This is a genomic window from Polaribacter gochangensis (genome assembly GCF_046224025.1).
Taxonomy (GTDB): Bacteria; Bacteroidota; Bacteroidia; order Flavobacteriales; family Flavobacteriaceae; genus Polaribacter; species Polaribacter gochangensis.
The window spans coordinates 115,343-173,013 of sequence record NZ_JBJXRF010000001.1 but is presented as its reverse complement, the minus strand read 5'-3'; the positions used below and the strand labels follow the sequence as shown (position 1 = coordinate 173,013).

Annotated in this window: 51 protein-coding genes (2 of these 51 running past the window's edge); 31 read left to right on the top strand and 20 right to left on the bottom strand. The window is 31.7% G+C overall.

The features are described 5' to 3' along the window. Both ACEWL1_RS00810 and ACEWL1_RS00805 read right to left on the bottom strand, forming a co-directional pair. Positions 1-635, bottom strand: the 5' portion of a protein-coding gene (locus tag ACEWL1_RS00810; protein ID WP_409231392.1) for a DUF5686 family protein. Its footprint begins 1,867 nt before the window's first position; 635 of the gene's 2,502 nt are visible here — the first part of the coding sequence; its start codon is at positions 633-635; its stop codon lies off the left edge, out of view. A gap of 63 nt (positions 636-698) precedes the next feature. Continuing rightward, entirely contained in the window at positions 699-1,676 is a 978-nt protein-coding gene (locus tag ACEWL1_RS00805) for a pyruvate dehydrogenase complex E1 component subunit beta (protein ID WP_409231391.1), read from the bottom strand. Positions 1,677-1,886: 210 nt separating this feature from the next. Between ACEWL1_RS00805 and ACEWL1_RS00800 the strand changes: the two genes are divergently transcribed. The 7 genes from ACEWL1_RS00800 to ACEWL1_RS00770 all read left to right on the top strand — a co-directional run bounded on the left by ACEWL1_RS00800 (position 1,887) and on the right by ACEWL1_RS00770 (position 7,583). After that, positions 1,887-2,633, top strand: a complete 747-nt coding sequence (locus ACEWL1_RS00800) for an electron transfer flavoprotein subunit beta/FixA family protein (protein ID WP_409231390.1) — start codon at positions 1,887-1,889, stop codon at positions 2,631-2,633. Positions 2,634-2,693: 60 nt separating this feature from the next. After that, on the top strand, positions 2,694-3,656 hold the full coding sequence (locus ACEWL1_RS00795; RefSeq protein ID WP_409231389.1) for an electron transfer flavoprotein subunit alpha/FixB family protein: 963 nt from the start codon (positions 2,694-2,696) through the stop codon (positions 3,654-3,656). A gap of 161 nt (positions 3,657-3,817) precedes the next feature. Continuing rightward, on the top strand, positions 3,818-4,426 hold the full coding sequence (locus ACEWL1_RS00790) for a bifunctional nuclease domain-containing protein (RefSeq protein WP_409231388.1): 609 nt from the start codon (positions 3,818-3,820) through the stop codon (positions 4,424-4,426). Positions 4,427-4,489: 63 nt separating this feature from the next. Continuing rightward, positions 4,490-5,842, top strand: a complete 1,353-nt coding sequence (locus tag ACEWL1_RS00785; protein ID WP_409232248.1) for a NupC/NupG family nucleoside CNT transporter — start codon at positions 4,490-4,492, stop codon at positions 5,840-5,842. Positions 5,843-5,881: 39 nt separating this feature from the next. Continuing rightward, positions 5,882-6,259, top strand: a complete 378-nt coding sequence (locus ACEWL1_RS00780; protein ID WP_409231387.1) for a four helix bundle protein — start codon at positions 5,882-5,884, stop codon at positions 6,257-6,259. Beyond that, a complete protein-coding gene (locus ACEWL1_RS00775) occupies positions 6,256-7,080 on the top strand; it encodes a thymidylate synthase (RefSeq protein WP_409231386.1) in 825 nt (274 codons plus the stop codon). Before ACEWL1_RS00780 ends, ACEWL1_RS00775 begins: the two co-directional genes overlap by 4 nt. A gap of 2 nt (positions 7,081-7,082) precedes the next feature. Next, positions 7,083-7,583 carry a dihydrofolate reductase gene (locus ACEWL1_RS00770; protein ID WP_409231385.1) on the top strand — a complete coding sequence of 167 codons (501 nt, stop codon included), beginning with the start codon at positions 7,083-7,085 and terminating at the stop codon, positions 7,581-7,583. On the opposite strand, the gene ACEWL1_RS00765 is transcribed toward ACEWL1_RS00770, so the two are convergent. Next, on the bottom strand, positions 7,580-7,990 hold the full coding sequence (locus ACEWL1_RS00765; protein ID WP_409231384.1) for a DUF6146 family protein: 411 nt from the start codon (positions 7,988-7,990) through the stop codon (positions 7,580-7,582). The genes ACEWL1_RS00770 and ACEWL1_RS00765 overlap by 4 nt on opposite strands. Positions 7,991-8,086: 96 nt before the next feature. Between ACEWL1_RS00765 and ACEWL1_RS00760 the strand changes: the two genes are divergently transcribed. Together ACEWL1_RS00760 and ACEWL1_RS00755 are read left to right on the top strand one after the other, a co-directional pair. Then, a complete protein-coding gene (locus tag ACEWL1_RS00760; RefSeq protein ID WP_409231383.1) occupies positions 8,087-9,436 on the top strand; it encodes a M24 family metallopeptidase in 1,350 nt (449 codons plus the stop codon). Beyond that, positions 9,436-9,987, top strand: a complete 552-nt coding sequence (locus tag ACEWL1_RS00755; protein ID WP_409231382.1) for a DNA-3-methyladenine glycosylase I — start codon at positions 9,436-9,438, stop codon at positions 9,985-9,987. The genes ACEWL1_RS00760 and ACEWL1_RS00755 overlap by 1 nt, the downstream gene beginning before the upstream one ends. 12 nt (positions 9,988-9,999) lie before the next feature. On the opposite strand, the gene ACEWL1_RS00750 is transcribed toward ACEWL1_RS00755, so the two are convergent. Further along, positions 10,000-10,191, bottom strand: coding sequence for a hypothetical protein (locus ACEWL1_RS00750; protein ID WP_409231381.1), 192 nt, complete (start codon positions 10,189-10,191; stop codon positions 10,000-10,002). A gap of 87 nt (positions 10,192-10,278) precedes the next feature. Here ACEWL1_RS00750 and ACEWL1_RS00745 point away from each other — a divergent pair, with 87 nt between their 5' ends. Together ACEWL1_RS00745 and ACEWL1_RS00740 are read left to right on the top strand one after the other, a co-directional pair. Beyond that, the gene (locus ACEWL1_RS00745) at positions 10,279-10,665 is read left to right on the top strand and encodes a pyrophosphohydrolase domain-containing protein (RefSeq protein WP_409231380.1); all 387 of its coding nucleotides are present in this window, start codon (positions 10,279-10,281) and stop codon (positions 10,663-10,665) included. 46 nt (positions 10,666-10,711) lie between these two features. Further along, a complete protein-coding gene (locus ACEWL1_RS00740; RefSeq protein WP_409231379.1) occupies positions 10,712-11,422 on the top strand; it encodes a membrane or secreted protein in 711 nt (236 codons plus the stop codon). A gap of 4 nt (positions 11,423-11,426) precedes the next feature. On the opposite strand, the gene ACEWL1_RS00735 is transcribed toward ACEWL1_RS00740, so the two are convergent. From ACEWL1_RS00735 to ACEWL1_RS00720, 4 genes are all read right to left on the bottom strand, one after another. Further along, entirely contained in the window at positions 11,427-11,750 is a 324-nt protein-coding gene (locus ACEWL1_RS00735; protein ID WP_409231378.1) for a hypothetical protein, read from the bottom strand. A 587-nt stretch (positions 11,751-12,337) separates the two neighbouring features. After that, positions 12,338-16,210, bottom strand: coding sequence for a PAS domain S-box protein (locus ACEWL1_RS00730; RefSeq protein WP_409231377.1), 3,873 nt, complete (start codon positions 16,208-16,210; stop codon positions 12,338-12,340). 187 nt (positions 16,211-16,397) lie between these two features. Beyond that, positions 16,398-17,351: an MBL fold metallo-hydrolase gene (locus ACEWL1_RS00725; protein ID WP_409231376.1), complete on the bottom strand. Its 954-nt coding sequence runs from the start codon at positions 17,349-17,351 to the stop codon at positions 16,398-16,400. Positions 17,352-17,434: 83 nt separating this feature from the next. After that, positions 17,435-18,490, bottom strand: a complete 1,056-nt coding sequence (locus tag ACEWL1_RS00720; protein WP_409231375.1) for a branched-chain amino acid aminotransferase — start codon at positions 18,488-18,490, stop codon at positions 17,435-17,437. 120 nt (positions 18,491-18,610) lie between these two features. Here ACEWL1_RS00720 and ACEWL1_RS00715 point away from each other — a divergent pair, with 120 nt between their 5' ends. From ACEWL1_RS00715 to mnmD, 3 genes are read left to right on the top strand one after another with little or no spacing between them, the layout of a single operon-like run. Beyond that, a complete protein-coding gene (locus ACEWL1_RS00715) occupies positions 18,611-19,117 on the top strand; it encodes a DUF4920 domain-containing protein (protein ID WP_409231374.1) in 507 nt (168 codons plus the stop codon). Beyond that, positions 19,117-19,542, top strand: coding sequence for a hypothetical protein (locus ACEWL1_RS00710; RefSeq protein ID WP_409231373.1), 426 nt, complete (start codon positions 19,117-19,119; stop codon positions 19,540-19,542). Before ACEWL1_RS00715 ends, ACEWL1_RS00710 begins: the two co-directional genes overlap by 1 nt. Position 19,543: 1 nt before the next feature. Then, positions 19,544-20,209: a tRNA (5-methylaminomethyl-2-thiouridine)(34)-methyltransferase MnmD gene (mnmD, locus tag ACEWL1_RS00705; protein WP_409231372.1), complete on the top strand. Its 666-nt coding sequence runs from the start codon at positions 19,544-19,546 to the stop codon at positions 20,207-20,209. 160 nt (positions 20,210-20,369) lie between these two features. On the opposite strand, the gene ACEWL1_RS00700 is transcribed toward mnmD, so the two are convergent. Both ACEWL1_RS00700 and ACEWL1_RS00695 read right to left on the bottom strand, forming a co-directional pair. Beyond that, complete coding sequence (locus ACEWL1_RS00700) at positions 20,370-21,524, bottom strand: glycosyltransferase (RefSeq protein WP_409231371.1); 1,155 nt, start codon at positions 21,522-21,524, stop codon at positions 20,370-20,372. Next, positions 21,521-22,495, bottom strand: coding sequence for a lysylphosphatidylglycerol synthase domain-containing protein (locus tag ACEWL1_RS00695; protein ID WP_409231370.1), 975 nt, complete (start codon positions 22,493-22,495; stop codon positions 21,521-21,523). The genes ACEWL1_RS00700 and ACEWL1_RS00695 overlap by 4 nt, the downstream gene beginning before the upstream one ends. A gap of 24 nt (positions 22,496-22,519) precedes the next feature. Here ACEWL1_RS00695 and ruvC point away from each other — a divergent pair, with 24 nt between their 5' ends. The 7 genes from ruvC (at position 22,520) to ACEWL1_RS00660 (ending at position 26,741) form a co-directional block, all read left to right on the top strand. Beyond that, positions 22,520-23,071, top strand: a complete 552-nt coding sequence (ruvC, locus tag ACEWL1_RS00690) for a crossover junction endodeoxyribonuclease RuvC (protein ID WP_409231369.1) — start codon at positions 22,520-22,522, stop codon at positions 23,069-23,071. Positions 23,072-23,152: 81 nt separating this feature from the next. Continuing rightward, positions 23,153-23,515, top strand: a complete 363-nt coding sequence (locus ACEWL1_RS00685) for a four helix bundle protein (protein WP_409231368.1) — start codon at positions 23,153-23,155, stop codon at positions 23,513-23,515. Positions 23,516-23,662: 147 nt separating this feature from the next. After that, complete coding sequence (hemW, locus tag ACEWL1_RS00680; protein ID WP_409231367.1) at positions 23,663-24,790, top strand: radical SAM family heme chaperone HemW; 1,128 nt, start codon at positions 23,663-23,665, stop codon at positions 24,788-24,790. Positions 24,791-24,906: 116 nt separating this feature from the next. Next, the gene (locus tag ACEWL1_RS00675) at positions 24,907-25,656 is read left to right on the top strand and encodes a cyclase family protein (protein ID WP_409231366.1); all 750 of its coding nucleotides are present in this window, start codon (positions 24,907-24,909) and stop codon (positions 25,654-25,656) included. Positions 25,657-25,728: 72 nt separating this feature from the next. Beyond that, positions 25,729-26,130 (top strand): GNAT family N-acetyltransferase, encoded by a 402-nt coding sequence (locus ACEWL1_RS00670; RefSeq protein ID WP_409231365.1) that lies wholly within the window; start codon positions 25,729-25,731, stop codon positions 26,128-26,130. A 1-nt stretch (position 26,131) separates the two neighbouring features. Continuing rightward, complete coding sequence (locus ACEWL1_RS00665; RefSeq protein ID WP_409231364.1) at positions 26,132-26,374, top strand: hypothetical protein; 243 nt, start codon at positions 26,132-26,134, stop codon at positions 26,372-26,374. A 1-nt stretch (position 26,375) separates the two neighbouring features. Further along, positions 26,376-26,741 carry an MmcQ/YjbR family DNA-binding protein gene (locus tag ACEWL1_RS00660; RefSeq protein ID WP_409231362.1) on the top strand — a complete coding sequence of 122 codons (366 nt, stop codon included), beginning with the start codon at positions 26,376-26,378 and terminating at the stop codon, positions 26,739-26,741. Positions 26,742-26,806: 65 nt separating this feature from the next. Here ACEWL1_RS00660 and ACEWL1_RS00655 read toward each other — a convergent pair whose 3' ends face one another. Both ACEWL1_RS00655 and ACEWL1_RS00650 read right to left on the bottom strand, forming a co-directional pair. Beyond that, positions 26,807-27,646, bottom strand: coding sequence for an AraC family transcriptional regulator (locus ACEWL1_RS00655; protein WP_409231361.1), 840 nt, complete (start codon positions 27,644-27,646; stop codon positions 26,807-26,809). 257 nt (positions 27,647-27,903) lie between these two features. Next, positions 27,904-28,872: a dihydrodipicolinate synthase family protein gene (locus ACEWL1_RS00650; protein WP_409231360.1), complete on the bottom strand. Its 969-nt coding sequence runs from the start codon at positions 28,870-28,872 to the stop codon at positions 27,904-27,906. Positions 28,873-29,189: 317 nt separating this feature from the next. Between ACEWL1_RS00650 and ACEWL1_RS00645 the strand changes: the two genes are divergently transcribed. The 7 genes from ACEWL1_RS00645 to ACEWL1_RS00615 all read left to right on the top strand — a co-directional run bounded on the left by ACEWL1_RS00645 (position 29,190) and on the right by ACEWL1_RS00615 (position 39,652). Further along, complete coding sequence (locus ACEWL1_RS00645) at positions 29,190-30,791, top strand: aldehyde dehydrogenase (NADP(+)) (protein WP_409231359.1); 1,602 nt, start codon at positions 29,190-29,192, stop codon at positions 30,789-30,791. Between the two features lie 93 nt (positions 30,792-30,884). After that, complete coding sequence (locus tag ACEWL1_RS00640; protein ID WP_409231358.1) at positions 30,885-32,606, top strand: DUF885 domain-containing protein; 1,722 nt, start codon at positions 30,885-30,887, stop codon at positions 32,604-32,606. Beyond that, a complete protein-coding gene (locus tag ACEWL1_RS00635) occupies positions 32,599-33,609 on the top strand; it encodes a 4-hydroxyproline epimerase (RefSeq protein WP_409231357.1) in 1,011 nt (336 codons plus the stop codon). Before ACEWL1_RS00640 ends, ACEWL1_RS00635 begins: the two co-directional genes overlap by 8 nt. A 13-nt stretch (positions 33,610-33,622) precedes the next feature. Further along, positions 33,623-35,890: a S9 family peptidase gene (locus tag ACEWL1_RS00630; protein WP_409231356.1), complete on the top strand. Its 2,268-nt coding sequence runs from the start codon at positions 33,623-33,625 to the stop codon at positions 35,888-35,890. Positions 35,891-35,893: 3 nt separating this feature from the next. Next, on the top strand, positions 35,894-37,141 hold the full coding sequence (locus tag ACEWL1_RS00625) for an NAD(P)/FAD-dependent oxidoreductase (RefSeq protein ID WP_409231355.1): 1,248 nt from the start codon (positions 35,894-35,896) through the stop codon (positions 37,139-37,141). A gap of 1 nt (position 37,142) precedes the next feature. Next, on the top strand, positions 37,143-38,435 hold the full coding sequence (locus ACEWL1_RS00620; RefSeq protein ID WP_409231354.1) for an aminopeptidase P N-terminal domain-containing protein: 1,293 nt from the start codon (positions 37,143-37,145) through the stop codon (positions 38,433-38,435). Positions 38,436-38,443: 8 nt separating this feature from the next. Beyond that, the gene (locus ACEWL1_RS00615) at positions 38,444-39,652 is read left to right on the top strand and encodes a M24 family metallopeptidase (RefSeq protein WP_409231353.1); all 1,209 of its coding nucleotides are present in this window, start codon (positions 38,444-38,446) and stop codon (positions 39,650-39,652) included. A gap of 76 nt (positions 39,653-39,728) precedes the next feature. Here the strand turns inward: ACEWL1_RS00615 and ACEWL1_RS00610 are convergent, their stop codons facing one another. Genes ACEWL1_RS00610 through lhpI form a run of 5 tightly spaced genes read right to left on the bottom strand, consistent with a single transcriptional unit; the run spans position 39,729 to position 50,087 of the window. After that, on the bottom strand, positions 39,729-42,995 hold the full coding sequence (locus tag ACEWL1_RS00610; protein ID WP_409231352.1) for an amidohydrolase family protein: 3,267 nt from the start codon (positions 42,993-42,995) through the stop codon (positions 39,729-39,731). 40 nt (positions 42,996-43,035) lie between these two features. Then, a complete protein-coding gene (locus ACEWL1_RS00605) occupies positions 43,036-46,071 on the bottom strand; it encodes an aminotransferase class III-fold pyridoxal phosphate-dependent enzyme (RefSeq protein ID WP_409231351.1) in 3,036 nt (1,011 codons plus the stop codon). Further along, the gene (locus tag ACEWL1_RS00600; RefSeq protein WP_409231350.1) at positions 46,072-48,051 is read right to left on the bottom strand and encodes an MGH1-like glycoside hydrolase domain-containing protein; all 1,980 of its coding nucleotides are present in this window, start codon (positions 48,049-48,051) and stop codon (positions 46,072-46,074) included. Between the two features lie 16 nt (positions 48,052-48,067). After that, positions 48,068-49,135, bottom strand: a complete 1,068-nt coding sequence (locus ACEWL1_RS00595; RefSeq protein WP_409231349.1) for a proline racemase family protein — start codon at positions 49,133-49,135, stop codon at positions 48,068-48,070. Further along, the gene (gene lhpI, locus ACEWL1_RS00590) at positions 49,128-50,087 is read right to left on the bottom strand and encodes a bifunctional Delta(1)-pyrroline-2-carboxylate/Delta(1)-piperideine-2-carboxylate reductase (protein ID WP_409231348.1); all 960 of its coding nucleotides are present in this window, start codon (positions 50,085-50,087) and stop codon (positions 49,128-49,130) included. The genes ACEWL1_RS00595 and lhpI overlap by 8 nt, the downstream gene beginning before the upstream one ends. A 165-nt stretch (positions 50,088-50,252) precedes the next feature. Here lhpI and ade point away from each other — a divergent pair, with 165 nt between their 5' ends. Together ade and ACEWL1_RS00580 are read left to right on the top strand one after the other, a co-directional pair. Then, positions 50,253-51,875 carry an adenine deaminase gene (gene ade, locus ACEWL1_RS00585; RefSeq protein ID WP_409231347.1) on the top strand — a complete coding sequence of 541 codons (1,623 nt, stop codon included), beginning with the start codon at positions 50,253-50,255 and terminating at the stop codon, positions 51,873-51,875. 324 nt (positions 51,876-52,199) lie between these two features. Further along, the gene (locus tag ACEWL1_RS00580) at positions 52,200-52,796 is read left to right on the top strand and encodes a PhnA domain-containing protein (RefSeq protein WP_409231346.1); all 597 of its coding nucleotides are present in this window, start codon (positions 52,200-52,202) and stop codon (positions 52,794-52,796) included. Positions 52,797-53,008: 212 nt separating this feature from the next. On the opposite strand, the gene ACEWL1_RS00575 is transcribed toward ACEWL1_RS00580, so the two are convergent. Both ACEWL1_RS00575 and ACEWL1_RS00570 read right to left on the bottom strand, forming a co-directional pair. After that, positions 53,009-55,315, bottom strand: coding sequence for a M56 family metallopeptidase (locus ACEWL1_RS00575; protein WP_409231345.1), 2,307 nt, complete (start codon positions 55,313-55,315; stop codon positions 53,009-53,011). A gap of 1 nt (position 55,316) precedes the next feature. After that, entirely contained in the window at positions 55,317-55,685 is a 369-nt protein-coding gene (locus ACEWL1_RS00570; RefSeq protein WP_409231344.1) for a BlaI/MecI/CopY family transcriptional regulator, read from the bottom strand. A gap of 137 nt (positions 55,686-55,822) precedes the next feature. On the opposite strand from ACEWL1_RS00570, the gene ACEWL1_RS00565 reads away from it, so the two are divergent. Further along, positions 55,823-56,449 (top strand): peptidylprolyl isomerase, encoded by a 627-nt coding sequence (locus ACEWL1_RS00565; protein WP_409231343.1) that lies wholly within the window; start codon positions 55,823-55,825, stop codon positions 56,447-56,449. Between the two features lie 182 nt (positions 56,450-56,631). Here the strand turns inward: ACEWL1_RS00565 and ACEWL1_RS00560 are convergent, their stop codons facing one another. Beyond that, a protein-coding gene (locus tag ACEWL1_RS00560; protein ID WP_409231342.1) for a S9 family peptidase crosses the window boundary here: on the bottom strand, positions 56,632-57,671 show its final stretch. The gene runs 1,147 nt beyond the window's last position; 1,040 of the gene's 2,187 nt are visible here — the last part of the coding sequence; its start codon lies off the right edge, out of view; its stop codon occupies positions 56,632-56,634.

Sequence of the window (57,671 nt, the reverse complement as noted above, 5' to 3'; positions counted from 1 at the left end):
TCAATATCTTCCCTTTCGATGTTTAAAGAATTATTTCCGTAAATACTTGTAACGGTTTCACTTAAAAAGAGAGGAATGTAGTAATTGATGCCATCATCATTTGGGGGCAATTCTTTTAAAACCTCTTTGTATTCTTTTTTAAAAATATTTTTTAAAAAAAGCGAATCTAAATTATTTAAACCTACTTCTGTAGTTTGTGTTTTTTTGTATTGATATGCTTTTACAAGCTTTAGTCCATTTTTCTTTTTACGACTCCACACTTCTTTTAAAATTCGGTAAGCGGGATTTTCTTTCTTTTTAAGGCGTTTTTTTGGTTTAGAAACAATTACAATTTCATCTAAAACATTACTTGTTTCTTTTAAGATAATTTTAAAATATGTTTTTTTTGAATTGTATTTTAAAGAGAGTGTTTCAAAACCTACAGAAGAAATTTCTAAGCTGCCGCGTTTTTTTGGTGAGGTTAATTGAAATCTACCATCAAAATCTGTAACAACACCGTTTGTAGTGTTTTTAAAATAAACATTTACATAAGGTAAAGGTTCATTATTAACATCTACTATTTGCCCAGAAATTTTCAGTTGTGCATTACTAACAATACACACAAATAGGAATAAAATTGGGACAAATTTTTTCATGGCAAAAAAAAATCCTTTTTAATATAAAATGATAAAAAGGATTTTAAATGTGTTTAAATTTTACTAAATATACAAAACTTCTTTTACAGCCTTTATAACATCATTAGAATTAGGCAACCATTCTTCTAATAAAACAGGTGAATACGGCGCAGGAGTATCTGCAGTTGTAATTCTTTTAATTGGAGCGTCTAAATAATCGAATGCTTCATCCTGAATTCTATAAGTTATTTCTGAAGCAACACTCGCAAATGGCCAAGCTTCTTCTAAAACAACCAATCGGTTTGTTTTCTTAACAGATTTAATTATTGCATCATGATCCATCGGGCGAACAGTTCTTAAATCGATAATTTCTACAGAAATATTTTCTTTTGCTAATTCTTCAGCAGCTTTGTATGCTTCTTTGATGATTTTTCCGAAAGAAACAATCGTAACGTCTGTTCCTTCTCTTTTTATCTCTGCCACACCAATTGGCAATATATATTCTCCTTCTGGAATTTCCATTTTGTCACCATACATTTGCTCAGATTCCATAAAAATTACAGGATCGTCATCCCTTATGGCAGCTTTTAGCAAACCTTTAGCATCATAAGGGTTTGAAGGAACGATTACTTTTAAACCAGGTGTGTTTGCAAACCAATTTTCAAAAGCTTGAGAGTGTGTAGCTCCTAATTGACCAGCAGAACCAGTTGGTCCGCGAAAAACAATCGGACAATTAAATTGTCCGCCAGACATTTGTCTAATTTTTGCTGCGTTGTTTATTATTTGATCAATTCCAACTAAAGAAAAGTTAAACGTCATGTATTCTACAATTGGTCTGTTTCCGTTCATGGCAGATCCAATGGCGATTCCGGCAAATCCAAGTTCAGCAATCGGAGTGTCAATAACTCTCTTTGCTCCAAACTCGTCTAGCATTCCTTTACTTGCTTTATAAGCCCCATTATATTCTGCAACTTCTTCACCCATTAAATAAATGCTTTCATCTCTGCGCATTTCTTCGCTCATTGCTTCGCAAATCGCTTCTCTAAACTGAACTGTTTTCATTCTTTAATTTCATCTTAAATTAAGTGAAGCAAAAATATAAAAATTAATATTATAACTTGCTATTGTAATAGTAAATAGCTGTTTTTTTATGTATTTTCATTTTTATGTTCAGATTTATTGAAAAATTTACTATGCATGCATAATAAATTGAAAAAAATGTCATAAATTCGTAGCGATAAATAATGAAATAATTTTCAAAAATAGAATTAGATGAAGATATTAGTTTGTATCAGTCATGTACCTGATACCACATCCAAAATTAACTTTACAGATAATGACACGAAGTTTGATACAAGCGGAGTGCAATTTGTAATCAATCCATATGATGAATTTAGTTTAACGCGTGCCATGTGGTTTAAAGAAAAACAAGGAGCAACTGTTACAGTTGTAAATGTTGGGAATGCAACTACAGAGCCAACGTTGCGTAAAGCTTTAGCAATCGGAGCAGATGATGCAATTAGAGTAAACGCAGATGCTACTGATGGATTTTTCGTAGCAAAACAATTGGCAGAAGTTGTAAAAAGCGGAAACTATGATTTGGTTTTAGCAGGAAGAGAATCTATTGATTATAATGGCGGAATGGTTCCAGGCATGTTGGCAACAATCTTAGATTTTAATTTTGTAAATGGTTGTACTGGTTTAGAAATTGAAGGAAACACAGCATCAGCTGTAAGGGAAATTGATGGTGGTAGTGAAAAAGTTTCTGCAGATTTACCTTTAGTGATTGCAGGTCAAAAAGGTTTGGTCGAAGAAAAAGATTTAAGAATTCCGAATATGAGAGGAATTATGATGGCGCGTAAAAAACCATTGTCAGTTGTTGAAGCGACAGATGTTGCAGCACAAACAGCATCTACTTCATTTGAAAAACCAGCGGCAAAAGGTGCAGTTAAATTAGTAGATGCAGATAATATTGATGAGTTAATCAATTTATTGCACAACGAAGCTAAAGTGATTTAAAAGGAATAAGTCAAGAGCTCAAAATCTAAAAATCAAAAAGTCTAAAAATCTTATTAACATATGTCAGTTTTAGTATTTGCCGATTCATCGGAAGGAAAATTTAAAAAATCTGCTTTTGAAGTCGTTTCTTACGGTAAAAAAGTAGCAGAACAATTAGGTTCAAATATCGTAGCTGTAACAATTAATGTTGCAGATGCATCAGAATTATATACATACGGAGCAGAAAAAGTAGTTGCTGTTTCTAATGATCAATTAGCAACTTTTAATGCAAAAGCTTTTGCTTCTGTTTTAGAACAAGTTGCATCAAAAGAAAATGCTAGTGTAGTAATTATAGATTCTAGTGTAAACGGATTGTACTTAGCACCAATTGCAGCAGTACATTTAAATGCAGGTTATGCATCAAATGTTGTTGCGTTGCCAAGTTCTACAAATCCTTTTACAGTAAAAAGAAAAGCGTTTTCTAACAAAGCATTTTCTAATACAACCATTGCAACAGAAACTAAAGTAATAGGTTTGGCAAAGAATTCTTATGGAGCTCACGAAAATGCTGTAAGCGGAACAACAGAAAACTTTGATGCTCAGATTTCTGATGCTGATTTAGGAGTAAAATCTGTAAGTATAGATAAGGCTTCAGGAAAAGTAACAATTGCTGATGCAGATATTGTCGTTTCTGCTGGTCGAGGATTAAAAGGTCCAGAAAATTGGGGAATGATAGAGGAATTAGCTGAGGTTTTAGGCGCTGCAACTGCGTGTTCTAAGCCTGTTTCTGATTTAGGTTGGAGACCACATGGAGAACACGTTGGTCAAACAGGTAAGCCAGTTGCTTCTAATTTATATATTGCAATCGGAATTTCTGGAGCAATTCAACATTTAGCAGGAATTAATGCTTCAAAAGTTAAAGTGGTTATTAATACAGACCCTGAAGCACCATTTTTTAAAGCAGCAGATTACGGAATTGTAGGAGATGCTTTTGAAGTAGTACCAGCTTTAATAGAAAAATTAAAAGTTTTTAAGCAATCATAAATAACAACTATTTAATAAAAAACGAGTTGTATTTTTTTCTTTTAAAATAAATTAGAAGTCAACTCAATATTTTTAGTAAATTGTGCCCATAAAAGGGCTGTCTAAAATTAGGTTTTGCCAATTTAGACAGCCTTTTTTCCTTTTATGAAGATTGAAAATAAATGAGTTTGATAAAACTAACAATTAAAGGTATTTCTTATAGTCAAACACAAACTGGGGCCTATGCTCTGGTATTGAGTGAGATAGGAGGAGATAGAACTTTGCCAATAATTATTGGCGCTTTTGAAGCACAATCTATTGCCATCGCTTTAGAAAAAGAAATTAGACCACCAAGACCCTTAACTCACGATTTATTTAAAACTTTTGCTGACAGATATTTTATCAATATCAAGCAAGTTATTATTCATAAATTAGTTGATGGCGTTTTCTTTTCTAGCCTAATTTCAGAAAAAGATGGTGTTGAAGAAATTATAGATACAAGAACATCAGATGCAATTGCAATTGCAGTTCGCTTTAATGCTCCAATTTATACATATGAAACTATTTTAGATAAAGCCGGAATTTATTTAAAAGTAGAAGAAGAATTGTCTTTAGATGAACCAGAATTAGATACTGATGAGTTGATGGAGGATATTATTTCAGAAACTTCTGAAGAAGATTCAGCTCAAAAATCACTTAAAGAATTATATAAAGAATTAGATGCTGCTGTAGCGAATGAGAACTACGAACTAGCAGCAAAAATTAGAGATGAAATAAGTAAACGCTCTTAAAAAAACCAACAACCTATTATGAAAAAAATATTATTTATCATTTTCTGCTTTGTTTCAGTTTCAATGTTTTCTCAAACAACACCAGAAATAGCATCAGAAATAATACCAAGTCAAGGATTTTCATTTAGCAACTTATGGCGCGGTGTTTTAGGAATGATTTCTTTAATTGTAATCGCATTTTTGTTTTCTTGTAACAAAAAAAATATTGATTGGAAAACTGTAGGGATTGGTTTGACCGCTCAATTATTAATAGCTGTTGGTGTACTTAAAGTAACTTTTATTCAGAATATATTTGAATGGGTTGGTGGTTTATTTGTAAGCGTTCTAGATTTTACAAGAGCCGGAAGTAAATTTTTGTTTGAAGGGTTGGTAGTTGATATGGATAAATTTGGATACATTTTTGCGTTTCAAGTTTTACCAACAATCATCTTTTTCTCTGCATTAACATCTGTCTTATTTTATTTAGGATGGATTCAGAAAATTGTTAAAGCATTGGCATGGTCATTAGCAAAAGTGCTAAAAATATCTGGAGCAGAAAGTTTGTCTGTTGCTGGAAATATTTTTTTAGGACAAACTGAAGCTCCATTATTGATCAAGGCTTATTTAGAAAAAATGAATAAGTCAGAAATGCTATTGGTAATGATTGGCGGAATGGCAACTGTAGCCGGAGCAGTTTTGGCAGCTTATATTGGCTTTTTAGGAGGTGATGATCCTTTGTTAAGATTGCAATTTGCAAAACATTTATTAGCAGCTTCTGTAATGGCAGCACCAGGAGCAATTGTAATTTCAAAAATATTATATCCTCAGGTAGAAAAAGTAAATACCGACGTAAAGGTTTCTAGTGAAAAAATTGGTTCAAATATTTTAGACTCAATTGCAAACGGAACAACTGAAGGATTGCGGTTAGCAGTCAATGTCGGAGCAATGTTGTTGGTTTTTGTTGCATTTATTGCAATGATGAATGGAGTTTTAGGTTGGATAGGAGATATCACTTCTTTAAATGATTGGGTTGCAGGAAACACCTCATATAAAAGTTTTTCTTTAGAGTTTATGTTAGGATATCTTTTTGCGCCTTTAATGTGGTTAATAGGTGTTGCAACTGATGATATGGCAATGATGGGGCAATTACTTGGAATTAAATTAGTAGCCAGTGAGTTTGTTGGTTATATACAATTGGCAGAATTAAAAAATGTGGCTAACGTAGTTCATTTAAATTATGAAAAGTCAATTATTATGGCAACTTATATGCTGTGTGGTTTTGCAAACTTTGCATCCATTGGAATTCAAATAGGTGGAATAGGATCTTTAGCACCAGGACAAAGAAAAGTGTTGTCAGAATTTGGAATGAAAGCGTTGATTGGTGGAACAATTGCATCTTTAATGTCTGCTACTATTGCTGGGATGATTATTGGATAAAAAGGGTTGAGCTAAAAGTAAAAGTAGAAAGGTGAAAGTATGAGAAACTTTAGGAAACTTGATGTTTGGAATGATGCTAGGTTTTTGGTTAAAGAAGTTTATATCATCACATCAAAATTGCCTTCTTCAGAAAAATTTGGATTAATTTCTCAAATTAATAGATGTGTAATTTCCATACCTGCAAATATTGCGGAAGGAAGCGCAAAGGATTCTCAAAAAGATTTTATTAGATTTTTACAATTTAGTTTAGGATCTGCTTATGAGTTAGAATCGCATTTAATTTTATGTTCAGATTTAAATTTTATTGAAGAGAAAGAATTAAATTTGACTATTGATAAAATTCAAATTTTACAAAGACGGATTTCATCCTTAATAAATACAATCAATCTAAACTTTAACCATTTACCTAAAATATGAAACAATATTTAGATTTAGTGAAGCACGTTTTAGAAAACGGAAACGAAAAAGGAGACAGAACAGGAACTGGAACTAAAAGTGTTTTTGGATATCAAATGCGTTTTGATTTAAGTGAAGGTTTTCCTATGGTAACAACCAAAAAATTACACTTAAAGTCGATTATTTATGAATTATTATGGTTTATAAATGGTGATACAAACATTAAGTATTTACAGGAAAACGGAGTTAGAATTTGGAACGATTGGGCTGATGAAAACGGAGATTTAGGTCCGGTTTACGGACATCAATGGCGTAATTGGAATAGCGATGATATTGATCAGTTGCAAGAAGTAATTACTACCTTAAAAAAGAATCCTAATTCTAGAAGAATGATGGTTTCTGCTTGGAATCCATCCGTTTTACCAGATACTTCTGTTTCATTTTCAGAAAATGTTGCTAACGGAAAAGCCGCTTTGCCGCCGTGTCATGCGTTCTTTCAGTTTTATGTAGCTGACGGAAAGTTATCGTGTCAATTATATCAACGTAGCGCAGATATCTTTTTAGGTGTTCCGTTTAACATTGCAAGTTATGCCTTGTTTACCATGATGATAGCACAAGTTTGTGGTTACGAAGCAGGAGAATTTATTCACACATTTGGTGATGCGCACATCTATGATAACCATGTAGAGCAATTAGAATTGCAATTGTCTAGAGAATTACGATCGTTACCTAAAATGAAAATCAACCCAGAAGTTACATCGATTTTTGATTTTAAATTTGAAGATTTTGAGTTGGTAGATTACAATCCACATCCACATATTAAAGGAAAAGTTGCTGTTTAATTATGAGTACAATTACAATCATTGCAGCAATTGCAAATAACAATGCATTAGGTAAAAACAACGATTTAATTTGGCATTTACCTGCCGATTTAAAACGCTTTAAAAAAGTAACTACTGGTCATCATATTTTGATGGGAAGAAATACGTTTGAATCTATTGGAAAACCATTGCCAAACAGAACCACAGTTATTATCACCAGAAATAAAAAATACAAAGCAGAAGGTTGTATTGTTGTTGATAGTATTGAGAAAGCAATAGACGTTGCTAAAGAAGATGAACATGTTTTTATTATTGGCGGAGCGCAAATTTACAAACAAGCTATCGCTTCTAATTTAGTAGATCAATTAGATATTACACAAGTACATCATTCTTTTGATGCCGATGTTTTTTTTCCAGAAATTGATGCTGATATTTGGCAAGAATTTTCTAGAGAAGATTTTTCTCCGGACGAAAAAAACAAATATAAATATAGCTTTATCAGCTATAAAAAGAGGTCTTTTTAGTTGTCGAGTTTCATTCTATATTTCTGCTCTGCAAATTTAAAATACCAAAAAAGTTTATAATTTACATCTAAACCGTAATCAACATTTGTTTGATAATCGATTACGTTTTCGTAAATACGAGAATCATATCGTTGTGGATTTCTAACTCTACTATTCCAAACATTTACATACACTCTGTTTTTATTTTTTAAATACGATTCAGAATAATATTCTTTTGGTCTGGCTTGAGTATTTAAAAAAGAGGTAAAGCCTGGGTCTATAATAATAATTTCGTATTCTAAAGTTTCATTAGAAATTACTACAGGTTGTTCTTTTACAGTTGTATTATTTTTTGCTGGATAAGATCCACAACTAACAATAAGAAAGGTAAAAGTAAAAAAATACACATAAAATTTTAGTTGTTTCATAATCAGTAATTTATTTAGTGAAGGTCGAAAAAATAATTTAAAAAACATTGATTTATTCGAGTTTTAACATTAATTTTCAGCATCAAACTTTATACCATGCGTAAAATTATTTTTCAATTATTTATAATGATTGTTTTCATTTCTTGTAATCAACCAGAAATAAAAAAATCTACCTACAACATCTTAGACGAAAAAGATAGAGCAATAGTACGAGACGAAATTATTGAAGATAGGTTTAACCATCTTCTTCCAAAATTAATGGATGAAACGGATATTGATATGTGGGTTGTTATTTCTAGAGAATACAACGAAGATCCAGTAATTAAAACCATGTTGCCTTCGGTTTGGCTCAATGCAAGAAGAAGAACCATTTTAGTTTTTTATCGCAATAAAGAAAATAATACTATTGAAAAATTAGCAGTTGCAAGATACGATGTTGGTAAAAATATTAAATCGGCTTGGAATAAAGAGAAAGAACCTAATCAATGGAAAGCATTAAGCAAAATTATTGAAGAAAGAAATCCGACTAAAATCGGCGTCAATATTTCTAAACATTTTGCGTTGGCAGATGGTTTGGTAAAAACTGATCACGATGAGTTTATAGAAAATTTATCAAAAGAAAATCAACAAAAAATTGTATCCGCAGAAAAATTAGCCATTGGATGGATAGAAACGAGAACTCCAAAAGAAATGGAATTATTTCAAAAACTCGTAAAAATCACACATGATATTATTGATGAAGCTTTTACAAATAATGTGATAAAACCAGGAGAAACAACTACGGATGATGTTGTTTGGTGGATGCGTCAAAAAGTTACAGATTTAGGTTTGTCAACTTGGTTTCATCCAACAGTAGATATTCAACGAAGCAAAGTGCCGTTAAAATCTCATATTTATTCATTTTCAAAAGCCAAAGACAATCAAGTGATTTTACCTGGTGATTTGTTGCATTGCGATTTTGGAATTAGCTATATTGGTTTACATACCGATTGTCAGCAACACGCCTATGTGTTAGGAAAAGAAGAAACTGAAGTTCCAACTTTTTTAGCGGAGGCTTTTGCAAAAGGAAATCGTTTACAAGATGTTTTAACCACAAATATGCAAACAGGAAAAACCGGAAACGAAATTTTAGCAGCATCACTACAACAAGCAAAAAAAGAAGGATTACAACCATCCATTTATTCTCATCCTTTAGGACTTTTTGGGCATAGTGCCGGAACAACAATTGGAATGTGGGATTCTCAAGGAGGCGTTCCTGTTCGTGGAGATTATCCGCTGCATAATAATACGGTGTATGCAATAGAATTAAATGTGACTGTGCCGATTAAAGAATGGCAAAAAAATATTAGAATTATGTTAGAAGAAGCGGGGTCTTTTGGTGATGGAAAACACACTTACGTAAACGAAAGACAAGAAGCAATTAAACCAATCAAAATAAACTATTAATGCAAAAAAGATGTTTTTGGGTAAATAACGACCCATTATATATAGAATATCATGATAACGAATGGGGAAAACCTGTGTATGATGATAAAACCTTGTTTGAATTTTTATTATTAGAAACTTTTCAAGCAGGTTTAAGTTGGATAACTATTTTAAAAAAACGTGAAAATTTTAGAGCAGCTTTTGATAATTTCGATTATAAAAAAATAGCCAATTACCAACAAGATAAATTTGAAGAATTGCTAGTAAATGAAGGAATCATTAGAAATAAATTAAAAATAAAATCAGCCATTACAAATGCACAATTGTTCCTGGAGATTCAGAAAGAATTTGGTTCGTTTTCTAAATTTATTTGGAAGTATGTTGACGGCAAACCAATTAAAAATTCTTTTATAACAAGAGAAGAGGTTCCAGCTACAACTGCCCTTTCTGATGTCATCTCCAAAGAGTTGAAAAAACGTGGATTCAAGTTTGTCGGTTCAACAATTATTTATGCATTTATGCAAGCAACCGGAATGGTAAATGATCATTCAGTAGATTGTTTTTGTTATTAAGCCACTTGTAAATTAACTTTTACTGTAAATACGAATCGCACTAAAAATAGCAACGGCAATAAATATCCAAAAACCAACTTTTAATGCAGTGTTTTTATAGTGTTTTTTATGGTTGGCAATGTCTTTTCTGTAACTCCATATCATTAGAATAATAAAAGAAAAAGCAAAAACTCCAGCAAAAATTAATTGACCTTTGGTAAACATAAAATCGTATTTTTAAGCAAAAATACAAATTTAACTAAGACAGTATTTCATTTTAAAGCAACATCTATACATATAAACGAAATAAACATGAAAAAAAGAATCGCAGCAGTACACGAATTTCACACAGCATTTAAATTAGGGATAAATGATACGCCAACAGCTAGTATAGGAGAAGATAGAAACCTATTGCGTTTTAATTTAATGAAAGAAGAAAATGAAGAATACTTAGAAGCTGCTCAGAACAATGATTTGGTAGAGGTTGCAGATGCACTTGGTGATATGCTGTACATTTTATGCGGAACAATTATAGAACACGGAATGCAAGATAAAATTGAAGAAGTCTTTGATGAGATTCAAAGATCTAATATGAGCAAATTAGGCGAAGAGGGTAAACCAATTTATCGTGAAGATGGAAAAGTCTTGAAAGGGCCAAATTATTTTAAACCAAACATTGCTAGGGTATTAGATAAATAAAAAAACAATATATTTATTGAAGTTTAAAACTTAAAAATAAAACATCATGAAAAAAATAGTTATTGCATTAATTTGTGTTTTAATGTCTGTAGGTGCTAAATCTCAAAACATTATTGGCGCTTGGGAAGGGTATTCCGAATCAGAAAAAGGGGAGCAAATAAGAAGTGTAGTTATTTTTGCTGATGGATATCAAGTAATGACAAGTTTCGAAGCTGAAACAGGAAAGTTTATTGCAACAAACGGTGGTTCTTGGAGGTTAGCTGGAGACACCATGACAGAAAAAATAGAATTCGACACAACTAATCCAGAACGAGTAGGCACTGAAATAAGTTTTAAAGTTATTATTACAGATGCTGAAATGGAAATTGTTGGTAGTGATATAAAACTGAAAAGAATTGATAACGGAACTCCAGGAAAACTACAAGGTGCTTGGTTAATGTCGGGTAGAATTAGAGATGGAAAAACTCAAATGCGAGACACTTCTGGGCCAAGAAAAACAATGAAAGTATTATCGGGAACCCGATTTCAATGGATTGCTTACAATACAGAAACCAAACAATTTATGGGAACTGGCGGCGGAACATACACAACTATAAATGGAAAATATACAGAAAATATAGAATTCTTTTCTAGGGATGATTCTAAAGCAGGAATTAGCTTATCTTTTGATTATACGTTAAAAGATGAAACATGGAATCATAAAGGATTTTCAAGCAAAGGTGATGCTATGCACGAAATTTGGAGCATTAGAAATTAATTTCTTAAAAATGGTAGCCAACTTTTATTCCTCCAGAATACAATAATCCAAAGCTTTGTAATTCCATTTCAAAACGAATTGTAAACCCATCATGGTTTAAATACTGAATACCAATAGGGATGTAAGCACCACTTTTTTTGTATCGTGGTTCGCCTTGATCATTTAAGAATGGATATTCTTTAAATTTATGACCTAGGAAAAAGCCTAAATATGGAGTCCATTTTTTAACTGCTCTATCTCCATAAAAATGATATGCACTTCCTAAAGAGATTCCTGAATACCCAATTCCTGCTTCAATATTTATTTTTGGATTTATAAAATAATCCAACTCCTACTTCTAAATTTGTTTTAGAGTTGATGTAGTAATCTGTTGATAAACCAAGTATTGACGGACCATAGATGTTGAAATTAATTCCAAATGGGCGACTTGTTCTTGGGTTTACATTTTCAATAAAATCATCTTGAGAATATACTTGGCAAGAAATAAACAAGCATAGCAATAATAGGTTTTTTTCATTTTTTTAGCAATTTATAAGCGCCTAAAATAATAAATAAGAAAATTCCCTATTGATTCGCAATCTGTTTAGGTATAGATTTGGAGTAAATATATGTAAAAAATTACTTTTTACTTTTTAATAACCCCCAAACTATTCTACTTATTATGAAAAAGCCACAGTTTTTTTTGACGGTTAGAGTTAAATTTCAAAAATTAGTATTTTTTTTTCTGAATCTATTTTCAAATTATCAGTTGTCACCTTTATCAAAGGAGTCTAATTTTACTTATAAAGTAGATGTTCATAAAAAATAATAGCTAAGGTCAAGTTTTTAAGTTCTTTACCGTTTTGAAATGTACAATGTCTTGGTGAAAATTTTTAATTAGCTTCTTATTATATGTTGTGATTAGGTAAGGCTTTTTTATAAAGGTATTGAAATTTTTACACTTGTTCCTTTGTTTATTTCGGACGTAATAGTAAATGTTCCTTCTACATTTCTTATTTTTTCTTGAACAGCAAATAAACCAAATCCAGAACCTGTTTTGTTTTTATGACCATTATTAAGAATAGAGGTGTCAAAACCTAAACCGTCATCTATAATATCAATATCAACTTGGTCTAAATTTTTATTAATATGTATAGTTATTAAAGATGCTTTGGCGTATTTGATAGCATTTGTTAAAACCTCTTGAATGCTTCTATAAAGTATTATAGATTTTATTTCACTAAGTTTAAAATTAGTGTTTTTTGTTTCTAGTTTAAATTTAATTTTATGTTTGGCTTCTAAATCATCCAACAACCAACTTACAGCTTCAATAATACCTAATTGATATAACACTGGAGGAGAAAGTTCAAAAGTAATTTTACGACTGTTTTCTAGAGCTTCAGAAATATGATCTTCAATAAATTTTAAGCCGTTGTTAATTCCCTCTAGTTTAGAATCTTTTTTTAATTGATTAATTTTCATTTTAGAAATCACTAAAGATTGGCTAAGATGATCGTGTATGTTAGATGCTATTTTTTTCTTCTGTTTTTCTTCAATTAATGTAATCTCACTTGTTAATTTTTGAAGAGATGTTTGATATTTTTGAATTCTTTCTTTGGCTAAAATCCATTGTGTGATATCTCTTGCAGAAGTAACAAAATAACTTATTTTTTTATTTTTATATACAGGAGATGATAAAAACTCTAGCCAAACATAATGTCCTTTTTTATGACGAACTCTAAAGGTGTATGCTTCTTTATATTGGCCTTTAAAAATTTCATTTTTCATGGTTTCTTTTAAGTCGTCAAGGTCTTCTTTGTGTACTATTTTAAAAATAGTTTTACCGATAAATTCAGTCTGTTCGTATCCTAAAATGTTTTTTATAGATGGGGTGATATATCTAAAAGTACTATCTTCTTCTTGCAAACAAATAATATCACTAGTGTGGTTGGCTAATAAACTTTGCATTTCCTGGCTTTTTGCAACTTTAGCTCTTGTTAATTTATGTTCAGTAATATCTTGAATTACTCCTCTTAATCCTATTACCTCTCCCTTATCATTTGTCGTAGGATACCCAATTGAATTTACCCAAATTTTTTGATTTTGAGCGTTTTTAAATCTTAGCTCTAAATCGAATTTTTCATTATTTTTAATACTATGTTCAAGAGCTTTTTCAAGTATTTCTCTTGAGCCGTCTACATAATGGCATAAGGCTATCTCAAAAGTAGGAATTTCACCAATTGGTATTCCATAGATTTTAAATACTTGGTTAGACCAACGTACTTTTTGAGTTTCTATATCAAAATCCCAAGCACCAATTTTAGCTATTCTTCCAGATTCATTCAAGAGAAACTCGCTTTGTTCAGCTTTTTTAAGAGCATCTTTAATTTTAATATTATTTAGTTTTCTTTCTGTAATATCTTGAATTACACCTCTTAAGCCAATTACTTGATTTTTTTCATTAGTTACAGGAAATCCGATGGTATTGATCCAAAGTTCTTCTTTTTGTGCGTTTTGAAATTTTAATTCTAAATCGTATTTTTTATTCTGTGCAACACTTTCTTCTATCGCTTTTGTTAATATCTTTTTAGACTTACCAGTGTAAAAATTTATAGCATCTTTAAGAGAAGGGTACTCGCCAACAGGAAGTCCATGAAGTTTAAAAACTTGGTCAGACCATTTTACTTTCTGGGTAGCTAAATCAATTTCCCAAGAACCAACATTGGCTATTTTTTCCGATTCTTTTAAAAGAAACTCACTCAGTTCAACATCTTCTAATGCTTTCTCAATTTTTTCTCGACTCAATTTTTTTTCTGTAATATCTTGTATAACGCCTCTAATACCAACTACTTCATTTTTTTTATTAGTTACAGGATACCCAATTGTATTGACCCAAAGTTTTTCTTTCTGAGCATTTTGAAACCTTAATTCTAAATCGTATTTTTTGTTTTGTGCAATACTTTCTTCAATTGCTTTTTCTAGTATTTCTTTAGATCCATCTATAAAAAAATCTAAAGCATTTTCAAGCAAAGGAAGTTCACCAATAGGTAAACCATGAAGCTTAAAAACCTGATCAGACCAACTTACTTTTTGTGTAAGGATATTAATTTCCCAAGAACCAACATTGGCAATTTTTTCTGATTCTTTTAACAGGAATTCATTTTGTTCAACTTCTTTAAGCGCTTTTTTAATTTTCTTTTGACTTCTTTTTAAGTCTTTTTCAGTTAATTTTTGTGCTGTCACATCATTCATAATAACCAAGGCACCTAATTTTTTACCTTCTTTATCAAAAAATGTAGAGGCATTGCAAAGTACATGTCTTGGTTCTTGGTTTTTGGCTTTGATAACCATTTGTTGGTTTGCAACCTTTTGATTGTTTAAAGCTTTAATCAGAGGAATTTCACTGGTTTTAAGTAAAGTTTTTGAATTTGATTTATATAAACCGTAGTTTTTAGCCCATTCTTCTTGAGGTATTTTTAAAAGATCTATACCATGCCATTTTTTAGCGGTTTTATTAAAAAGCACTAATTTGCCTTCTGCATCACATGCAACAATACCAGCAGGATGGTTTTCTGTTAAGGCAAAAGCAAAGTCATTTTGTTGTTTTAAAGCCTCCTGAATTTTTCTTGTTTCAGTAATGTTTTCTACAATAATTAATATAAACTCTTCATTGTTAATTATAATTATTTCTCCAGAAATTAACCAAATTTTATTTTTTTCAGATTTAATCGTAAAACTAGCTTCATAGTTTTTTACTTTGCCATTTTTTTTTACTTTTTCAATAAAAATTTTGCTTTCTTTTTTAGAATCCCAAATGTCTATGTCAAACAACTTAGCTCCAATTAATTTATCATTAGAATAACCAGTAAATTTAGCAGCAGCATCATTTGAGTTTATAATTTCGTAATCTTTTAAACGTGCAAGAACTATTGGGGCTGTACTGTTTTTTAATATTTTAAAGAAATTTTCTTGGCTTTCTTTTAAGTTGTTTTCAGCTTTCTTTTTTTTGGAGATGTCTTGTAGTACTCCAACCATTTTTAAGAGCTTACCGTTTTTATTGTAGGATATTTCTGCAGTAGAATGAACCGTTCTAATTGTACCTTTATTTTTTGGTTTAATTTGATATTCTAAACTGTATTCTCCACCATTTTTTATAAAGTTGGTGATTGATTTACGAACATATTTGCGGTTAATAATACAGCTCTCAATTAAATCAACTGTTAATTGATCTGTTTTTGGATCAAAACCAAAAATGGTTTGCGCTTGTTCTGAAGCCCATAGTTGACCAGTTTTAAAGTTGTATTCCCAATTTCCAACTTTACCAATTTGTTGTAATTTATTATATCGCTCTTGGTTTTCTTTTAAAAGTAATTCCCCTTTTTTAAGTTCAGTTATATCATCGAATGTTGTAAAAACCTGATAAGGTTTTTTTTCTTTGTCTTTAAATTGTGGAATGGCGTCTATCTTTATCCAACGATAGTCATTTTCACTAGAATTTATAATCCCCATGATTTTATTTAAAACAGGTTTTCCTGTTTTTAAAGCGATCATACTTGGATGTGTTTCTCCGGGATAGTCCGAGCCATCTTCATGAATACATTTCCAACTAGGATCTAAAGAAGTTTTACCTTGCATTTGGTCTAAGCTAAGACCTAGAATGTTTAAAGCAGCATTATTAACATCTGTTATTTCACCCTTAGAATTTTGGTAAGTTACACCAAGATTCATTGTTTTAAACAACAGTTGAAATTTGTCTTGTTCCTTAATTGTGTTTTGTAAAATTTTATTTTTTTGGTTGTTATTACTCATTCATTACTTTTTAAACTGGGGATAAAAAATAAATTATGATCTATCTTTGGGGCTGATAAAAACAAATATAATAATTTTAAGTTATTGGCTGTTTTTTTTGCAATAAAAACGATACATACTAAGCTCAATATATTGAAAATAATTTAAAAATACAAAAAAAGCTGTTGTAGTTTTTACCTAATTAAATCTACAATTCGTAATTTTTGCCTTCAGAAGCAAGTCTAAAACCTAATTTTTCTATTTCTTTTCGCTCTTTGCTATTTTCTTGTAGCGTAGGGTTTGTGTGATTAAAATGAATAAAAATCACTTTGTTTTTTGTTGCTAAAGACTCTTTTTTAAATAAGGCAACGGTTTCAGAAGTAAACGGATGTGGAATTTCAGACATTGGTCTATTGATTTCTCCATCTTTTAAAAAGGATGCATCTAAAAATGCATAATCAACTTTTTTAACTTCATCAATAATGCTCTTTTTCCATTTGTGCCATTTGTCAATATCCGGAATAAACAAGGCTATTTTTTTGGGTCCTTTAATTTTATATCCTACAGTTTCAGAAAACTCATCTCTATGTGGAACTCTAAATGGGGTTACTTTTAATTGTTTGTTTAATACAATTGTAGAATCGTTGTGCAAAGGTTCTATATCAATATTTTTAATTGAAACCAATTGACTCCATGGCCCGTTAGTTTCTAAAAACGATTTCATTTTAGGCATTGCATATACTTTGGTTCCTTGTTTTCCTAACGCCTCTCTACCAAAATACATCAAGCCTGAATAATGACCAATATGTGCGTGCGTTAGAAAAACGCCATCAATAATTGTTGACGTTTTTAAATGGTGTTGCTCTAAATTTGCTAATTGCGTATGCATATCTGGAGTAGCTTCAAAAATCCATTTTTGCTTGTTTTGTTGATCAACTAAACCAAGAGAAACAACACTTTTTCTTTTGTTTGTTCCGTTGTAATAATTAGCGCAACATTCTTTTTGACAACCAATATGAGGATAACCACCATCTTGAGCAATTCCCAAAATAGTGATGTATTGTTGTCGTTTTTTTTGTTCAATTATTTCTGTGGATGTATTTTCTACTTTACAGCCAATTGTAAAAATGATAAAAGTTAATAATGCTATTTTTAATTTCATTTTAGATAAAATTTAAAATTGAAAGCTACAAAAAAAGCATCAATCTAAGATTGATGCTTTTTATTATTTTATTTATATAGAAACTATAATTGAACTCTCCATCCGTAAGGATCTTCAGCTTTATTAGTTTGTATGTCAGTAATTCTCTTTTTTAATTGGGAAGCATAAGAATTTTCTAATTCTGGCAACTCAAAATCTTCTCCTTTAAATCCAAAACCAGCAATTGGTGAAATTACAGCTGCTGTTCCTGCTCCAAATAATTCTTTTAAATTTCCGTTTTTAGCTGCTTCAACAACTTCATTTACAGTGATTTTACGTTCTTCAACATGTATGCCGTTATCTTTTGCAATTTGTAAAACACTTTTACGTGTAATTCCGTCTAAAATTCTATCTGAAGTTGGACTTGTAATTAAGGTGTCGTTTATTCTAACAAAAATATTCATTGCGCCAGCTTCTTCAATATATTCGTGACTTGTGTCATCTGTCCAGATAACTTGATTGTAGCCTTTTTCTATGGCTAATTGAGTTGGATAAAATTGCGCAGCATAATTTCCTCCAGCTTTTGCAAATCCAACGCCACCATTTGCAGCTCTTGCATATTTTTCTTCAATTAAAACTTTTACTTTCCCAGCAAAATAAGCACCAGAAGGAGCTGTTGCAATAATAAATTTATATTCGGTTGCAGGTGAAGCATGAAAACCGTTTCCTGTAGCAAAAATAAAAGGTCTTATGTATAAAGAGCTTCCTTCGTTAGTTGGAATCCAAGCGTTATCAATTTCTAATAATTTTTTCAAACCATTCATAAAAAGGTCTTCAGGAACTTGTGGAATCACCATTCTTTCTGCCGATTTATTTAAACGTTTGCAATTGTCCAAAGGTCTAAATAATAAGGTGTTTTCATTGGCGTCTTTGTAGGCTTTCATTCCTTCAAAAATAGATTGTCCGTAATGGAAAATCTTTGCTGATGGATCTAAAGAAATTGCAGCATAAGGTTGAATAGTTGGATTTTGCCATTTCCCATCTTTATAATCACACACAAACATATGGTCCGAAAAAACCGTTCCAAAAGGCAAATTGTTAAAATCTACTGAAGCTATCCTAGAACTTTGAATAGAGGTAATTTTTATAGTTGAATTCATTTTGAATCAGAAATTTAATGTCGCAAAGGTAGGTAAATTATCACGTTCTAAACTCAGATAATGTCGAATTTTATTGTTTAAATCCTTACATTTGTAGTAAATGTGTTAAAATTAAAAATGATGAAAAATCTATTAAAAGTGTGTGTTGTTTTCTTATTGGTTTTTATAGCCTGTAAAGAAAACACAAAAGAGAAAAGTGAAACAAAGACAACCGAAGCTATAACTAAGTTTGATTCTTTTGGAGCAACGATTTCGAATGAGGATGCTATTGATTCTAAAGCAATGTTAGCCAAGTTTAAATCGTTAAAAGCAGGTGATACTATCAATGTGAAATTTGCATCAAAAATTGATGAGGTTTGTTCTAAAAAAGGTTGCTGGATGAAGTTAGATTTAACAGACGAAACACAAACTATGGTTCGTTTTAAAGACTACGGATTTTTTATGCCGTTAGACGCTAAAGACAGAGAGGTAATTGTAAACGGTAAAGCTTACGTTACAGAAACTTCTGTAGCCGATTTAAAGCATTATGCTGAAGACGCTGGAAAAACAAAAGAAGAAATTGCTAAAATTACCATGCCTAAATTAGAATTTGCATTTGAAGCAGACGGAGTTTTAATGAAAAAATAATGAAAAAGATTATTTTCATATGTTCACTTTTTCTTTTTATTGGATGCAATTCTAAAAAAGAAGAGAAAGTAGAAATTACTCCGAAAGGAAACTTTTATAAGCAGTCAGAAATGGCTGCTTTAATGTTATTGATGTATGAAACAAATGCACAAAACAAGCAATTAATTTTAGACGGAAAACAGCCAAAAGAGTTTCCAAAAGAGTTTTTAAAGATTCATACGGCAGAATTAACAGATTCAACAGATAGAACAGCAGATTTTAAAGCGTTTTCGAATTTCTATTTAGATCATATGAAGCTAGTTTTTGAAACTTCTGAAGAATCGTTAATTTCTAAACATAATGCCACAATTAATAGTTGTATTGCTTGTCACCAAACTACGTGTATTGGACCAATTCCAAAAATTAAAAAACTATTAATTCAGTAATTTGAAAAGAGAAATTGTGTTAACTTCGGATGGTTCTACAACCATCCATTTACCAGATTGGAATGAAAATTATCATTCAACACACGGCGCAATTCAAGAATCAAAACACGTATTTATTTCTAAAGGATTTGATGCAATTTCTTTATCTGAAATTTCAATTTTAGAAATTGGTTTTGGAACAGGTTTAAATTGTTTTATCACTTTTTTAGAAGCGCAAGCGAAAGAAAAATCAATCAATTATGTTGGAGTAGAAGCGTATCCTGTTACCAAAAAAGAGGTTGCGAAACTCAATTATGTCTCAGAATTAAAAGCTGAAAACCAACAATTCATTTTTGATGCAATCCATAATTGTACTTGGGAAGAAAAACATCAGATTCAGTCTAATTTTTGGTTGACAAAAAGAAAACAATTTTTTAAAGATATTATTGATGTAAAACAGTTTGATATTGTTTATTTTGATGCTTTTGGAGCAGAACATCAACCACAATTATGGACAGTAGCTATTTTTAAAAAAATGTATCAAGCTTTAAAAGTAAACGGAATTTTAGTAACTTATTCCGCCAAAGGAAGCGTTCGAAGAGCTATGCAAGAAGTTGGTTTTTCTGTAGAACGACTTAATGGTCCGCCAGGAAAAAGAGAAATGCTAAGAGCAACAAGAATAACATAAAGAGGATTTATAATGGAAGAAAAAAGAATTAAATTTAGAAGAATAAAGGGGCGAAAAAAATCAAATCCTAAACGAGGAATTGTGTTTATTATTTTATTAATAATTATGGTGTATTTATGGATGAACGCAGAAGCAATCCTTACTAAAGTACTGCCGTAGATTATTTTTTAAAAGTTCGTTCTTTCCATTGATAATTGCTAAAAATTGATTTTAAAAAAATCAACAAAGTAAAATATGGATACACAAAACTACTTTTAAAAAAGGGGTTAAAAGCAACCTTCTTCTTATTAAAGATAGCCATTCTTTCAATCAATATATAATCAAACAAAAGCTTTAATAAAAAGTAGAAAATAAAAGTTTCTAACTTCATTATTTTTAATAAGACCAACACAGGAGCAGTTGCTAAAATTGCATTTGCAGCCAAAACAAAAAAGCCAATTAATTTTCCAGTAAACATCTTATAATTTGAGCTTTTTGAAGCCCAACGAACCCGTTGTTCTATCAATTCAGAAAAAGTATTTACAGGAAACGTTTTTACAATTACATCTTCAGATTTTAAATATTGAACTTTCTCTTTATAAAAACTAATGAATTTTTCTAGTAAAAAAACATCGTCGCCACTAGCAATATTGTTGTTTCCATCAAAACCATTTAGTTTTTCGAACATGTCTTTTCTGTACATTAGGTTTGCTCCATTTGCTAAAAAAGGAATGTTCAATCCAAAACCGCTAACAGTTGTTGCTTGTAAACTCATAAAGTCCAATTCTTGAAACTGATGTAGAAAGCTTGAGTTTCCTTCATAAAAAACTGGAGCAACAATCATGTTGCAATTGTTTAATTGGATGAAATTATCGATGGTTTTTAGCCAGTTTTTTGGCAGAATACAATCTGCATCAGTGGTAATAATCCAATTATTTTTTGCGTTTTTTAATGCAGTTAAAATGGCGTCTTTTTTTGGAGAATCAGAAACTCTTTTATTTTTTAAAACTCGAATGTTTGGTCGAGTAGAGTCGATATGTATCTGTGAGATTTCTCGGCTAGGCTCGAAATGACAATTGATAATGTCAACAGAACTGTCACTTGAATCATCATCAACAAAAAGAAACTCGATCAACTCTTTTCGATATTTTAAATGTTGGATTGAATCTAGTAGTTTTGGTAAGTTTTTAGCTTCATTTCTAAACGGAATAATCACAGAAAAAGCTGTCTTTTCTGAAGTATTTGTCCTTTTGAATTCTTTTACTTTATAAAAACCAATTACAAAAAGAAATATGCAAATGATGTAACTATAAAACAAAATACTAATGAGAATCATTCTTTTTTCTGAATTAATTTATTGGTATTAAAAGTAAGCACAAAATAGCTTCCAACAATACTTGGAAGTACAAAATTGAAAATCCACATAAATAATACAATTGCTAAAATATTCGTTTCGTTAAGTTCAAAAAATGAAAAAATTAATAGTGCAACAGAGCCTTTTATAAGCACATCAAAAAAGGATAACATCGGAATAAGTGATGCAATTACATACATTGAAAACACACACATCATTGCGTCTAAATAAGGCAAATCAATATTAAAAATGAGTATTAAAAAATAAAATTGATGTGAAAAAATTAGATATCGAAGTGCCGAAAGAAGCATTACTTTCTGTAATAGTTTTTTAGAATAAAGTGTTATCTTATTTTTAAAATTCGGTAACGAATATCCTTTAATAGTAACACGCTTTTTATCAATAAACCAGAAAAGTAGACTTAAAAGAACGAAAAAAATTAGCGCATAAATTACATTGGTAAAATCAAATTGAATCTTAAAATTAAAAAACAAATACAAGCAACCAATACCTCCAAAAACAATGGTAACAATTAGCTGAGAAATGTTTCCAACAAGATTTAACGCTACAATTTTTTTTCGCAATGTTTTTTTAAAATACAATGCTTTTGCTCCGTATTCTCCAATTCTATTTGGGGTAATTAACGAAGCTGTTAAAGAGGCTAAACTTTGAATTGCAGCTTCATAAAATGAAATTTTTTGTACCTGATTTGCTAATAATTTCCATTTTGACATTTCTAGAAACCAATTAAAAAAAGTAAAAATCAATAAAAAAAATGCATTTTTTAATGAAAAAACATGATTTTCTATCAAAATTGAGGTAAAATCATAAATTGACTGTTGTTGGTTTGTGAAGATTTTATCATGAATAAAATATCCACAACCAATAACAATAAAAAGTTTTACGACTAGCGCTAAGAATTGCTTAGATTTGTATGAAACTGATTTGAACATTATAACAAAGAACGTTAAAATTTGATGGTAGAAAAAATCATATTAGGAATTGACCCAGGAACCACGATTATGGGTTTTGGTGTGATTAAAATTGTGGGCAAGAAAATGGAATTCATTCAAATGAACGAATTGATTTTAACTAAATACACGGATCATTACCTAAAACTAAAACTAATTTTTGAAAGAACTATCGAATTGATTGATACATACAACCCAGATGAAATTGCAATTGAAGCGCCTTTTTTTGGAAAAAATGTACAATCAATGTTGAAATTGGGAAGAGCGCAAGGAGTTGCGATGGCAGCAGGTTTATCAAGAGAAATCCCGATTACAGAATATTTGCCAAAGAAAATAAAAATGGCAATTACTGGAAACGGAAATGCAAGTAAAGAACAAGTCGCATTGATGTTAAAATCCTTATTAGAGTTAAAAACATTGCCAAAAAATTTGGATGCAACCGATGGTTTAGCAGCAGCAGTTTGTCATTTTTACAATGCAGGAAAAGTTGTTGGCGGTAAAAGTTATTCTGGTTGGAGTGCTTTTGTGAAACAGAATCCTAAAAAATTAGGTAATTAACATTTATCAAATAAATAATTAACAATTATCAGTAGTCAATGAGTAATTAAAAAGAATCAACAATTAATAAATTTCAATGCTATGAAATTAAAGAACAACCCATTACAAAATAAATCATATGATTTTGCTTTAGAAATTGTAAGACTAAGTAAAAAAATAGTTAAAGAGAACAGGGAATATGTTTTGTCAAAGCAAGTTTTAAGTAGCGGAACTTCAGTCGGTGCGAACATCGTGGAGGCAAACGGAGCAATATCTAAAGCAGATTTTTCCGCAAAAATGTCAATTGCTTATAAAGAATGTTTAGAATCAAAATATTGGCTATCATTATTAAAAGATAGTAATGAGATTACAAAAACAGAGTTTGAATTATTATTTAAAAAAGCAGATGAAATTGCTAAAATATTATTCTCAATTTTAAAAACTACCAGAATCAATAAACAATGATCAATAAACAGTTAACAATTATCATATAAACTATGAATATTGTTAGATTGAGGTTCCTAAAAAATTTATTTTTGATAACTGATAACTGATAACTGATAACTGATAACTGATAACTGATAACTGCTACTGTAAACTGATAACTGATAAATGTCCGGAATCTACATCCACATACCATTTTGTAAACAAGCATGTTTTTATTGCGATTTTCATTTTTCTACTTCGTTAAAAAAGAAAGATGAATTAATTTCTTGCTTAATAAAAGAGTTAGAAATCAGAAAAGACGAATTACAAAACGAAACCATAGAAACCATTTATTTTGGTGGAGGAACTCCGAGTTTATTGTCTGTTGATGAAATCGAATCTATCATTGATGCTATTAATACAAATTATAAAGTAATTGAGAACCCAGAAATTACCTTAGAGGCTAATCCTGATGATCTAACTGAATCTGTTATTTTAGAGTTGGCAAAAAGTCCAGTAAATAGATTAAGTATTGGTGTGCAATCTTTTTTTGAAGACGATTTAAAATTGATGAATCGCGCGCACAACGCAGAAGAAGCAAAAAAATGTTTGTCTGTGGCGACGCGTCACTTTGAGAATATTACAGTAGATTTAATTTACGGAATTCAAAATATGTCCATCGAAAAATGGAAACAAAATTTACAAACTGTTTTCGATTTTGGCATCCATCATATTTCTAGTTATGCATTAACCGTTGAGCCAAATACCGTGTTGGATTCGTTTATCAAAAACGGAAAATATCCGCCATTAAATGAAGCATTGGCAAAACAACATTTTGATGTTTTGGTTGAGGAAACACAGAAAGAAGGCTTTGTGCATTATGAAATTTCGAACTTCGGGAAACCTACTTACTTTTCGAAACACAATACCAGTTATTGGAACCAAAAAAAATATATCGGAATTGGACCTTCAGCACATTCATTTAGTAAAACTCATCGAAGTTGGAATGTTGCTAATAATATAAAATACATCAAATCTATTTTAGAAAATAAGTTGCCAAATGAAACGGAAGAGTTGTCAAAAAATGATCAATTTAACGAAGCGATTATGACTGGTTTACGAACTATTTGGGGCGTTTCTTTAGCAGAAATTGAAACAGAATTCGGAGTTGATTATAAAAATAAATTACTAACATCCGCAGAAAAATTTATTAAACAATTCTTATTAAAGATTGATAATAAGACACTTAAAACCACAAAAAAAGGCAAATTTTTAGCAGATGGTATTGCAAGTGATTTGTTTATCCTGAACTAGTTTCAGGAACTGTTTATTGTTTTACTAAATTAGAAAACCCTAATTTAAAAAACATATATTTGGATTTATAATAATGAAAATAAGTTTAATTTAAAAGATACTGAAACAAGTTCAGCATGAAAGCAGTTATAGAATATAATTCAAGAAAGATAGAAGTAGACATCTCGAATCCTATAGATATTTCAATTCCTATTGATATGTCAAAAAAAAATATCAATGCATGGTATATTGATGATCCAGCTATTTTTCCTGAAGAATTTGAAGGAGAAAAAATCAAGGTTTCTGAAGGCGCTGTTGTAAACTTTAACAACATACATTTTAATCCGCATTCGCATATTACACACACAGAATGTGTTGGGCATATTACAGAAAAAGTACATTCTGTAAATAAAAATTTAAAGTACTTTATTTTTCTTGCAGAATTAGTAACTGTAGCTCCAGAAAGCAGAAATGGAGATTTTGTGATTTCAGAAAAGCAATTAAAAACAGCATTAAAAAATAAAAAGAGGGATGCTATTGTAATTAGAACTTTGCCAAATTTAACAGATAAAAAAGAGATGCGTTACTCAAATACAAATCCGCCTTATTTGTTAGAAGAAGCGGCAATTTATCTAAGAGAAAAAGGCATTAAGCATTTATTGATAGACTTGCCTTCGGTAGATAAAGAAAAAGACGAAGGAAAACTGTTAGCCCACAATGCTTTTTGGAATACTTCAGGAGAAATACGAATGAATGCAACCATTACAGAGTTTATTTACGTGCCAAATTCCATTGAAGATGGAGAATATTTACTGAACTTAATGATTGCGCCTTTTGAAAACGATGCAACGCCAAGTAAGCCGGTTTTGTATGAGATTATCAAATAAATTTTGATTTTTTTTACTTTTATAATATTGAACGTTTTACTATTTTATATTTACAGGAATTAAAAATTAAGGATGATTACCGTTTCTACAGACAAATCAAAATTACAAACCGATGTTATTCATCAATTTTTAACCAATTCTTATTGGGCAAAAGGAAGAACTATTGAACAAGTACAAACCACGATAGATAACTGTTTGTGTTTTGGTGTATATTTAAACAATCAACAAATTGGTTTTGGAAGAATTGCGACAGATTATGCCGTTTTTGCTTATTTAATGGATGTTTTTATTTTGCCAGAGCACAGAGGAAAAGGTTATTCTAAACAATTGATGGAAGCAATTATCAATGCAGAAGCATTAAAGGATTGTAAAACGTGGATGCTGAAAACATCTGATGCACATAATTTGTACAAACAATTTGGATTTACAGCATTACACAATCCAGATATTGTAATGGAAAGGTTACTGAAATAAGATGAAGTATAAACTCTTTAATAATTGGAGGATAATAGTTTTATCTGTAATTTCTTGGATAATTTATTTTTTGACAGAAAATTCTGGAATTATCCAGTTATTTTCAGACAAAGTAGATGGAGTTAATTCTAGTAAAGGATTTGGGATTCTCATTTTTATGTATTTAGGAAAATATTTTTTTTTATTATTTGGAGTTATTTCGTTGTTTTTTATAATCTATTTAGTTTTTAAAAAGAAACAATAACATGCACATAGAACAACTTAGAGAATATTGTATTTCAAAAAAAGGTGTTACCGAACATTTTCCGTTTGATGATGTTACGTTGGTTTTTAAAGTGATGGGAAAAATGTTTGCGCTGGCAGGATTGAATCATTGGGAAAAAGGAGAAACGAGCATCAATTTAAAATGCGATCCAGATTGGGCAGAGGAATTACGTGGCGAATATGAAAGTGTAAATGCAGGTTGGCACATGAGTAAAAAACATTGGAATACCGTTACCTTAAACAATGATGTTTCTGATACTTTTGCTTTTGAGTTGATAAATCACTCGTATGATTTGGTTGTAAAAGGATTGACAAAAAAGTTGAAAACAGAATTAGAAAATCTTTAAAATGTCCTTCCGAAATGAGCTTGCCTGCAAGTAGGCAGGAAACGATTGAGGAATCTCATAAAAACTTAATGTAAACTTCGATATTTAGAAGGTGTAATGCCTTTTTTGTCTTTAAACTTTCTGTTAAAATTAGAAATATTTTTAAATCCAGATTTTTCAGAAATTTCTGTAATCAGTAAATCTTTATTTTTTAATAACCTACACGCGTTTTCAATTCTAACTTCAATTAAAAACTGAAAATAAGTTTTGTTAGTTCGTTGTTTAAAATACCGACAAAAAGCATTTGGTGTCATATAAGAAATTCCGGCAATGGAGTGTAAACTAATTTCTTTCTGAAAATTGTTCATCGTATACTCCATAATATTACTCATGCGTTTTCCTTCGTTATCAGAATATTTTTTTGGATAAATAAACGTAGAAAGTGGTTGTATATCTGCTTTTAATAACTCGCTTACAATTTTTAAGAAAATAATAAAGCGCTCAAAGTTCGAAGCTTTTTTTAAGGATGAAAACAGCGTTATGATTTCATCCTTGCCGCTTATTACAATTCCACCAGACTCACTTATTTTAAAAAGTTGTTGCATTTCTGTGAAATCTCCCAATTTAAAGAACTCTTCTCCAAAAGATGTTTTGGTAAAAAACAAGGTTTGCATAAAAGTAGTCGTATAATTAGAAGTGTCGCTTTTAAACACGTGCGGTAAGTTGCTTCCAATAATTAAAATATCTCCAGATTTGTATTCGTTAATCGAATCTCCAACCACAATACTTCCTTCACCTTTTAAAATTGCACCCAACTGAATTTCTTCATGTTGATGTAATTTATCGTACAGAATAGTTCCTTTATCTTCTTGATAAATTAAAGAAACATTTTTTGATTTTGGTATCTGAAAAGGTAAAACTTTCATTAGTATACTCTTAAATTCAAACTCAAAAGTATTCAAATATTACTCAATAAATAATTTTTTTAACAAAAAAAAGATAAAATAATATCATTATGTAATAATTTAAATATTATAAGAAAAAGTTTTCCTTAGAAATTTGTCCGATTTTTTGTTCCTAATCCAATCTAAATCTATTCTCTCTTTATGGTACAAAGTGTTTAGTCATAAAAAAACTCCATAAAAATGGAGTTTTTTCTTTTTGAATATTTAAAATAATCTGTCTATATCAAGTCTAGAACTTCAAGTCTTTCTCTAGCTAGGATATATCTTGCTTGGACATCATCAATTTGCTGTTGCGTTAATTTCTTACCAAAGGTGTTAAGTCCTCCATCAGCATCATTATGATGAATTCCAAAAGCATATTTAAGATATTCCATAAGTAGCGGCTGTGCGTCTAGGTATGAAATGGAATTCATAGCCTGAGAAATTTGATTTGCCTTAGCCCATTCTCCATTTACTACATATTCTTGCATAGTAACACTAGCTTTTGGGAAGATACAACCTACACCTGTAATTCCTCCACATGCTCCAGCAAGTCCTGCAAATACAGTTACTGTGTCGACTCCTGCTAAAACTTTTAAATCTTTATTCTCTAACATGAGTGTTTCAATAATGGAAACATCTATCGTTGATATTTTAAGAGCAATTACATTAGTAAGAACAGAAATTCTTCTAAGAAGATCCGTTGAAAGTTCATGATATCCAGCTGCATCAGGGTTGTTATAAGGCATAATAGTTACGCCTGCACCTCTTGCGGTTGCTTCAGCAAGCGCATAATACGCATACATTTCTTCATCAGAAGGAATTGCTGTAGTTTTTGGTGGCATTACCATAACAGTATCCACTCCAACAGTAGCAAGGCCTTCAACAATTTTAGCAAGCTCTTCTTTAGTTTCTGCCGCAGCTCCACTGATCAACGGTACATTATATTCTTTAGCAACCTCAGAAAGAGCTTTAAGTAAAGAAAGTCGTTGTTCTGAGCTCAGGTAGCTATTCTCACCCAAAGTACCAGAACCTACAAGTCCACCCATTCTGCTTCCGCCTTTTCCTTGAACTTTTAAAATATCTGCAGCATATTTTTTTGTTGCATCTAAGTCTATTTCAAGGTCGCCTGATTTTGATTCTTTCAGCCATGTAAACACGGCCGGCATAACACTATACCTCCAATCTGAATTATTTGTTTTTATCATATTTTCTTATTGTCTAAAATTATGTCAGTAAGTTTTTTGTAAAACTATGTAAAATAACCAAAAAAAAAATCAAAACATATACGATATTCACGCATAACGCAAGTAAAGTCATATAAATAGATAAAATAATACCACAACAAGATAAAAAACAAACAAAAAAAATATTAAATCAATACTATTTTTGTAATTAAAAGATTTATTATTAGCTTATTAACATAATACACTACATAAATTAATATCTTTATCAAGTTGATGCACTTTATGTATTTTAATTTGACATATTTTTAAAAAAAAGATTCATCTAAAACAAATTAATTATGAATACAACTGCAACACAAGTTACAGGGAAAAATTATATTGGAGATCAACTTTCTGCAAAAGGAACAAAAACATTTACAACGTTTAATCCGCAAACAAATAAAGAGAATACTTCAGTAATTACAGAAGCAACTTCGGAAGAAATTAATCAAGCAGCAAAATTAGCTTCTGAAGCTTTTGAAATTTATTCTAAAAAATCAGGAAAAGAAAAAGCTGTTTTTTTAAGAGCGATTGCAGAAGAAATTGAAAATTTAGGAGAAAAATTAATTGAAACCTATACTTCAGAATCTGGTTTGCCAGCTGGAAGAGCAGCGGGAGAAAGAGGAAGAACTCTTGGGCAATTAAGAGCATTTGCAACTCATGTAGAAGAAGGTTCTTGGTCTGAAGCAACAATTGATACTGCTCAGCCAGAAAGACAACCATTACCAAAAGTAGATTTACGTAAAATGAATGTTCCGATAGGACCAATTGTAGTTTTTGGAGCTTCTAATTTTCCGTTGGCATTTTCAACTGCAGGTGGAGATTCAGCAGCAGCTTTTGCAGCAGGTTGTCCGGTAATTGTAAAATCACATCCAATGCATGCAGGAACAGGAGAATTAGTTGCATCAGCAATCATAAAAGCAGCAGAAAAAACAGGAATGCCAAATGGCGTTTTTTCTAATTTGAATAGTAGCGGAATTGAAGTAGGACAAGAATTGGTTTCTCATCCAAAGGTAAAAGGAGTTGGATTTACAGGAAGTATTCGTGGAGGAAGAGCATTGTTTGATTTAGCAGCTCAACGAGCAGAACCGATTCCGGTTTTTGCAGAAATGGGAAGTATAAATCCGGTTGTAATTTTACCAGAAGCATTAAAAGAAAAAGCGGTTGATTGGGCAAAAACGTATGCAGGTTCAATTACTTTAGGATCTGGACAATTTTGTACAAATCCAGGTTTATTATTAGCAATTAAAGGTGATGGTTTGAATGAGTTTGCACAAACTTTAGCTGAAGAAATAGTAAAAATTGAACCGACTTGTATGTTGCATCCAAATATTGTTGGTGCATACAATAGCAATAAATCAAAAGTAATTTCTCAAGAAGGAATTGAAGTTTTAGCAGATTTTGAAGGAGATTCAAAAGCAAATTATGGACGTCAGATTGTTTCTAAAGTTGATGGAGCTACATTTTTAAACAATCCAACATTACATCAAGAAGTGTTTGGTCCATTTTCTTTATTAGTAGTTTGTGATAATGAAGCACAATTAGAACAAATTTTACAACATTTAGAAGGACAATTAACAGGAACCATTATTGGAACTGAAAAAGAACTTTCTTCAAATTCTAGAATTGTTTCTGCATTGCAAAACCGAGTTGGAAGAATTATTTTTAATGGCGTTCCAACTGGAGTTGAAGTTTGTCCGTCTATGCAACACGGTGGACCTTATCCAGCATCAACAGATTCAAGATTTACAGCTGTGGGTGTAGATGCTATAAAACGTTGGGTGAGACCATTTAGTTTTCAATCTTGGCCAAACAATTTGTTGCCAGATGAATTGAAAAATGAAAATCCGCTTGGAATTTTAAGAAATATTAATGGAATAAAAACTACTGATAAAATTTAAGAATATGAAACTTCCATAACGAGTAGTCGATACCCAAGAGAATGACTATATGGAAGTTACATGTGACCGATAAAAAACAAATAATATAGACATATGAAAACAATCAAACTTTTTGGACTTTTACTTTTAATAAGTTTTTCGGCTTGTAAGAAGAATTCGTCAAGTGATCAATTAAATTCAATTATTAAAGAATATGAAAAGTCCAGAAAGTATGATTTTAACAGGTCAGAGTCTGTAGAAAACACCATTAAATATTATCAAGCGGAATCAGATTTTGCGTCAAATTTAAAAGATAAATTGTCTACTGTTTCTGTAGATGGTTTGTCTGAAACTGATAAAATTTCTAGAGATTTATTACTGTTTGTTTTACAAGATAAAATAGATACACATACTTTTAAAATGTATCTAAATCCGATTACAAATGAATCTGCTTTTCACTTAAATTTAAGTAGAATGGCAAACAGAAACTTTAAAAACAAAGCACAAATAATTGGATATTTAAATCAATTAAAAGAATTGCCAAAACGAGTTGATTACAATTTAAACTTGTTAAGAGCTGGAGTTAAAGAAGGAATTTCTCAACCAAAAGCGGTTTTTTATAAGTACGATAATACCTACAACAAACATATTTTAGATGATGTTACAAAGAGTGAGTTTTATGTGCCATTTCACAAATTACCAGCATCACTTTCTAGTGAATTAAAAGATTCTATTATTGAAGTTGCAAAAATAAGTGTTCAAAAAAATGCCATAGATCAATACAAGAAAATTAAAACCTTTTTTGAAGAGGAATATTTTCCGAATACAAGAAAAGGTTTGGGAGTAAGTACAGTTCCGAACGGAAAAGAATTTTATCAAAACAGAATTAATTATTATACAACAAGTACAAAATATACAGCAGAAGACATTCATCAAATCGGATTGAAAGAAGTAGCAAGAATAAAATCTGAAATGCAACAAATAGTTAAAGATTTAGGCTTTAAAGGTTCGTTTGCAGAATTTTTAAGATTCTTAAGAACAGACGAACAATTCTATGCAAAAACTCCGAAAGAATTATTAATGTTTGCTAGGGACATTTCAAAAAGAATTGATGCAGAATTGCCAAAATACTTTATCACATTGCCAAGAAAACCTTATGGCGTAGTTCCTGTTCCTGCTGCAATTGCACCCAATTATACAGGCGGAAGATATTCTGGTTCTAGAAGTGAAACTTCGGCAGGTTTTTATTGGGTAAACACCTACAATTTACCAAGTAGAACTTTGTATACAATTCCGGCTTTAACAGCACACGAAGCTGTTCCAGGACATCATTTACAAATGTCTTTAAACAATGAATTGCCTGAGACAATTCCGAGATTTAGAAGAAATTTATACTTATCAGCTTTTGGTGAAGGTTGGGGATTGTATTCAGAATATTTAGTTCAAGAAATGGGTATTTATACAACTCCGTATGAAAAATTTGGTCAGTTAACCTATGAAATGTGGCGAGCTTGTAGATTGGTTGTTGATACAGGAGTGCATGCAAAAGGTTGGACACGTCAGCAAATGATTGATTATATGGCGTCAAACACAGCTTTATCTATGCATGAAGTTACTACAGAAACAGATCGCTATATTTCTTGGCCAGGACAAGCATTGTCTTATAAAATGGGAGAAATTAAAATCCGTGAAATGCGTAAAAAAGCAGAAGCTGATTTAGGTGATAAATTTAATATTAGAGAATTTCATGAAGTAATTTTAGGAGAAGGAACAGTTACTTTATCAATCTTAGAAAAAAGAGTACTTCATTATATTGATAGTAAAAGAAATGAGTAGAAAAACATTTTTTTGTGTGGATGCACATACATGCGGAAATCCAGTAAGAGTTGTTGCTGGTGGCGGACCAAATTTGGTTGGAAATACCATGAGCGAAAAGCGTCAGCATTTTTTAAAAGAATACGATTGGATTCGTAAAGGATTGATGTTTGAACCACGCGGACACGATATGATGAGTGGAAGTATTTTATTTCCGCCTCACAATCCAGAAAACGATTTTGCTATTTTGTTTATTGAAACTTCAGGCTGTTTGCCAATGTGCGGACACGGAACTATTGGAACCATTACCATCGCCATTGAAGAAGGTTTAATTACTCCAAAAATTCCAGGAAAAATTAAAATGGAAGCGCCAGCTGGTTTGGTGCATATAGAATATGGGCAAACCGGAAAAAAAGTAGATTGGGTTAAATTAACCAATGTAAAAAGTTATTTGACGGCAGAAAATTTAACCATTGATTGTCCGGAGTTAGGAGAAATTACCTTTGATGTTGCTTATGGCGGAAACTATTACGCAATTGTAGATCCGCAGAAAAACTTCTCTGGTGTACATGATTTTACAGCTTCACAAATTATTCAATATTCGCAAGTTGTTCGAGATAGAATTAACGAAAAATATCCAAATCAATTCATCCATCCAGAAAATGATACGATTAGAGATGTAACACATCTGTTGTGGACAGGAAATCCGATTGACCCAACATCCTCTGGAAGAAACGCTGTTTTTTATGGCGATAAAGCCATTGATAGAAGTCCGTGCGGAACAGGAACATCAGCCAGAATTGCACAATTACACGCAAAAGGAAAATTAAAAAAAGGCGAACAATTTATCCACGAAAGTTTTATTGGAAGTAAATTTATTGGTTGTGTAGAAGAAGAAACTACATTAGGCGGAAAAGCTGCAATTATTCCAAGTATTCAAGGTTGGGCAAAAGTATATGGATATAATAATATCATAATTGATGATGAAGATGATCCGTATGCACACGGATTTCAAGTTATCTAAAATTAAAAAAAACATGAAATATTTTAAATCAGTAGTTGTAGTTTTTGGAGTATTATTAATGGTATCATGCTCAAACCCTAAAAACGAAATTTCAGAGAAAAATTATCAAAGTGCAGTTTCATTTATGGGCGAAAACTATTATAATAAAACAGCATTTAACTTAAACACAAGAGTGAACTGGTTTGATGATGCATCTGGATTTTGGTATGTAGATTATAGCAAAAACGGAAAAGTGTATCAAACAGTTTCGTTTAAAAATCCTACAGAAGTTAAACCATTATTTGATCAACAAAAATTAGTTGATGCACTAAATAAAATCACCAACGAAGAACTAAAAGCAAACGAAATTTCTTTCACTAATATTCAGCCAACAGAGAATGGTTTTTCGTTTACAGTAAACAATAAAAACTACGTTTTAGATACGGATTCATACGAAATCGTTGAAAAAGAAAAGAAAGAAAGAAAAAGAAGAAACGAATTTGAAAGTACATCGCCAGACGGAAAATGGATTGCGTTTACCAAAGAATATAATTTATATATCAAATCAACAACAACCAAAAGAACATTTCAATTAAGTTTTGATGGAAAAAAAGGATACGAATATGCATCTTGGTATGGTTGGTATGATAAAATGTATGGCGAAAATGGAGAAAGACCAAAACGCTTTAATGTAAATTGGTCTGCAGATTCTAAATGGATTTCTGCCAATATTGTAGATACAAGAACTGCAGAGAAAATGTATTTATTAGATTGGAGTAAAGATGGTGTGTACAAACCTGAGTTGTTGTCGTATTATCGTGGTTCTCCAGGCGATACAACCATGGTGAAATTAACTCCAACTTTTTTTAATGTTGCTGCAAAAAAGCAAGTAAAAACTAATTTGCCAACGCAAACTCACATCAATTCTGTAAATAGCCAATGGACAAATAAATCTGGAGTTTTATTAGCACATATTCCGTACAGAGGTTTTCAAAAAAATGAATTGGTTCAAGTAGATTTAAATACTAGAAAATCAAAAGTTGTTTTAACAGAAACATCTAAAACAAACATCGATAATTTTGAATATCGTCTTTTAGAAAAGAGTCAGAAAATACTGTTTTTATCAGAAAGAACTGGTTGGAGACAATTGCATTTGTATGATTTTAAAACCAACACAACAAAATTACTTACCAGCGGTAATTATTACGTAAACAGCATCGAATATATTGATGAAGAAACGGAAACAATTTATTATTTAGCCTCAGGAAAAAAAGTAGAAAACAATCCGTATCATCAACAAGTTTATAAAGTAAATTTCAGCGGTGAAGAAACATTATTAACTCCAGAAAACAAACATCATCAAGTTTCTTTTTCAAGAAATGGAGCTTATTTTACAGATAATATTTCAACCATAAATTCTCCTACAGAAACTGTTTTAAGAGAAGCTGCTACAGGAAAAATTTTAGCAACATTAACAAAAGCAGATATTTCTGAAGCAGAAAGTAGAGGTTATACAACTCCAGAAACATTTTCTATGATTGCAAAAGATGGAAAAACAACCATTTATGGCGCTTTTTGGAAGCCAACAAATTTTGATGCTTCTAAGAAATATCCAATTGTAGATGCAACTTATACCGGTCCGCATACACAACGTTTTCCGAAGTCTTTTGACAATGTTTTCAGCAATCAATCTTTAGCAGAACTTGGTTTTATTGTTGTTCGAGTTGATGGTTTAGGAACTTCTGGTCGATCAAAAGAATTTCATAATCATTCTTATAAAAATATGGGAAATAATTTAGAAGATCATGTGTTGGCAATAAAATATTTAGCCAAAACATATTCTTGGATTGATATTGATAAAGTTGGAATTTATGGGCATTCTGCTGGTGGATATGATACTGGAAGAGCATTGTTAGTTTTTCCAGATTTTTATAAGGTTGGAGTTGCAAGTTCTGCAGATCACGATTTTAGAATGGAAAAAGCGTGGTGGCCAGAAATGTATCAAGGTTGGCCAATTGATAAAACATATCAAGAGGTTTCTAATGTTACTAATGCATCAAATTTAAAAGGAAAATTATTGCTAACGCATGGCGGCTTGGATGATAATGTCAATCCATCTGCTACTTTTAAATTAGCAGAAGAACTAATTAAAGCAGATAAAGATTTTGATTTGTTAATTTTACCAAGTCAAAACCATGGATATCAAGGAGATTATCAAAAATATTTTTTAAAGAAAAGATGGAACTATTTTGTAGAACATCTTGGAAATAACAAACCTATTTGGAACTTTAAGTGGAACTAATTAATGAGTAAAAAAGTACTAATTATTGGTGGCGGAATCGTAGGATTAAGTTCTGCATATTACCTTCAAAAAGAAGGTCATCAAGTTACGGTAATCGATAAATCAGATTTTACAACTGGCGCATCTTATGTTAACGCTGGCTATATTACACCAAGTCATATTATTTCTTTGGCGCATCCTGGAATCATAAATCAAGGAATAAAATGGATGTTCAATCCAGCAAGTCCGTTTTATGTAAAACCTAGATTAGATTCAGAATTTTTAAAATGGACCTTGGCTTTTAAAAAATCTGCGAATGCAAAAAAAGTAGAAAAATCTGTTCGAGTAATTAGAGACATCAATTTATTGACAAGAGATTTGTACGAAGATTTAAAGGCTTCTAACGAGTTTGATTTCCATTACGAACGCAAAGGTTTGTTAATGGCTTATAAAACAGATAAAGCTGGTGAAGGCGAATGGAAAGTTGGTGAAAGATTGATTCAAGAAGGATTATCAGCAGAAAAATTAACAAAAGAAGAAGTGCAAAAATTAGAACCAAATGCAAACTTAGATGTTAAAGGAGGTATTTATTATGATTGTGATGCACACATGTCACCATCTGATTTTATGCCACAAATGATTTCGCATTTAAAAGGATTAGGAGTTGAAATTTTAGCAAAAGAAGAAGTAAAAGATATAGAAATATCAAACAAAACAATATCAAAAGTAATTACTGATAAAAGAGAAATTTCTGCTGATGAAGTTGTGTTAGCTGCGGGAAGTTGGAGTTCTTTAGTATCCAAAAAGATAGGGCTGAGTTTGTTAATTCAGGCTGGAAAAGGATATCGAATGAATGTAGCTAGAGAAACAGGAATTACAATGCCAACTATTTTAATGGAAACCAAAGTTGCTGTAACACCAATGTCTGGTTATACAAGATTTGCAGGAACAATGGAAATGAATGGGATTAACCATGATATAAATCCTGTTCGAGTAAACGCAATTGCTGATGCTGTAAAAAAATATTACAAAGGATTAGAAATAACTGAGGAAGAAAAAAACGATGTGCAATGTGGATTACGACCTTGCTCTCCAGACGGTTTGCCTTTTATTGGTAAATCTGCTAAATGCACTAATTTAACCGTTGCTGCTGGTCATGCAATGATGGGTTGGAGCTTAGGTCCGGCAACAGGAAAGTTAGTTTCAGAAATTATTTCAGATAAAACAACAAGCCTAGATTTAAATCCTTTTCATCCAGATAGAAAATTTTAATATGAGATACGAATCAATTCCGAATTCATTATTCATTAAAAATAGAAGCAATTTTATTGCTAAAATGAAACCAAATACCATTGCAATTCTTACATCTAACGATGTAAAACATAACAATGCTGATGATGTAATGGGTTTTACTCAAAACAACGATTTGTTTTATTTGTCTGGAATTGATCAAGAGGAAACCATTTTAGTGTTGTATCCTGATGCATTTAAAAAAGAAAACCGAGCAATTTTATTTGTAAAAGAAACCAATGAGCAAATTAAAATTTGGGATGGAGAAAAACTAACAAAAAAGCAAGCAACAAAAGTCTCTGGAATACAAAGAGTAGAGTGGAATCAAGATTTTGAAATGGTTCTGCAATACATGGCTTTTGAAGCTGATGGTTTTTATTTAGGACACAATGAGCATTTAAAACGAGTTACTAAAGATCAAGAAACTCAGCAAGACAGAATGATAAAATGGTGTAAAGATAAATATCCTTTGCACGATTATTATAGAGCAGCAAAAATCACAAGAGAATTACGTCCAATTAAATCTGAAATAGAAATCGCATTCATTGAGAAGGCGGCAGACATAAGTGTTGTAAGTTTTAAACGAGTTTTAAAAACCTGCAAATCTAATAGTAAAGAATATGAATTGGAAGCTGAATTAACCTATAATTTGGTGAAATCTGGCGCAACCAGACATGCTTTTAAACCAATTGTTGCTTCAGGAAAAAATGCCTGTGCATTGCATTATAATACCAACGATGCAATTTGTAAAGATGGAGAAATGATTTTGTTAGATTTTGGAGTCTGTTATGCAAATTACAACAGCGATACAACACGTTGTTTTCCTGTAAACGGAACATTTTCTGAAAGACAAAAAGAAGTGTATAACTCTGTTTTACATTGTTTAAAAGAAGGAAGTAAATTGCTAAAACCTGGTGTTTTACCATCAGATTACGAAACTAAAATGGCTGCTTTAGTAGAAAAAGAACTGATACAATTAGGTTTGTTAACAGCAGATGAAGTTGCCAATCAAAATCCAGAAAGACCATTGTATAAAAAATATTTTATGCACGGAACAGCACATCATATTGGTTTAGATGTACATGATGTTGGGTTGTATTCTCGTGTTTTAGAAGCTGGAATGGTATTGACATGTGAACCTGGAATATACATCCCTGAAGAAGGAATTGGTTGTCGTTTAGAAAATGATTACTTAATTACAGAAAACGGAAACATCAATTTAACAGCTTCAATGCCTATTGAAATAGAAGAAATTGAAGCATTAATGAATAATTAATTATCAGAATGAAAGGAATCGGAGGATCAACCATAGAAGCAGAATTAAATGCAATTCAACCAATGGCACATTTAGTAAAGCCTATTCAGAAAGAAGAATTTCAACAAAGAATAGATAAAGCTTGTGGCTTAATGAAAGCTCATAATATTCCAGCGATGTACTTGCATGCAGGAACCAATTTATTTTATTTTACGGGAATGAAATGGAATTCGAGTGAAAGAATGGTTGGAGCTATTTTGTTTTCAAACGGGAAACTAATTTTTATTGCACCAGAATTTGAAAAAGGAACTATTTTCGATTTTATGATGATTGAAGGAGAAGTTGTTTGTTGGGAAGAACATGAATCTCCGTATGAGCTATTTGTATCAATTTTAAAACAACATGGAGTAGAAGATGGCGCAATTTTTATGGATGAAGCAACGCCTTTTTTTATTTTTGACGGCATTAGAAATTGTCAAAATGCATATCAATTAGTCAATGCAAAACCAATTACTGCAGGTTGTAGAATGCTTAAATCTGAAGCAGAAATTGCAATTATGCAACACGCAATGAACATTACCTTAGATGTTCATAAAGCAGCAGCAAGAATTTTACGTGTTGGAATATCAGCAAAAGAAGTGACCGATTTTATTCATAATGCACATATTAAATATGGAATTCCGTCTGGATCGTATTTTTGTATTGTGTTATTTGGAGTAGATTCCTCGTTTCCACATGGAGTAAAATCTCCCAAAAATTTAGAAGAAAACGAAGTTGTATTAATAGATACTGGTTGTATGTTGCACGATTATATTTCTGATATTACAAGAACTTTTGTGTTTGGGAAAGCAAATGAAGAACAAACTCGAATTTGGAATATTGAAAAAGAAACACAACAAGCAGCTTTTGATGCTGCACAATTAGGAAGTACTTGTGCAGATGTAGATACCGCTTCTAGAAAAGTATTAGAATCTCACGGTTTAGGTCCAGATTATAAATTACCTGGATTGCCACATAGAACCGGACACGGAATCGGTTTAGGAATTCATGAATGGCCATATATTGTTAGAAATGATTTTACTGTTTTAGAACCTGGAATGACATTTAGTAATGAACCCATGATTTGTGTTCCAAATAAATTCGGAATTCGATTGGAAGATCATATTTATATGACAGAAAATGGACCTAAATGGTTTACAAAACCAATGCATTCTATTAACAATCCGTTTGGTATTTAATCACTTAAATCATCAATATTCATTCGCATTTGAATCATATGTTTAGCAAAACCAGCTTTTTCATATTTAAAAATAATTAATGACAACTACAGGTCGGAATTGTAAAACTATTGGTGTCTAAATTTAATGGAACACCTTGATTGTAATTTCCGCTTTCCCAATAAAATGGACTTCTTTTTTTGTTGTAATTTCCAATTTCATCCATCGTGCTAGTATCAAACAATCGACCATTAATCATTGTGTAAATAACAGAGTTAGTGTTTTGAATATCTTCTAACGGATTTTTATCCAACACAATTAAATCCGCTAATTTTCCTTTTTGTAAAGAGCCCAATTCGTCTCCAACTCCAATGTATTCTGCGCCGTTTATCGTTGCAGCTTTTAGTGTTTCTAAATTAGACAATCCACCTTGATTTAACATCCAAAGCTCCCAATGCGCACCCAAACCTTGTAATTGTCCGTGAGCACCCAAGTTCACTTTTACGCCTAATTTCGATAAATCAGTAACCGTTCTAGATGTTAACATATGTCCGTTGTAATATTCTTCATCTGGCACCATTGTTCTATGACGAGAACGCGTATCAACAACATGTCTAGGCGTGTATTTTAATAGTTTTTTATTTTCCCAAACATTGGTTTTTTGATACCAATAATATTCTCCGCTCATTCCTGCATAATTTACAATTAAGGTTGGCGTATAACCCGTATTGCTGTTTTTCCAAAGTGATAAAACATCTTTGTAAACTGGCGCAACCGGAATATTATGTTCAATTCCTGTATGACCATCGAAAATCATACTCATATTTGTAAAGAAATTTGAACCTCCTTCAGGAACAACATTTACACCCAATTCTTTAGCAGCTTGCATAATTTGCTGACGTTGTTCTCTTCTAGGTTGATTGTAACTTTTTACGGATCTCGCTCCAAATGCTTTTGTTCTTGCAATTGCAAAACGTGCATCCTCTAAACTATTTACAACCGCTTTAAAATCTCCTTCTGCTCCGTATAAAATAAATCCAGTAGAAAACATTCTTGGTCCAACAGTTGCGCCACTTTTTTGTAATTCTTCTAAAGTAAAAGCAGCAGCTGTATTTACTGACGGATCATGAGAAGTTGTAACTCCAAATGCCAAATTTGCATAAAACTGCCAATGTTTTTGTGTGCTTAATCCGTTTCTAAATGCACCAACATGCGCATGTACATCAACAATTCCTGGCATAATTGTTTTGCCTTTCATGTCATATACTTTTGCATCAGCAGGAACTCGAACAGAACTTGAGTTGCCTATTTTTTCAATTTTATTTTGATAAATAACAATCGTTCCGTTTTCAATTACTTTGTCGTTATCCATCGTAATTAAACGCGCATTTGTAAAAGCGATTCTTCCATTTGGAACATCCGATTTTGCTGTTAATCCAATTTTAATTCCAGTATTTTCTCCAGCAAGCAAGTTGCTTTTTGCAAACGGATTTTCTGTATTGTTTACAATTGATTTTGTGAAATATGCATCGCCCAATGTCCAGTGAACTTGTTCGTTATTTGTAGACCAATGTAAATTGATTCCTGCATTTTCTGACAAACTTTCTACATGAAATGATTTTGTATTCGCATCTAAATTGATTTCACTTCCGTTTAAAATCATCGGCGCAACATACAATTTGTGCAAATGAATAAATGAAATCCATTTGTTGTCTTTACTCGGCACTAAACGGTTTGCAAGTTTAGATACAAAATGACTTCTTTGATTTTTGCCATCTAAATCAACACTTTGTAATCGCTTTGTTAATCCGCCCATAAAAGAACCTCCAGATTGAAAAAACACTCTTTTATTGTCCGCAGAAAACTGAGGAAATTCTCCATTATCAGCTATTTTTTTAGCATTTTTTCCATCTGCATTTGCAATATAAATTCCTGTTTTTTTAGAGTAATCAAAACCTTGATCTCCGTTTCCTCCTTCTTTTCTATAAACTATTATAGTTCCAGTATTGTCAAAAGACGGAGTTCTATAAATTCCTTTTATCGTTGTTAGTTTTTGCAATCCAGAACCATTTTTGTTGATCGAATAAACTGCTCCTAAATTTTCATCATTCCAAGTTACAAATACAACTGATTTTCCGTCAGGAGAAAAATTAGGTTCTGCTTCAAAATCGGTTAAGTTTGTAATTCTTTGTGGCGTTCCGTTTGGCAATTCTTTTTTGTAAATATGACCTAAGGATGTAAATACAATAGATTTTCCATCAGGAGATGTTTTTACATCTTTGATCATTTTTGAAGTAAAACTTTCCTCAAAAACTTTTCTTTTTACACGATGTGTTTTTGTGATTTTAATCTTTTCATTTACTTGAAACGGAATGTTTGTAAGTTGTTTTGTTTCAATATTAATTTTATTGATTTTACCGCCTGTCCAAAAAACAATATCAGCATCATTATTTGTAAATGTAAAATGCGGATACACACCAAAAACAGCCCAAGCTTCTTGTTGATCTTTATTTAAATCATGATAAATTGGCCATTCTTTTCCGGTTTCTAATTCGTGAATATATAAAACAGATTTAGTTCTAACGCGTTTTACAAAAGCCAATAATTTTCCGTTTTTAGAAATTACAGGTCTTGCTGCTCCACCAGGTCCGCCAGTAATTTGTTTGGTCTTACCTGTTTTAAAATTGTATTGTTTGATTACGTAAATCTGATTGTTTGGATCTTTATTGTACTGAAAAAAACCTCCAGGATACATGTCTTCAGCATAATATAAATACTTTCCGTCTGAAGAAATTGACGGATCATTTACATCTTGTTGATCATTTTTTCTTGTGGTTAACTTTAATCCAGCAGAGCCAGAAAGTGGATATTGCCACATTTCTCCAGCTCCAACTGATCTAGTAGAAGTATAATGTTTACGGGCAACCAACGATTTTCCGTCTGGAGTCCAAACGGCATTATTTAACAATCTAAATTTTTCTTTGGTAATGGATTTTGCGTTTTTTCCATCCGCAGTCATAACCCAAATATTATCTCCGCCTTCCGCATCACTTGTAAAAGAAATGTATTTTCCGTTTGGACTAAATTTTGGTTGTACTTCATAGGCCAATCCAGCACGTAAAATAGTTGCTTTTCCTCCAGTAATTGGCATTGTATAGATGTCTCCTAATAAATCAAAAACAATTGTTTTTCCATCCGGGCTTACGTCTAAATTCATCCAAGTTCCTTCATAGGTGTTTAAGTTGAACGAAGTGTACTTCCAATCTTTATGAGGATTATTTACATCCCATTTTGCATCTTTTTTTTGTGAAAATGAATTCAACGAAAAGGAAATAATTGTAATTAAAGTTAAAATTTTACGCATAATTGTGGTGTTTAATTGAAAAAGATTATAAATGTAAGATTTATATTTTAGTTTGTTGTGTCATAAAATCTTCAGCAAAGATTTTACGCAGGTAAAAAAGCAATTCTGCTGCATTTTCTTTTGTAAAAATAATTGGTGGCTTTATTTTTAAAACATTGTGATCTGGTCCATCGGTACTCATTAAAATTCCGTAATCTTTCATCCTATTTGCCAAATAATCTGTTTGCTCAGGTAAAGGATTCAGTTTCGCATCCACCAATTCAATTCCTAAAAACAATCCTTGTCCGCGTACTTCACCAATAATTGGAAACTCTTGAGCCAGTTTTTTTAACTCAGTTTTTAAAAACTCACCAACTTCTAACGCATTTTCTTGTAATTTATCTCGCTTTACAGTTTTTAAAACTTCGGTAGCAATTGCACATGAAACAGGATTTCCTCCAAATGTATTAAAGTATTCCATTCCGTTTGCAAAAGCATCCGCAACTTTTTGTGTACAGGCAACAGCAGCAACTGGATGACCATTCCCTAACGGTTTTCCGATGGTAACAATATCCGGAATTACATTGTGTAATTGAAATCCCCAAAAAGTTTTCCCCATTCTACCACAACCCGTTTGCACTTCATCAGAAATACAAATTCCGCCCGCTTTTCTGACTTTTGCATATGCTTTTGCTAAAAAACCTTTTGGTAATTCAATTTGACCGCCACAACTAATGATGGGTTCAATGATAAATCCACCAACATTTCTTTCTTTTTGTTGAATTTTCACAATACATTTTTGAACTTCTTCTGCGTACTTATCAGCGGTGTTTTCTCCTCTGTATTTTCCGCGAAACGAATCAGGTAACGGAAGAATTTGTGTGTATTCTGGAGCGCCATCTCCGCCTTTTCCATCAAATTTATAGGATGAAATATCAATGCACATATTCGAATTTCCATGATAACCAACTTCGCTAGCAATGATGTCTTTTTCTCCAGTAGCTGCTTTTGCCATTCTGATTGCCAATTCATTTGCTTCACTTCCAGAATTTACAAAATGCAATACATTTAACTCTTTTGGTAAGGTTTCCATCAATTCCTTGGCCAATTCGTTGATGTTTTCATGTAAATACCTCGAATTGGTATTGATCAACGCCATTTGTTCTTGTCCTGCTTTTACAACAGTATACTTTTCATGTCCAACATGCGCCACATTATTTACGGTGTCTAAATAGTTGTTTCCAAATTGATCCATTAAATATTGACCCGCTCCACGAACCATTTTAATTGGTGTATTGTATTGGAGACTTAAACTTTTTCCTAAATGTTGTTTTCTATAGTTGATGATTTCTTCATTAGAAATAGCCGTGCTTTTTTGCAATCCTTCTGATTTGAATAACAAATTTGGATCTGGACAAACACTTTTCCAAACCTCAATCTGCTTTAAATAGGCAACTCCAGGATAATCAATTTTATAATCGAATAGAGATAGCATTACTTGAAAATGTAAATGTGGCGCCCAATTTCCGTTTTCAGGATGATTTGCTAATTCAGCAATTTTTTCTCCTTTTAAAATAATGTCTCCAACTTTATGTTTTGTTGCGCTTTCAACCGTATTATGTCCGTATAAAGTATAGAATTCAAAACTTTTCGTTTTGTGTTTTAAAACCACCAAGCCTCCATATTCTTTTTCTCCAGCATCATTTACTGCAATGACAACTTCACCTTCAAAAAGTGCATGAACTGGTGTGTTTTCTGGCAACCAATAATCAATTCCTAAATGAATACTTCTACTTTCTCTACCGTGATTCCCAATTTTATCATAGGCCGTAGAAGTGTACAAAGCTCTTGGTTCTAAATATCCGCCAGCGATAATTTTAGTCGGAATTTTTTTTTGTAATTGATCAATTTTAAACTGAAATAATTCCAAATTGTTGAAGTCCTGTTGATGTCCAATCCATTTGCTAGAAACACTTAAATCGATATGATGAATTTCATTTTTGTGTACGGTTGGAAATACATCTGAAAGTGAAAATGTATTTTTAGAAGCCCATTGTTGAAATTTTTCTTCATTTGGATGTGCTGTAAATCCGCAGGCAACTCTAAATGAATATTCAGCAAAATGGGGATGAATTCCTTTCCATTTTTTTAAAATTTCCCAAGCTTGTTTTTCGCTAATTAATAAATACTCATTGTTGGGTTCTTCAATTTTATTGATGGCAGATTTTGTCACAGAAATCACCAAACGCATGGCAATTGCATTGTACAAGTGTTTAATTTCTTTTTCTTGTAACGGAAAAATGGAATGATATCCTTTAACAATTGACAAAGCTGCATCTAAAGGATCTGGGTGATTAATAGTGGTATAACACGCAATGGCAACATCATTAATAATTTGTGTGTAAACGGCATCTCCATAATCGATAACCGCTTTTACAGTTGGATGGATTAAATCGTTAGAAACAATGATATTATTGTCATTAGCGTCATTGTGTACAACCGATTTTCGTAAAAGAGTGTACCCTGTTTTCTGAGATTCAAATTGCTCCTGAAAATAGGTGATAATTTCTTTTTCTTCGGATGAAAAAAGGTGAAGATGTTCTTTTGTCCAAAGCGATTGTGCAACATCCCAAACAAATTCTCTTGCTGCTTTTTTATGTTTAAAACCTTGTAGAGCGGCAGTTAATTTTCCACATTGTTCGCCAAGACTAAAACGCAATTCGTTTAACTGCGGATTTACCGATGACCAAACTCTGCCAGAAATCCATGTTAATAAACGTACATTTCTTCTGTTTCCAAAAGAGTCGGTAATTGTAGAAATGGCGTTTCCGTTTGTGTCTAAAATAACTTTTGGAACGATTATATCTTCTTTGCTATTTTCTACAAATTGCAATAGTTTTTGTTGAAAATCGAGATAACTTTCATCTTCATTTGTACGAGATATTTTCAAAACATACGCTTCAGAGCTGCTGACTTTAATTTTAAAATTAAAATCAACTTCTCCAGGTAATTCAGAAATGCTTCCTTTGATATTGTATCTTTCAAAGAGAATTTTTTCTGCTTGTTGAGTTGCTATTTTTTTCTGATTGTTTTCCATTTATTTCTTTTGTAATAACATCATTATATGTGCGGCACTCCAACTAAAATTTTGTGCATTCAACCCTTTTCCTGTCAATGGATGATAATTTTCTCTAATTGATTTTCCTTTACCTAAAACTCCTTCAGCGCCTTTTAAAAGCTGAATTGTAGCTTTATCTGCATCTTGGTTGAAACCATAATTCCGTAAGCTTTTAACACCAAAATACGCTTGATCCAACCAATTTGGACCTCGCCAATATCCTTTTAATGGATTGAATTTTTTATGATCTGCACTCATCGTTTGAAACGGAACTTTGGTATAGAATTTTTTTGGATTCATCATTTTTTCTTTCACCGATTTCGCTTGGTTTTGTGTTGCTGCTTTTGCCCAAAGTGCTGTCCAACCTTCACTTCCTTCTCCCTTTATAAAGGCTTTTCCATCTAAAGTGGTGTCGTAAAACCAGCCATCATTTATATCGTAAAATTGTGTCTGAATTTTAGTTTTTAATGCTTCAGCTTCATTGGTGAATCTTTGTGCATCTTTATTTTTTTGTATAACCGCAGCTAATTGTGCTAAGTAGATTTTCTCTGCGTACAAATATGCATTTAAATCTACAGATTCTTGATCCATTGAATACGCACCTTCACCGTTTTTTACAATTTTCGAATTGTCAAAACGAATGGCGTTGTCCATCCCGCTCTCCCATTTTGCTGCAATTAAACTTCCGTCAGTAGAACCGTATTCACACAACCCATCTTTGTCGTGATCTCTTTTGTTGTACCACCATTCGTGATACAATTTTAACTTTGGATACATGTATTTTACAAAGGCTACATCCTTGTCTTTTTCGTAAATTTCAGCAACTGCCCAAACTGAAAGTGGCGGTTTTGTATCTCTATAATTATGCTGTTCAATTGAAGTATCTCTATAGACACAATCGGCAACAAATCCATCTTCGTTTTGAAACTCGAACATTAGTTTCATTTGTTTTTTTGCTAATTGGGTGCTGTAAAAAGAAAGTCCAACTGCATGTTTCCAAGAATCCCAAGACCAAAAGCCGTTAAACCATTTGTAATGATAACTCGGAAATAAACCTTCATGTTTTATTTCTCCGGCTGGAATTCGCCAATTATTTTGTAAAGTCAAATGTGCTTTTGCCAATACTTCGGCATAAATGTCTTCTGAGAATTGTGGTTTTCTATTTTCAATTAACGATTTTAGTTGGGTGTTTTTTTTTGCTTTCCGCGCATTTAAAACTGTTTTAAAGTTGGTTTTTTGAATTGCTTTTAATTCATCATTCCAAGAATATTCTTTGAAAATAAAAGTTTGAGAAATGGTCAATTCTTTTACTTCATTTGGTTTTAATTCGATGCTGATTTTATCAGAAACATAAGTGCTATCAGTAGATTTTATATTGATCTCTTTTGGGAAAATAAGATGACCTATAGCGTCTGTTTTTGTTGAATTAATAATAAGCTGATTGTTGTTTGATGAAAATTGCAATCCATCAGCTAATATTTTTTCGTTTTTAAAATGATATTGTAGTTGTTGATTAAACTTACTTGTATTTTTTATTGTTGATTTTATGATTGCTGTATGTCCAGAAGAAAACACTAATTCTTGTTTAAGTGCTATATCATCGGAAGTGAAAGTTTGCTCTAAATGACTGTTAAAACTCGATGTTGTGTGTGAAGTCCATGAATTATTTTCAATCACTAAATTGGTTAAAGAAGCGCTGCTCCAAATTCCATTTTGCTGCGTCATTAAAAAGGGACCAGAAAACCCTGAAATTTTACTTTCTAGATTCGGAAAACTATAGGCAAACCAAGCACCTTGATCTGAAAACATCAATCCAGATTTGTCAAATTTATCAGTAGGAGTTTTTTGATAATTTAAAGTATTTTTACTGAATTGTAAATAATGATTCTGTTCTTCTTTTTCACAGTTAAAAAAGAGAAGGATCGTAAAAAGGTAAATTAATTTTTTCAATGTATTCATTTTAATAGGTATCATATTATCTCAAAATAAATCCGTTTTTCATCGGATCTTTTGGGTCAATCACAAAAGTGTGTATTCCAGTAACATGAGCTGTTCCTTCAACTTGCGGAATTACAGATGTAAACGGACCGTAATTTTCTTCAGAAATTACAGAACCTTTAAATACAGAATCTGTAATGCTTTCAATAGTTATGGTTTCTCCAAAATCAATTTCTTTTCTCGTTTTATGAATTGCCATTCTTCCAGAAACTCCAGATCCAGTCGGACAACGATCTACTTCGCCTTCTGCGAAAATGCACACATTTCTACTGTCGTTTCCAGAAACTTGTTTGTTGTTGTCAATAAAAATGGTTCCGTATAAAAAACTTAAATCGTTTTCAAAAGGATGTACAATTTCTTTATCAGCTTTCATCACAGCATTTTTAATTTTCATTCCGTTTGCAATTAAAGCACGATAAGAAGCTGTACTTAAATCGAAGCTGAAATTATTTTTAGCCATATCAACATAAGCATAAAAAGCACCGCCATAAGCCAAATCATAGGTTACATTTCCTAAACCTTCTACTTTTACAGTTCTGTCTAACCCAACAACAAAACTGGGCACACAGTGAAAACGAACTCCTATTACTTGACTATTTTTTACTGTTGTAAAAGATGTAATTCGGCCACACGGCGCATCAATTTTAAGAATATTTTCTCCTTCTTTCACTTTAATCCAATTCATTTTAACGGCCAACGTAGAAATTGCAATAATTGCATGTCCGCACATGGTTGAATACCCTTCATTATGCAAAAAGATGATTCCGAAATCTCCGTCTTCATCGTTTGGCGGAACCAAAATACAACCATACATATCTGCATGTCCACGAGGTTCAAATAACAAAGCAGTTCTTAAATCATCATAATTTTCTTTACAAAAACGTCTGTATTCTAAAACAGAATTTCCTTTTAATTCCGGAAATCCATCTACAATAACACGCAATGGTTCTCCGCCAGTATGCATGTCGATGGTTTTGATCTGTAACCAATCTTTCTGAGGTGTAAAATTGGTTTTTAAAAGTATATTTTGATAGGTTTTACTCATTTGTAAATTTCTTGTAATAATAATTTGCAGCCGCCAAATCTTCTAAAGCATGACCAACAGATTTAAAAAGCGTGATTTCTTTATCAGAATTTCTTCCTTTTTTTTGATTAGAGCACAATTGAAATAAATCGGCCTTGATGTCTTTTGCTGATAAAGTTCCGTTTTGCAACGGAATTACAATATCGCCACTTTCTTTTAATCCACCTTGAAAAGTATCAATAAAAACAGCAGATTTTGTAATTGCTTCGTCATCTGCCTCTCGCATGTCTTTTTTATAGGCGCCCACTAAATCGATATGTTGCCCAGCTTTTAAATAGTTGCCTAAAACTAACGGGTTTTTTGATAATGTTGCAGAAGAAATAATATCAACTTCACTTATTTTTTCTTCAATTGATTTTATAGGGGTAATCGTAAAATTTTCATTTTCCAATGCTTTGCAAATCGCAGTTGCTTTGTCGAAATTTCGTCCCCAAACAAATACTTTTTTTATAGGGCGAACTGCGGCGTGTGCAAGAATTAAATTTTTAGATAAAGCGCCAGTTCCAATCATTAATAATGAACTAGCGTTTTCTCTCGATAAGTAAGAAGAGGCCAATGCAGAAGCTGCTGCGGTTCTTTTTGCTGTTAAGCTTTTTGCTTCTAAGATTGCTTTTATAGAGCCTTTTATGGCATCAAAATAAATATAAGTTCCTTGTATTGATGGTAAATTAAACTGTCCATTTTCTGGACTTACCGTTACAATTTTTACGCCTGCATTTTTACTTGGGTTCCAAGCTGGCATCACCAATAAAGTAGAATCAGAATTTACTTCCGGATTCGGAAAATCGTGATGATGACGCATCGGAACAATCACTTCATCCTTAGAAAAATTGATTTTAATTTCAGAAATTAACTCCAAAAAAGTGGTGTTTTTTTCTATGAATTCATTACTTATTTGCTTGAATTTATCCATAGGTTAAAAATAAGGAAATCCGAAGATATTATAGCATACTAACTTGCTTTATCATAATATAAGCGAATACTTGGTTAATATTGTATTAGCTATTGTTTTGTTTCCTCTTCAATAACAATCTGTGAAAAGTTTTATTTGTAGCTTTGTAGGTGTTAAAATGAATTTATGATTGTACAAGGAAATATAGTTGACATCCAAAATAAACGGATTTTTAAAGGTGAAGTAACTGTTGAAAACGGAAAAATTGTTGCTCTTAAAGAAGCGAATCATTCTGTAGAAAATTTCATTCTTCCAGGTTTTGTAGATGCACACATTCATATTGAAAGCTCGATGTTGGTTCCGTCTGAATTTGCGAAAATTGCAGTGGTTCACGGAACGGTTGCAACGGTTTCTGATCCGCACGAAATAGCAAATGTGTTGGGCGTAAAAGGCGTTGAATTTATGATTGAAAACGGAAAGAAAGTTCCGTTGAAATTCAATTTTGGAGCGCCATCTTGTGTGCCTGCAACTTCATTTGAAAGCGCTGGAGCAATTATTGATTCTGAAGACGTTAAATTGATGATGGAAAATCCGGATATTAAATATTTGGCAGAAATGATGAATTATCCAGGCGTTTTATTTGATGATAAAGAGGTGTTAGCGAAAATTCAACACGCAAAAAACAATAATAAACCCATTGATGGACATGCACCAGGTTTAAGAGGAGATGATGTTACCAAATATATTTCTGCGGGAATTTCTACAGATCACGAATGTTTTACGTTTGATGAAGCGCAAGAGAAATTGCAAAAAGGAATGAAAGTAATTATCCGAGAAGGAAGTGCTGCCAAAAACTTTGAAGCGTTGATTGATTTATTACCAGCACATTATCAAAACATGCTATTTTGTTCTGATGACAAACATCCAGATGATTTGTTAGTTGGTCATATCAATCAATTATGTGAACGTGCAATTGCAAAAGGAATGGATGTTTTTAAAGTATTGCAAGTTGCTTGTGTAAATCCGGTGAAACATTATTGTTTGGATGTCGGTTTGTTGCGAAAAGATGATGACGCAGATTTTATTGTTGTTGAAAATTTAGAGAAATTTAAAGTGTTGGAAACGTATATAAATGGCGAATTAGTTGCTAAAAATGGACAATCATTTGTGAAATCTGTAAATTTTGAAGTGTTGAATAATTTTAATACAGATTTTAAAAATGTTTCTGATTTTGAGTTTCAATCATCCGCAAAAAAAATTCGTGTTATTGAAGCCTTGGATGGTGAATTGGTAACCAACGAAATTGAAGCAAATTCTTTAATTGTTGATGGAAATTTAGTTTCGAATATTGAGAATGACGTTTTAAAAATGACAGTTGTAAATCGGTACAAAAACGATAAACCTTCTATTGCTTTTATCAAAAACTTCGGAATTAAAGAAGGCGCCATTGCAAGTTCGGTTGGGCACGATTCTCACAACATTATTGCAGTTGGAGTTTCGGACGAAGCAATTTGCAAAGCAGTAAATTTAATTATCAAAAATAAAGGTGGAGTTTGCGCTGTAACTTCAAAAGAAGAAAAAGTTGTTCCGTTGCCAGTTGCCGGAATTATGTCTGATAAATCAGCAGAAGAAATCGGAAAAAATTATGCAGAATTAGATACAATGGCAAAGCAAATGGGAAGCAAGTTACGTGCGCCTTATATGAGTTTGTCTTTTATGGCGTTGTTGGTGATCCCGGCTTTAAAATTAAGTGATAAAGGGTTGTTTAATGGAAATTCTTTTGAGTTTACTTCGTTGGAAATTAAATAATTTAGGTTTCTCTCCTGCAAGGTTTCAAAAACCTTGTAGGTCTTGTTGATTCTTGGTCTTGATTATATCTACAAGGTTTTTGAAACCTTGCAGGACTCTTGCCTTTAAAGGAAAGACAATTAGTTTATTAATTTATTCAAATGGTAAATAAATAAGTTTAGCCCTGATTGCAGCGACATCCTTTTTTACTGTCAGTTCGAGTGCCACACTTTTTGTGTGGTGTATCGAGAACAGAAGTGAAAAAGATATAGCGGAAAGCAGGAAATAGCTTCTAAAAAGTATGATTTAAATAGTACATTTGCCAACATCAACAAAAATACAATTATGAGTTTACAACAAGATTTAGAAAACAGAAGTGGAAATCAATGCGAATTATGTGCATCAACGAATAACTTGTCAATTTATGAAGTAAAGCCAACAATCACTGGTGGCGGTGGAGTTGACGGAAGTTTGTTGGCTTGTGAAACTTGTGTTGATCAAATTGAAAACCCAGAAAACACAGATGCAAATCATTGGCGTTGTTTAAACGATTCTATGTGGTCTGAGCACAGAGCTGTAAAAGTTGTTGCTTGGAGACTATTGTCGCGTTTAAGAAAAGAAGGTTGGCCGCAAGATTTACTTGATATGATGTATTTAGAAGATGACGATTTGCGTTTTGCAAAAGAATCTGGAGATCATTTAGATGAAAGCGAAAAAATTATTCACAGAGATGCAAACGGTGCCATTTTAGAAGCCGGAGATTCTGTGGTGTTGATAAAAGATTTAAAAGTAAAAGGTTCTAGCATGGTTGCCAAACAAGGAACTGCTGTTCGTAGAATTTCTTTAGATCACGAAAATGCGAAATATATTGAAGGTAAAGTTGGCCCAACTCAGATTGTAATTATTACAGATTACGTAAAGAAAATGTCAGAGAAAGAGTAGATCTAGCTGTTGTCAGTTAGAGAGAATTTTTGAGGAACGAAAAAATTAGTATCGAGAACTCATTGAAAACTTCTCGATACAATTTTCTCCTTTGGTCGAAAATCACTCGAAGTGACATTCGTATACTATTAGAACGATGTTTTTAGAAAAATGTTACAAAAAAAAGCCGCTCATTTAATAATTGAGCGGCTTAAAAATTATTAACTTAAAAATTATTTTTTGTCTGATATATAAACTAAAATAGGCTTTCCTCTTTCTTCTTCAACAGAATACACACGAATATTTTTGATTTCTGAAACTATTTCTACTCCTTTTTTAGCAGTGATTGCTTTATTGTTATAAACAAATCCAGCACCTTTTTTACTCCACATTTTTACAGTTTCTAAAAGGGACATCTTCATTTTTCCGCCACTAACTACAACCCCGCGAGAATCGTTGTTTTTTAAGTTTAAAGATTTGTGTTTTTTTTCATGAGCTATTCTTAGTTTCTCAGTTGTTTTTAATTCTTGCTTTGCATTTGAAGAAAGAGGTTTGATATTGTTTTTTCTCTTGAAAGCTTTAATCTCTTCATCTATTTCATTTTCTTTCTGTTTTGGAGGTGGAGGAGGTAAAACTCGAGAAGGTTTTGTGACTTGCTTTTTTTGAGAAGCATTCATTTTGTTATACAACTCATTTAAATAGATCACATTTGCTTTTCTATTTTTAGAAGTAGATTGAATTCTTTTTGCCAATTTTTTATAGGTGAAAACAATATCCATTGGTGGTGGTGGCGGAACTACTTTTCTAATATCCGTTACGCTTTGTTGTTGTTTTTCAGACATTTTTTTATATAAAGAAATCATCTTTTCTATATCTTTTACTTTGTAAATTTTTGATTTTGAGCCTTTGTCAAATAATTGTTTATAGTGCTGAACTATATTCATTGGCGGTGGTGGAGGCAATAATTTGTTATTGATACTTATTTTGTAAAGACCATATTTTCTTAATGCATTTTTTACTTTGTTAAGATGAATTGTGCTTTTATTGCTATCTCCTTTTAAGATAACTAAAGCATTATCTTTGTCTTTTACTATTTTATCTAAAGTTTCTTCTAGTTTATCTAAAGTAATTGTTTGATTCTGAATAATTAACTTTCCATTATTTTTAATAAGTAGCGTTATTGTGTTTTTAACTTCTTGTGCTTCTTTAGCTTTCATTTTTGCAAACTCCTTTTTTGTATAAAGATTCACTTGATGTTCTTGAGGAAAACGGTTGCTTCTTGCATTTTTGTAAACAAAACTGTTAAAGTAATAAGCAAAATCAGTGTTTTTATAATTGTTTAAAACAGTGTTGTTTACTACTTTTCCATCAATCCATAAAGCAAATTTCTCTTTGTTTTTCCAAGAATTAAATTGTGCTTCTGTAGGTGTTTTTTCCTTGTGCGAAATTGGAGGCATCGGCGGAGCAATTTCATAAACATCTTCAACAGAATTTTGTTGTTCTACAGACATTCTTTTGTACAACTCTTTCATTCTATTAAGTTGCTTGTAGATGAATATTTTTGACCTTTTTGCAGTCGTCATCAATTCTTTATATTCGTTCATTTCTTTTTCTGAAATGCCATTTTCTTCTGTTTCTACCACAACTACTTGTGGTTTTTCATTTTTATTTTCTTGCGCTTCTACTCGTTGCGCAAAGGCAAAGATAAATCCTGCAGTTAATGGAATTACCATTAATTTTTTAAGCAGGATTTTTGTTTTGGAACTCGGTGTTGTCATCATGAGTAATCGTTTTTTTGTGAGTGAATAATTTAAATTACTGGCCAAGTAAATATTGTTTTGCTGAGCAGTTGTATTCAATAATACATATTGGTATTCAGCGATGTTTTTATGTGATTTTAGTACAGCGTCATCCGCTAAAAATTCGTGATTTAACTGGATTGCTTTTTTGTAATATCTAAAGATTGGGTTGAACCAAAATAGGTTTTGTAAAACTTCAATAAATAACACATCTAACGAATGTTTTTGTTGAACATGTGTTAACTCGTGCGTTAAAATCTGCTGCTCAACAGCATTTGTTTTATACTTCTTTTTATTGATAAATATATAGTGTAGAAATGTGTACGGAACAATTTTTTCTTTCAATAACACAACAGTTGCAGAGAAATAAGACACTTTTTTATTTCTTTTTGTTTGTGCTAAAAGTTGATATATTTTTTTTGTCAGTAGAAATAATAAAATCAAACTGATGATGCAATACAATCCGATAAAATAATTGGTATAATCAATTTTTTGAATGATTTCTGTAGTTGCATATTCTGATTGAAATTGCAATACATTTTCTTGTTGATTTAAAATCGGTTCAACAAATTCTGCTGGTGCAACTGTAATTATAAAACTAGGAACGATCAACGAAAATACAATAGAACCCAATAAATAAAAACGATTGAATCGGTGCATTTTTTCTTTCTCTAAAACAAAATGATAGAATGCTAAAAGCAATACTAAACAAATTGTAGATTTTATGATATAGGCTAACATCTTACTTTTTTTTATCGATTTGTTGGTCAATAATTTTCTTCATTTCTTCTAAATCTTCTTTAGATAAATTCGTTTCAGAAGTAAAAAACGATGCAAATTGTGGAGCAGAATTATTAAAGAAATTCTGAATCAATCCGTTTACATGTTTTGAGAAATAATCCGATTTTTTTACTAACGGAAAATATTCTCTTGATTTTCCGTAGAGTTTGTAATCAATAAAACCTTTGTCGTTCATGCGTTTTAACAAAGTAGCCACTGTGGTAGTTGCTGGCTTTGGTGTAGGAAAATCATCTAATAAATCTTTCATAAAAGCTTTATTGCGTTTCCATAAGTATTGCATGAGTTGTTCTTCAGATTTTGATAATTGCATTGTTCTACGTTTTTAGAATTAACTCTACAAATGTAGAAATAAAATTTGATTCTACAAGTGTAGAGTCAACTATTTTTCAAATAAAGTTTTTCATACATTTGTTACAATCAAAAAACGAACCAACAAAAACTTATAAAATGAAGAGAGTACTATTCTTGGTTAGTATTATTTTAATTGCTTCTTGTGCGCCAAAAAAGTTCAATCAGAAATGGTTAAAGGCTGAAGCGCCAAATACGTTTAAAGCACGTTTTGTAACAACAAAAGGAAATTTTGATATTGTTGCCAGAAGAGCTTGGTCTCCAAAAGGTGTTGATAGATTGTATCAATTAATTAAAAATGGTTATTTCGATGATATTGCAATATATAGAGTAGTTCCTGATTTTGTAGCTCAATTTGGTATTCATAATGATAGTACTATCAATAATAGTTGGAGAGACCATAAGATTGATGATGAACCAGTTTTGGCAAAAAATGAAGCCATGTCGATTGCATTTGCGCGAGGAGGTAAAAGAACAAGATCCAATCAGTTTTACATCAATTTAAAAGACAATTATAGATTGGACAATTATAAAGGACCAGGTGTTACAGGATTTCCTGTAATTGCAAAAGTGATTGCAGGCAAAGAAAACGTATTGAAATTTTATAGCGGATATGGAGGTGCTTTAGGAGGAAAACAAGATTCTATTGCAAAGTTTGGAAACAGTTTTTTACGAGAAAAATATCCAAAAGTAGATTATATTATGAAAGCCTATTTTATAAAGTAAATTATTGTCTGTTCGAGCGGAGTTGAAATGTTTATAACACAATAGGTTCTCACATCTCGACTCCGCTCGATATGACACTCGATTAGACATGTTGATGTTCTTTATTTTCAATTAAAAATATTAGCAAATAAAAAAGCCGCTTAGATACTGAAACAAGTTCAGCATAAAAGCGGCTTTTTTTGTTATTTAAAATTTGCTAAATCAAATTCTTTAGGTGGAATTTCATTACGTAAGTGTGTGATAAAATAATCCCAACGTTTTCTCGTCATATAGTTTGTCATGTCTCCATAGCCATGTCTTTTATTCGGAAATAAAATCATGTCAAAATCTTTGTTTGCTTTGATCAATGCTTCAACAACTAACATGGTGTTAGAGGGCGGAACATTATTATCAATAGAACCATGTGTAATTAATAACTTTCCTTTTAAATTTCCTGCAATTAATTGATTTGCTTGATTGTCATAATTTGTAGTTCCGTCTCCTTTTCCTTCCATATTTCCGTCCACCAACAAACCTTGCCATTTTTCTCCCCAATCAGCTTCGTAGTTTCTGTTATCGTGATTTCCTGCGCCAGAAACAGCTACATCATAAAATTCTGGATATGCAAAAACGGCTCTTGTAGACGCAAATCCACCACCAGAATGTCCCCAAATTCCAACACGCTCAATATCCATTCCTTTGTATTGTTCTGCTAATTGTTTAATTGCTGCAATATTATCTGGAATTCCATTATCGCCCATATTTCCATAATAGAAATCATGAAAAGATTTTGATCTTCCTGGAGTACCCATGGCATCAACAGCAACGACCACAAAACCTAATTCGGCCGCAGCTTGAAAATCCCTCCAAACAGGTCTAAACCCGTAATTACCAACAGAACCAGATTGTGGCCCAGGATAAATATAATTTAACACTGGATATTTTTCACTTTCATGATAATTTGTAGGAAGAAATAAAACGCCGTACAAATCAGTTTCATTATCTCTGGCCTTTACGTTAAATTCAATCGGAGCGATATATCCTTCAGCTTCTAATTCAGAAATATCTGCAGCTTCCAATTCTGCAATTTCTTCCCCATTTCTATTTCTCAATACAGAAACTGGCGGAGTATCCGTTGTAGAATATGTATCTACAAAATAATCCATATTTGGAGAAAAACTTATAGAATGTGTTCCGTAATCTGGAGTTAAATTTGTAAAACCTTTTCCGTCAAAACCTACTT

Bases quoted from the DNA above. Each gene is read 5' to 3' on its own strand.
- ACEWL1_RS00805 (WP_409231391.1), bottom strand. From the start codon at position 1,676: ATGAAAACAGTTCAGTTTAGAGAAGCGATTTGCGAAGCAATGAGCGAA.
- ACEWL1_RS00800 (WP_409231390.1), top strand. From the start codon at position 1,887: ATGAAGATATTAGTTTGTATCAGTCATGTACCTGATACCACATCCAAA.
- ACEWL1_RS00795 (WP_409231389.1), top strand. From the start codon at position 2,694: ATGTCAGTTTTAGTATTTGCCGATTCATCGGAAGGAAAATTTAAAAAA.
- ACEWL1_RS00790 (WP_409231388.1), top strand. From the start codon at position 3,818: ATGAGTTTGATAAAACTAACAATTAAAGGTATTTCTTATAGTCAAACA.
- ACEWL1_RS00785 (WP_409232248.1), top strand. From the start codon at position 4,490: ATGTTTTCTCAAACAACACCAGAAATAGCATCAGAAATAATACCAAGT.
- ACEWL1_RS00780 (WP_409231387.1), top strand. From the start codon at position 5,882: ATGAGAAACTTTAGGAAACTTGATGTTTGGAATGATGCTAGGTTTTTG.
- ACEWL1_RS00775 (WP_409231386.1), top strand. From the start codon at position 6,256: ATGAAACAATATTTAGATTTAGTGAAGCACGTTTTAGAAAACGGAAAC.
- ACEWL1_RS00770 (WP_409231385.1), top strand. From the start codon at position 7,083: ATGAGTACAATTACAATCATTGCAGCAATTGCAAATAACAATGCATTA.
- ACEWL1_RS00765 (WP_409231384.1), bottom strand. From the start codon at position 7,990: ATGAAACAACTAAAATTTTATGTGTATTTTTTTACTTTTACCTTTCTT.
- ACEWL1_RS00760 (WP_409231383.1), top strand. From the start codon at position 8,087: ATGCGTAAAATTATTTTTCAATTATTTATAATGATTGTTTTCATTTCT.
- ACEWL1_RS00755 (WP_409231382.1), top strand. From the start codon at position 9,436: ATGCAAAAAAGATGTTTTTGGGTAAATAACGACCCATTATATATAGAA.
- ACEWL1_RS00750 (WP_409231381.1), bottom strand. From the start codon at position 10,191: ATGTTTACCAAAGGTCAATTAATTTTTGCTGGAGTTTTTGCTTTTTCT.
- ACEWL1_RS00745 (WP_409231380.1), top strand. From the start codon at position 10,279: ATGAAAAAAAGAATCGCAGCAGTACACGAATTTCACACAGCATTTAAA.
- ACEWL1_RS00740 (WP_409231379.1), top strand. From the start codon at position 10,712: ATGAAAAAAATAGTTATTGCATTAATTTGTGTTTTAATGTCTGTAGGT.
- ACEWL1_RS00730 (WP_409231377.1), bottom strand. From the start codon at position 16,210: ATGAGTAATAACAACCAAAAAAATAAAATTTTACAAAACACAATTAAG.
- ACEWL1_RS00725 (WP_409231376.1), bottom strand. From the start codon at position 17,351: ATGAAATTAAAAATAGCATTATTAACTTTTATCATTTTTACAATTGGC.
- ACEWL1_RS00720 (WP_409231375.1), bottom strand. From the start codon at position 18,490: ATGAATTCAACTATAAAAATTACCTCTATTCAAAGTTCTAGGATAGCT.
- ACEWL1_RS00715 (WP_409231374.1), top strand. From the start codon at position 18,611: ATGAAAAATCTATTAAAAGTGTGTGTTGTTTTCTTATTGGTTTTTATA.
- ACEWL1_RS00710 (WP_409231373.1), top strand. From the start codon at position 19,117: ATGAAAAAGATTATTTTCATATGTTCACTTTTTCTTTTTATTGGATGC.
- ACEWL1_RS00700 (WP_409231371.1), bottom strand. From the start codon at position 21,524: ATGATTCTCATTAGTATTTTGTTTTATAGTTACATCATTTGCATATTT.
- ACEWL1_RS00695 (WP_409231370.1), bottom strand. From the start codon at position 22,495: ATGTTCAAATCAGTTTCATACAAATCTAAGCAATTCTTAGCGCTAGTC.
- ruvC (WP_409231369.1), top strand. From the start codon at position 22,520: ATGGTAGAAAAAATCATATTAGGAATTGACCCAGGAACCACGATTATG.
- ACEWL1_RS00685 (WP_409231368.1), top strand. From the start codon at position 23,153: ATGAAATTAAAGAACAACCCATTACAAAATAAATCATATGATTTTGCT.
- hemW (WP_409231367.1), top strand. From the start codon at position 23,663: ATGTCCGGAATCTACATCCACATACCATTTTGTAAACAAGCATGTTTT.
- ACEWL1_RS00675 (WP_409231366.1), top strand. From the start codon at position 24,907: ATGAAAGCAGTTATAGAATATAATTCAAGAAAGATAGAAGTAGACATC.
- ACEWL1_RS00670 (WP_409231365.1), top strand. From the start codon at position 25,729: ATGATTACCGTTTCTACAGACAAATCAAAATTACAAACCGATGTTATT.
- ACEWL1_RS00665 (WP_409231364.1), top strand. From the start codon at position 26,132: ATGAAGTATAAACTCTTTAATAATTGGAGGATAATAGTTTTATCTGTA.
- ACEWL1_RS00660 (WP_409231362.1), top strand. From the start codon at position 26,376: ATGCACATAGAACAACTTAGAGAATATTGTATTTCAAAAAAAGGTGTT.
- ACEWL1_RS00655 (WP_409231361.1), bottom strand. From the start codon at position 27,646: ATGAAAGTTTTACCTTTTCAGATACCAAAATCAAAAAATGTTTCTTTA.
- ACEWL1_RS00650 (WP_409231360.1), bottom strand. From the start codon at position 28,872: ATGATAAAAACAAATAATTCAGATTGGAGGTATAGTGTTATGCCGGCC.
- ACEWL1_RS00645 (WP_409231359.1), top strand. From the start codon at position 29,190: ATGAATACAACTGCAACACAAGTTACAGGGAAAAATTATATTGGAGAT.
- ACEWL1_RS00640 (WP_409231358.1), top strand. From the start codon at position 30,885: ATGAAAACAATCAAACTTTTTGGACTTTTACTTTTAATAAGTTTTTCG.
- ACEWL1_RS00635 (WP_409231357.1), top strand. From the start codon at position 32,599: ATGAGTAGAAAAACATTTTTTTGTGTGGATGCACATACATGCGGAAAT.
- ACEWL1_RS00630 (WP_409231356.1), top strand. From the start codon at position 33,623: ATGAAATATTTTAAATCAGTAGTTGTAGTTTTTGGAGTATTATTAATG.
- ACEWL1_RS00625 (WP_409231355.1), top strand. From the start codon at position 35,894: ATGAGTAAAAAAGTACTAATTATTGGTGGCGGAATCGTAGGATTAAGT.
- ACEWL1_RS00620 (WP_409231354.1), top strand. From the start codon at position 37,143: ATGAGATACGAATCAATTCCGAATTCATTATTCATTAAAAATAGAAGC.
- ACEWL1_RS00615 (WP_409231353.1), top strand. From the start codon at position 38,444: ATGAAAGGAATCGGAGGATCAACCATAGAAGCAGAATTAAATGCAATT.
- ACEWL1_RS00610 (WP_409231352.1), bottom strand. From the start codon at position 42,995: ATGCGTAAAATTTTAACTTTAATTACAATTATTTCCTTTTCGTTGAAT.
- ACEWL1_RS00605 (WP_409231351.1), bottom strand. From the start codon at position 46,071: ATGGAAAACAATCAGAAAAAAATAGCAACTCAACAAGCAGAAAAAATT.
- ACEWL1_RS00600 (WP_409231350.1), bottom strand. From the start codon at position 48,051: ATGAATACATTGAAAAAATTAATTTACCTTTTTACGATCCTTCTCTTT.
- ACEWL1_RS00595 (WP_409231349.1), bottom strand. From the start codon at position 49,135: ATGAGTAAAACCTATCAAAATATACTTTTAAAAACCAATTTTACACCT.
- lhpI (WP_409231348.1), bottom strand. From the start codon at position 50,087: ATGGATAAATTCAAGCAAATAAGTAATGAATTCATAGAAAAAAACACC.
- ade (WP_409231347.1), top strand. From the start codon at position 50,253: ATGATTGTACAAGGAAATATAGTTGACATCCAAAATAAACGGATTTTT.
- ACEWL1_RS00580 (WP_409231346.1), top strand. From the start codon at position 52,200: ATGAGTTTACAACAAGATTTAGAAAACAGAAGTGGAAATCAATGCGAA.
- ACEWL1_RS00575 (WP_409231345.1), bottom strand. From the start codon at position 55,315: ATGTTAGCCTATATCATAAAATCTACAATTTGTTTAGTATTGCTTTTA.
- ACEWL1_RS00570 (WP_409231344.1), bottom strand. From the start codon at position 55,685: ATGCAATTATCAAAATCTGAAGAACAACTCATGCAATACTTATGGAAA.
- ACEWL1_RS00565 (WP_409231343.1), top strand. From the start codon at position 55,823: ATGAAGAGAGTACTATTCTTGGTTAGTATTATTTTAATTGCTTCTTGT.